General features: G+C 65.5%; 50 protein-coding genes (2 of these 50 running past the window's edge). 22 read left to right on the top strand and 28 right to left on the bottom strand.

The genetic code is table 11. The features are described from left to right. The 3 genes from BMZ97_RS13625 to BMZ97_RS13615 all read right to left on the bottom strand — a co-directional run. Nucleotides 1–1,041, bottom strand: partial view of a quinone-dependent dihydroorotate dehydrogenase gene (locus BMZ97_RS13625; protein ID WP_092170129.1) — the 5' portion only. Its footprint begins 57 nt before the window's first position; the window shows 1,041 of its 1,098 coding nt (coding positions 1–1,041); the start codon lies at nucleotides 1,039–1,041; its stop codon lies beyond the left edge, outside the window. Continuing rightward, nucleotides 1,038–1,382 carry a DUF952 domain-containing protein gene (locus BMZ97_RS13620; RefSeq protein WP_092170126.1) on the bottom strand — a complete coding sequence of 115 codons (345 nt, stop codon included), beginning with the start codon at nucleotides 1,380–1,382 and terminating at the stop codon, nucleotides 1,038–1,040. The genes BMZ97_RS13625 and BMZ97_RS13620 overlap by 4 nt, the downstream gene beginning before the upstream one ends. 85 nt (nucleotides 1,383–1,467) lie before the next feature. Continuing rightward, entirely contained in the window at nucleotides 1,468–1,914 is a 447-nt protein-coding gene (locus BMZ97_RS13615) for an SRPBCC family protein (protein ID WP_092170124.1), read from the bottom strand. 215 nt (nucleotides 1,915–2,129) lie between these two features. Between BMZ97_RS13615 and BMZ97_RS13610 the strand changes: the two genes are divergently transcribed. Further along, nucleotides 2,130–2,759: a S24 family peptidase gene (locus tag BMZ97_RS13610; RefSeq protein WP_092170121.1), complete on the top strand. Its 630-nt coding sequence runs from the start codon at nucleotides 2,130–2,132 to the stop codon at nucleotides 2,757–2,759. A gap of 59 nt (nucleotides 2,760–2,818) precedes the next feature. Here the strand turns inward: BMZ97_RS13610 and BMZ97_RS13605 are convergent, their stop codons facing one another. From BMZ97_RS13605 to BMZ97_RS13590, 4 genes are all read right to left on the bottom strand, one after another. Continuing rightward, nucleotides 2,819–4,276, bottom strand: coding sequence for a sensor histidine kinase (locus BMZ97_RS13605; protein WP_092170118.1), 1,458 nt, complete (start codon nucleotides 4,274–4,276; stop codon nucleotides 2,819–2,821). A gap of 11 nt (nucleotides 4,277–4,287) precedes the next feature. After that, nucleotides 4,288–5,772: a dihydrolipoyl dehydrogenase family protein gene (locus BMZ97_RS13600; protein ID WP_244546400.1), complete on the bottom strand. Its 1,485-nt coding sequence runs from the start codon at nucleotides 5,770–5,772 to the stop codon at nucleotides 4,288–4,290. A gap of 152 nt (nucleotides 5,773–5,924) precedes the next feature. Next, nucleotides 5,925–8,252 carry a putative bifunctional diguanylate cyclase/phosphodiesterase gene (locus tag BMZ97_RS13595; RefSeq protein WP_092170115.1) on the bottom strand — a complete coding sequence of 776 codons (2,328 nt, stop codon included), beginning with the start codon at nucleotides 8,250–8,252 and terminating at the stop codon, nucleotides 5,925–5,927. A gap of 146 nt (nucleotides 8,253–8,398) precedes the next feature. Further along, nucleotides 8,399–9,322 (bottom strand): enoyl-CoA hydratase-related protein, encoded by a 924-nt coding sequence (locus tag BMZ97_RS13590; RefSeq protein WP_175525550.1) that lies wholly within the window; start codon nucleotides 9,320–9,322, stop codon nucleotides 8,399–8,401. Nucleotides 9,323–10,130: 808 nt separating this feature from the next. On the opposite strand from BMZ97_RS13590, the gene murA reads away from it, so the two are divergent. From murA to BMZ97_RS13560, 5 genes are all read left to right on the top strand, one after another. Then, the gene (gene murA, locus BMZ97_RS13580; protein ID WP_092170106.1) at nucleotides 10,131–11,420 is read left to right on the top strand and encodes a UDP-N-acetylglucosamine 1-carboxyvinyltransferase; all 1,290 of its coding nucleotides are present in this window, start codon (nucleotides 10,131–10,133) and stop codon (nucleotides 11,418–11,420) included. Between the two features lie 31 nt (nucleotides 11,421–11,451). Continuing rightward, nucleotides 11,452–11,898 (top strand): DUF2948 family protein, encoded by a 447-nt coding sequence (locus BMZ97_RS13575; protein WP_092170104.1) that lies wholly within the window; start codon nucleotides 11,452–11,454, stop codon nucleotides 11,896–11,898. Nucleotides 11,899–11,931: 33 nt separating this feature from the next. Then, nucleotides 11,932–13,224 carry a histidinol dehydrogenase gene (gene hisD / locus BMZ97_RS13570; protein WP_092170101.1) on the top strand — a complete coding sequence of 431 codons (1,293 nt, stop codon included), beginning with the start codon at nucleotides 11,932–11,934 and terminating at the stop codon, nucleotides 13,222–13,224. A gap of 264 nt (nucleotides 13,225–13,488) precedes the next feature. After that, entirely contained in the window at nucleotides 13,489–13,962 is a 474-nt protein-coding gene (locus tag BMZ97_RS13565; RefSeq protein ID WP_092170098.1) for a UPF0262 family protein, read from the top strand. A gap of 47 nt (nucleotides 13,963–14,009) precedes the next feature. After that, on the top strand, nucleotides 14,010–14,414 hold the full coding sequence (locus BMZ97_RS13560) for an arsenate-mycothiol transferase ArsC (RefSeq protein ID WP_092171395.1): 405 nt from the start codon (nucleotides 14,010–14,012) through the stop codon (nucleotides 14,412–14,414). A 130-nt stretch (nucleotides 14,415–14,544) separates the two neighbouring features. Here BMZ97_RS13560 and BMZ97_RS13555 read toward each other — a convergent pair whose 3' ends face one another. Further along, entirely contained in the window at nucleotides 14,545–16,251 is a 1,707-nt protein-coding gene (locus BMZ97_RS13555) for a pilus assembly protein TadG-related protein (RefSeq protein ID WP_092170096.1), read from the bottom strand. A gap of 38 nt (nucleotides 16,252–16,289) precedes the next feature. Continuing rightward, nucleotides 16,290–16,718 (bottom strand): TadE/TadG family type IV pilus assembly protein, encoded by a 429-nt coding sequence (locus BMZ97_RS13550; RefSeq protein ID WP_092170093.1) that lies wholly within the window; start codon nucleotides 16,716–16,718, stop codon nucleotides 16,290–16,292. Nucleotides 16,719–16,910: 192 nt separating this feature from the next. Here BMZ97_RS13550 and BMZ97_RS31245 point away from each other — a divergent pair, with 192 nt between their 5' ends. Next, the gene (locus BMZ97_RS31245; protein WP_175525548.1) at nucleotides 16,911–17,282 is read left to right on the top strand and encodes a hypothetical protein; all 372 of its coding nucleotides are present in this window, start codon (nucleotides 16,911–16,913) and stop codon (nucleotides 17,280–17,282) included. Beyond that, a complete protein-coding gene (locus BMZ97_RS13545) occupies nucleotides 17,279–18,736 on the top strand; it encodes a methyl-accepting chemotaxis protein (protein WP_175525547.1) in 1,458 nt (485 codons plus the stop codon). Before BMZ97_RS31245 ends, BMZ97_RS13545 begins: the two co-directional genes overlap by 4 nt. A 3-nt stretch (nucleotides 18,737–18,739) precedes the next feature. Here BMZ97_RS13545 and BMZ97_RS13540 read toward each other — a convergent pair whose 3' ends face one another. From BMZ97_RS13540 to BMZ97_RS13510, 7 genes are all read right to left on the bottom strand, one after another. After that, nucleotides 18,740–19,957: a phosphopentomutase gene (locus BMZ97_RS13540; RefSeq protein ID WP_092170088.1), complete on the bottom strand. Its 1,218-nt coding sequence runs from the start codon at nucleotides 19,955–19,957 to the stop codon at nucleotides 18,740–18,742. Nucleotides 19,958–19,959: 2 nt separating this feature from the next. Further along, the gene (locus BMZ97_RS13535; RefSeq protein WP_244546399.1) at nucleotides 19,960–21,591 is read right to left on the bottom strand and encodes an ABC transporter ATP-binding protein; all 1,632 of its coding nucleotides are present in this window, start codon (nucleotides 21,589–21,591) and stop codon (nucleotides 19,960–19,962) included. Beyond that, entirely contained in the window at nucleotides 21,588–22,763 is a 1,176-nt protein-coding gene (locus BMZ97_RS13530; RefSeq protein WP_092170083.1) for an ABC transporter permease, read from the bottom strand. Before BMZ97_RS13530 ends, BMZ97_RS13535 begins: the two co-directional genes overlap by 4 nt. 4 nt (nucleotides 22,764–22,767) lie before the next feature. Then, nucleotides 22,768–23,865 carry a microcin C ABC transporter permease YejB gene (locus BMZ97_RS13525; RefSeq protein ID WP_092170080.1) on the bottom strand — a complete coding sequence of 366 codons (1,098 nt, stop codon included), beginning with the start codon at nucleotides 23,863–23,865 and terminating at the stop codon, nucleotides 22,768–22,770. A 6-nt stretch (nucleotides 23,866–23,871) separates the two neighbouring features. After that, entirely contained in the window at nucleotides 23,872–24,273 is a 402-nt protein-coding gene (locus BMZ97_RS13520) for a DUF4260 domain-containing protein (RefSeq protein WP_244546398.1), read from the bottom strand. A 2-nt stretch (nucleotides 24,274–24,275) separates the two neighbouring features. Beyond that, complete coding sequence (locus BMZ97_RS13515; RefSeq protein ID WP_092171390.1) at nucleotides 24,276–26,138, bottom strand: extracellular solute-binding protein; 1,863 nt, start codon at nucleotides 26,136–26,138, stop codon at nucleotides 24,276–24,278. A gap of 199 nt (nucleotides 26,139–26,337) precedes the next feature. Continuing rightward, nucleotides 26,338–26,877: a c-type cytochrome gene (locus BMZ97_RS13510; protein ID WP_092170077.1), complete on the bottom strand. Its 540-nt coding sequence runs from the start codon at nucleotides 26,875–26,877 to the stop codon at nucleotides 26,338–26,340. 196 nt (nucleotides 26,878–27,073) lie between these two features. Between BMZ97_RS13510 and BMZ97_RS13505 the strand changes: the two genes are divergently transcribed. Then, nucleotides 27,074–27,817, top strand: a complete 744-nt coding sequence (locus tag BMZ97_RS13505; RefSeq protein ID WP_092170075.1) for a 3-deoxy-manno-octulosonate cytidylyltransferase — start codon at nucleotides 27,074–27,076, stop codon at nucleotides 27,815–27,817. Nucleotides 27,818–27,823: 6 nt separating this feature from the next. Next, a complete protein-coding gene (locus tag BMZ97_RS13500) occupies nucleotides 27,824–28,678 on the top strand; it encodes a prephenate dehydratase (protein ID WP_092170072.1) in 855 nt (284 codons plus the stop codon). 44 nt (nucleotides 28,679–28,722) lie between these two features. Here the strand turns inward: BMZ97_RS13500 and nudC are convergent, their stop codons facing one another. The 5 genes from nudC to BMZ97_RS13475 all read right to left on the bottom strand — a co-directional run bounded on the left by nudC (nucleotide 28,723) and on the right by BMZ97_RS13475 (nucleotide 34,015). Beyond that, nucleotides 28,723–29,688 carry an NAD(+) diphosphatase gene (gene nudC / locus BMZ97_RS13495; protein ID WP_092170070.1) on the bottom strand — a complete coding sequence of 322 codons (966 nt, stop codon included), beginning with the start codon at nucleotides 29,686–29,688 and terminating at the stop codon, nucleotides 28,723–28,725. Between the two features lie 64 nt (nucleotides 29,689–29,752). Next, nucleotides 29,753–30,640 carry a 3-hydroxyisobutyrate dehydrogenase gene (mmsB, locus tag BMZ97_RS13490; protein ID WP_092170067.1) on the bottom strand — a complete coding sequence of 296 codons (888 nt, stop codon included), beginning with the start codon at nucleotides 30,638–30,640 and terminating at the stop codon, nucleotides 29,753–29,755. Between the two features lie 137 nt (nucleotides 30,641–30,777). Continuing rightward, nucleotides 30,778–31,932: an isobutyryl-CoA dehydrogenase gene (locus BMZ97_RS13485; RefSeq protein WP_092170065.1), complete on the bottom strand. Its 1,155-nt coding sequence runs from the start codon at nucleotides 31,930–31,932 to the stop codon at nucleotides 30,778–30,780. Beyond that, entirely contained in the window at nucleotides 31,929–32,498 is a 570-nt protein-coding gene (locus BMZ97_RS13480; RefSeq protein WP_092170062.1) for a hypothetical protein, read from the bottom strand. The genes BMZ97_RS13485 and BMZ97_RS13480 overlap by 4 nt, the downstream gene beginning before the upstream one ends. A gap of 20 nt (nucleotides 32,499–32,518) precedes the next feature. Beyond that, nucleotides 32,519–34,015, bottom strand: a complete 1,497-nt coding sequence (locus tag BMZ97_RS13475; protein WP_092170059.1) for a CoA-acylating methylmalonate-semialdehyde dehydrogenase — start codon at nucleotides 34,013–34,015, stop codon at nucleotides 32,519–32,521. A gap of 125 nt (nucleotides 34,016–34,140) precedes the next feature. Between BMZ97_RS13475 and BMZ97_RS13470 the strand changes: the two genes are divergently transcribed. Beyond that, nucleotides 34,141–35,082, top strand: a complete 942-nt coding sequence (locus BMZ97_RS13470; protein ID WP_092170057.1) for a LysR family transcriptional regulator — start codon at nucleotides 34,141–34,143, stop codon at nucleotides 35,080–35,082. Between the two features lie 23 nt (nucleotides 35,083–35,105). Here the strand turns inward: BMZ97_RS13470 and BMZ97_RS13465 are convergent, their stop codons facing one another. The 3 genes from BMZ97_RS13465 to BMZ97_RS13455 form a co-directional block, all read right to left on the bottom strand. Further along, nucleotides 35,106–36,410 (bottom strand): diguanylate cyclase, encoded by a 1,305-nt coding sequence (locus BMZ97_RS13465; protein ID WP_092170054.1) that lies wholly within the window; start codon nucleotides 36,408–36,410, stop codon nucleotides 35,106–35,108. A gap of 225 nt (nucleotides 36,411–36,635) precedes the next feature. After that, a complete protein-coding gene (locus BMZ97_RS13460; RefSeq protein WP_092170051.1) occupies nucleotides 36,636–38,399 on the bottom strand; it encodes an ABC transporter permease in 1,764 nt (587 codons plus the stop codon). A gap of 33 nt (nucleotides 38,400–38,432) precedes the next feature. Then, nucleotides 38,433–39,410: an ABC transporter substrate-binding protein gene (locus BMZ97_RS13455; protein ID WP_092170048.1), complete on the bottom strand. Its 978-nt coding sequence runs from the start codon at nucleotides 39,408–39,410 to the stop codon at nucleotides 38,433–38,435. Between the two features lie 229 nt (nucleotides 39,411–39,639). Between BMZ97_RS13455 and BMZ97_RS13450 the strand changes: the two genes are divergently transcribed. The 7 genes from BMZ97_RS13450 (at nucleotide 39,640) to BMZ97_RS13420 (ending at nucleotide 45,884) form a co-directional block, all read left to right on the top strand. Beyond that, entirely contained in the window at nucleotides 39,640–41,022 is a 1,383-nt protein-coding gene (locus BMZ97_RS13450) for an ABC transporter substrate-binding protein (protein ID WP_092170046.1), read from the top strand. A 109-nt stretch (nucleotides 41,023–41,131) separates the two neighbouring features. Further along, complete coding sequence (locus tag BMZ97_RS13445; RefSeq protein WP_175525582.1) at nucleotides 41,132–42,004, top strand: ABC transporter permease subunit; 873 nt, start codon at nucleotides 41,132–41,134, stop codon at nucleotides 42,002–42,004. Beyond that, nucleotides 42,004–42,840, top strand: a complete 837-nt coding sequence (locus BMZ97_RS13440; RefSeq protein ID WP_092171387.1) for a carbohydrate ABC transporter permease — start codon at nucleotides 42,004–42,006, stop codon at nucleotides 42,838–42,840. Before BMZ97_RS13445 ends, BMZ97_RS13440 begins: the two co-directional genes overlap by 1 nt. 107 nt (nucleotides 42,841–42,947) lie before the next feature. Continuing rightward, complete coding sequence (tal, locus tag BMZ97_RS13435) at nucleotides 42,948–43,916, top strand: transaldolase (RefSeq protein ID WP_092170040.1); 969 nt, start codon at nucleotides 42,948–42,950, stop codon at nucleotides 43,914–43,916. Between the two features lie 161 nt (nucleotides 43,917–44,077). After that, the gene (locus BMZ97_RS13430; protein WP_092170038.1) at nucleotides 44,078–44,698 is read left to right on the top strand and encodes an HdeD family acid-resistance protein; all 621 of its coding nucleotides are present in this window, start codon (nucleotides 44,078–44,080) and stop codon (nucleotides 44,696–44,698) included. 68 nt (nucleotides 44,699–44,766) lie between these two features. Beyond that, on the top strand, nucleotides 44,767–45,330 hold the full coding sequence (locus BMZ97_RS13425; RefSeq protein WP_092170035.1) for a YceI family protein: 564 nt from the start codon (nucleotides 44,767–44,769) through the stop codon (nucleotides 45,328–45,330). Nucleotides 45,331–45,353: 23 nt separating this feature from the next. Further along, nucleotides 45,354–45,884, top strand: a complete 531-nt coding sequence (locus BMZ97_RS13420; RefSeq protein WP_175525546.1) for a cytochrome b — start codon at nucleotides 45,354–45,356, stop codon at nucleotides 45,882–45,884. Nucleotides 45,885–45,898: 14 nt separating this feature from the next. Here the strand turns inward: BMZ97_RS13420 and BMZ97_RS13415 are convergent, their stop codons facing one another. From BMZ97_RS13415 to BMZ97_RS13400, 4 genes are all read right to left on the bottom strand, one after another. Continuing rightward, nucleotides 45,899–47,581: a thiamine pyrophosphate-binding protein gene (locus tag BMZ97_RS13415; RefSeq protein ID WP_092170030.1), complete on the bottom strand. Its 1,683-nt coding sequence runs from the start codon at nucleotides 47,579–47,581 to the stop codon at nucleotides 45,899–45,901. Further along, entirely contained in the window at nucleotides 47,574–48,764 is a 1,191-nt protein-coding gene (locus tag BMZ97_RS13410) for a CaiB/BaiF CoA transferase family protein (protein ID WP_092170027.1), read from the bottom strand. The genes BMZ97_RS13415 and BMZ97_RS13410 overlap by 8 nt, the downstream gene beginning before the upstream one ends. 125 nt (nucleotides 48,765–48,889) lie before the next feature. Further along, on the bottom strand, nucleotides 48,890–50,107 hold the full coding sequence (locus tag BMZ97_RS13405) for an acyl-CoA dehydrogenase (RefSeq protein ID WP_092170025.1): 1,218 nt from the start codon (nucleotides 50,105–50,107) through the stop codon (nucleotides 48,890–48,892). 141 nt (nucleotides 50,108–50,248) lie between these two features. After that, on the bottom strand, nucleotides 50,249–51,769 hold the full coding sequence (locus BMZ97_RS13400; RefSeq protein WP_092170022.1) for an L-piperidine-6-carboxylate dehydrogenase: 1,521 nt from the start codon (nucleotides 51,767–51,769) through the stop codon (nucleotides 50,249–50,251). Between the two features lie 229 nt (nucleotides 51,770–51,998). On the opposite strand from BMZ97_RS13400, the gene gcvA reads away from it, so the two are divergent. The 4 genes from gcvA to BMZ97_RS13380 all read left to right on the top strand — a co-directional run. Beyond that, on the top strand, nucleotides 51,999–52,907 hold the full coding sequence (gcvA, locus tag BMZ97_RS13395; RefSeq protein ID WP_092170020.1) for a LysR family transcriptional regulator: 909 nt from the start codon (nucleotides 51,999–52,001) through the stop codon (nucleotides 52,905–52,907). A gap of 250 nt (nucleotides 52,908–53,157) precedes the next feature. After that, nucleotides 53,158–54,375, top strand: coding sequence for an NAD(P)/FAD-dependent oxidoreductase (locus tag BMZ97_RS13390; protein ID WP_244546397.1), 1,218 nt, complete (start codon nucleotides 53,158–53,160; stop codon nucleotides 54,373–54,375). Between the two features lie 12 nt (nucleotides 54,376–54,387). Then, complete coding sequence (locus tag BMZ97_RS13385) at nucleotides 54,388–54,894, top strand: DinB family protein (protein WP_092170017.1); 507 nt, start codon at nucleotides 54,388–54,390, stop codon at nucleotides 54,892–54,894. A gap of 129 nt (nucleotides 54,895–55,023) precedes the next feature. After that, nucleotides 55,024–56,474: the 5' portion of a thiamine pyrophosphate-binding protein gene (locus BMZ97_RS13380; protein ID WP_092170014.1), read on the top strand. The gene runs 175 nt beyond the window's last position; 1,451 of the gene's 1,626 nt are visible here — the first part of the coding sequence; the start codon lies at nucleotides 55,024–55,026; its stop codon lies beyond the right edge, outside the window.

The following is a 56,474-nucleotide window of genomic DNA, read 5'->3' as shown; positions in this document are numbered from 1 at the left end:
GCTGAGCCTGCCGACGCCCGTCTTGCGGGCCTCGGCCGTAAGACCTGCCTTGATGGTCGCTGCCAGCGCCGGCCCTTGGAAGACCAGGGCCGAGTAGAACTGTACGAGATCGGCGCCGGCCCGGATCTTGGCGAAGGCGGTCGCGGTTGAATCGATGCCGCCGACACCGATCAGCGGGAACTGGCGCTCGACGCGCAGGAAGGTTTCGGCGAGCAGCTTGGTCGAAGGCAGGAAGAGCGGCTTGCCCGAGAGGCCGCCGGTCTCGGCCTTCGCCGCATTGCGCAGGGTTGCCGGGCGCGCCACCGTCGTGTTCGAGACGATCATGCCGTCGATGCCGCGCTTGCGCGCCACTGCGACGATGCCGTCGAGCTCGGGCAGGCTCAGATCCGGCGCGATCTTGAGCAGCATCGGCGTGCGACGGCCGGCGCTGTTTGCCGCCTCGTCCCGCGCGGCCAGCGCCCGCACGATCAGGTCGTCGAGCGCCGATTCGGCCTGCAGATCGCGCAGGCCCGGCGTATTGGGCGAGGAGATGTTGATTGTCAGGAAGTCGGCGGCAGGCGCGAGACGCCGCGCGAGCACGGCATAGTCGGCGGAGCGGTCGGCTGAGTCCTTGTTGGCCCCGAGATTGACGCCGACGATGCCACTGCGGCCACGCCGCGCCTGGAGCCGCGCGGCGACCGCTTCCATGCCTTCGCTGTTGAGGCCGTAGCGGTTGATCACCGCCTCGTCCTCCGTCAATCGGAAGACGCGCGGGCGCGGATTGCCGGGCTGGGGCAGAGGCGTGACGCCGCCGACCTCGACGAAGCCGAAGCCCAGGCCAAGCGCGCCGTCCACCGCTTCGGCATGCTTGTCGAAGCCGGCTGCGAGGCCGACCGGGTTGGGGAAGGAGAGGCCGAAGGCCTGCGTCGCCAAGACCGGGTCGTCGGCGGCAGGCTTCAATGCCGGCGCGACGGCGAGCGCGGCGATCGTCATGCGATGGGCCGTCTCGGCATCGAGCCGGTGGATCAGCGGGCGGGCGAGATTGAACAGGGCGCCGATCACGCGACATCCTCCGGAAAGAGATGGGTGCCGTCGACTGCTAGCGGAAGCGGCGCGATCCAGCGGGCGGATTTGGGGTCGAGTGGGGCGTAGAGATGAGGGAACAGCGCCCCGCCGCGCGAGGGCTCCTGACGCAAGGCTTCGCCGAGGCGTGAGGTGTCGACTGCGATCAGCAGCAGGTTGCGCTGGCCGGCGAAGTGCTTCGCCGCGGTGTCCCGCGCCTGCGCTCCGGTCGAGAAATGGATGTAGCCATCGGCGAGATCGATTGGCGCGCCGTCGAAACGGCCCGACATCTCGGCTTGGCGCCACAGCGCCTCGGGGCAGATTTTGTAGATGAGCGGCATCGATGGTCCCGGTCGTCATGACGTGCAGATGCGATAGCCCTTCGCATGGGTGAAGGGCAATCACGGGGTCATGGCCGGCAGCCTTCTAGACACATTTTCGGGCGTTCATGAAACGGCGGAGCGCCATCAACCATTGAGCGAAGCCCTCTTTCTCGAAATGGCTCGTCCAGCGATCGTGGTCCTGCTCAGCGCAGTCGAAGGTGGCCGACCATTCGACGAAAGCCGCGCCGGTTTCGACGACGGGGGTGACCCGGATCGTCGCTGTGTAATTGCGCACGGGAAAGGGGACGGGGTCGCAAAATCCGTATGTATAGGATCGCTCGAGATCGGAATGGGCGAGCAATACCTGGCGTATGATTGTCTCGCCCATGGTGACGCGGCGAATGGCCGAAACCTGATCGGGAGCCTTGTCCTTTTCGATAAGCGTCTCACTCTCCACGCCGGCCCAGGCATAGTGGTCGAACGGCCGAATGACCGCCCAGACGTCATCGGCGGGGTTGTCGAGCACGATGCTGAAATAGGATTTTGCCATGGCTTGCCTCGTTGTCGGTTTCGTTTCCCTCCAGTGCTGACTTGATAGGCGCGGGACATCCGCGGAGACACCCGATTCCCGCAGCTGAGCCTTTTGCCCGCCCTCGGTCGATTCGCTCAAAAAGTCGCGAAAGTCAGATTGAAGTCTTATAGGATAGGGGATATTTCCTATGTCACCCCTAGCCCAACGGCAACATCAGGAACGAGGTCTCCACGGTGCTGTCCCATGAGCAGATCTGGAGCGCCATCGATGCGCTCGCCCAGCGCTATGGCTTCACGGCTTCGGGGCTGGCCCGCAAGGCCGGGCTCGACGCGACCACCTTCAACCGCTCCAAGCGCCTCGGGCCCGATGGCCGCGAACGCTGGCCCTCGACTGAATCGATCGCCAAGATCCTGGCCGCGACCGGCGCCTCGCTCGATGAATTCATGAGCGTGGTGATGCGGCGGGGGCCGGCGCCCTCACGCACCATTCCCCTGATCGGCTTCGCCCAGGCAGGCTCGGGCGGCGTCTTCGACGATGACGGCTTTCCCGTCGGCGCCGGCTGGGAGGAGGTCGCGTTTCCCGGTGTCGCCGACGAGAAGGCCTATGCGCTGGAGATCGCCGGCGATTCGATGCTGCCGCTCTATCGCGATGGCGACACCATCATCGTCTCGCCGACCGCGGCGGTGCGGCGTGGCGACCGCGTCGTGGTCAAGACACTCGAGGGCGAGATCCTGGCCAAGCAGCTCCGGCGCCAGACCGCCAAAACCGTCGAGCTCGCCTCGCTCAACCCCGAGCATCCCGACCGGGTGCTGGGCCTGAACGAGATCGCCTTCATGGCGCGGGTAATCTGGGCGAGCCAGTAGCCCTCGTCATTGTGCAGCCCTCGTCGTGGCGCTTGCAATGACAGCGACGGCCGCCGAGCTCAATTCCCGTTCTGCTTGCGCGCAGGCAGCGTCACCTTGAACACAGCCCCTGTCTCCGAGGGCTCGAGTTCGATTGTGCCGCCATGCAGCCTGACGAGTTCGGCGGCGATGGCGAGGCCAAGCCCTGTCCCGCCTGGCGTCACCGAGCCGCGAAAGGCCTGGAACAGATTGGCCTTCGCCCGCTGGGGCACGCCTGGCCCGTTATCGGTGACGCGCAGAAGCACTGAGCCGTCGAGCTGCTGCGCCTTGACCGTCAGCATGGGCTGGTCGTCGCTTTCGTCTCCTTCCCGCGTCAGCGCCTGCACCGAGTTTCGCATCAGGTTGAGCAGGACGCGCGCCATCTGGTCGGGGTCGCAGCGCGCGATCAATTCGGCTGGAACCTCGTTGACGAAGCTGAGCTGCTTATTCTCGGGCAGGCCGAGCATCTCCGCCTGCTCGGCGACGAGCTGGCGCAGCGCGATCTCGCGCAGCAGCGGCGTCGCCTCCGCTGCGCGGCCATAGGCCAATGTTGCCTGGCAGAAATCGATCGCCCGGCCAAGCGTCGCGATCAGGCGCGGCGCGAAGCGCCTGATCTTGGCGTCGCGGGTGTCGACCAGCCGGTCGGACATCAGCTGCGCCGAGGCCAGCATGTTGCGCAGGTCGTGATTGACCTTGCTGACGGCCAGCCCGAGCTCGGCGAGATGCTTCTTGGTGCGCAATTCGCCTGCCAGCGTCATCTGCATGCGCGCCAGCGCCCGTTCGGCCTCGCCGATCTCGTCGGCGCGCTGCGAGGGCTGGATGATCCGGTGCGGATTCTCCGGATCGGCCTCGAATTCCATGACGTTGGCGGCGAGCTGGCGGATCGGCCCGACGATCATCCAGTTCAGCGCGAGATAGACCAAACCCGCCGTCAGGATGGAGATCAGCAGCGAGATCAGCAGGATGTTGGCGGAGAAGACCAGCATCGCGCGCCGCAGCGGCGCCTCGTCGATGACGATCTCGACGAAGTCGGCCCCGCCCATGGCCTGGCCGATGACGCGGATCGGCATGTCGTGCGGCGGGGCCACCAGAATCTCGACCGCCTCCTTGAGCGCGGTCATCCAGCTCGCGTCCCGCAGATCGACCTTGCGGGCAACCGTTGGCGGTATCGAATCGAGACTGAGCAGGCGGCGTGCCCCCCCAACCCGGGCGGCGATGGCGCGCGCGCCGACGCCCATCAGCAACCGGGCCTCGCTCTCTTCGGGCAGGCGTTCATTGGGGGCGCCTTCCAGCACCAGCACCGCGACTTGGGCCGCGGCGAGCCGGTCGTTCAGCCAGTTGCGCCGAAAATTCGCGACCGACGGCAAATAGATCAGAATTTCCGCCAGCATCACGAACAGCACGGTCAAAAGCAGCAGCTTGGCCGAGAGGCCGAGCCGCGTCAGGCCGCGCGGCAGGCTGACCGAGAGTTGCGTCGTGTCGAGATCAGGTTGCTGCATTAAATGGGAGCTTAGCCGAAACGGCGCAGAATGCCGATGAGCCACCGGATTCCCGGCTTGGCCGCCAGCGGCGCGTAGAAGGACATCGCGGCCCGCTTCGAGGCCTCCGAGAAGGTCGGATAGGGCAAGGCGAGCGCTGCCATGTCCTGGACCGTCAGGCCCTTCCGAACGGCCATGCACCAGGGCGCGATCAGCTCGCTTGCGCCAGCGCCGACGATGCTGACGCCGAGGACGCGGCCGCGTCGGTCAGCGACGAGCTTCACGAAACCATCGGTCTCGTGCTCGGCCTGGGCGCGGTCGTTCTCGGCATAAGGCCAGCGCAGGATGGTGATCGCAGCGCTGCGCTTGCGCGCCTCCGCCTCGGACAAGCCGACGCTGGCGAGCTCGGGATGGCAATAGGTCACATGCGGGATCGCGGTTGCATGGGTCCTGACGGGGAGGCGGAACAAGGCGCTGCGCAAGACATGCCCAGCCTGGTCATGTGCGGCATGGGTGGAATGCAGCCCTCCGCCTGCCCCGCTGGCGCAGTCGCCGATCGCGAAGACACGGCGGTTGCCGGTGCGCAGCCCCTTGTCGACGATCACACCCCCGGCGTCGCTGGCGATGCCGCCAAGTTCGAGGTCGAGCGCCTCGATATTGGGCGCGCGCCCCGTCGCGACCAGAAGATGCGTCCCGTCGAGCTTATGGTCGGTCCCGCCGTCGGGGCCTGCCAGCACCAGCCTGACGCCGCCCTTGACCGTCTCTGCGCGCAGCACCCTGGCCTGCTCGTGCAGCGTTATGCCGTCGCGCAGCAGCGCGCGGCGCAAGATCAGCGCGGCCTCGGGATCGGCATGGCGCAAAAGGCCGCCGGTCTCGACGATACTGACCGTGCTGCCGAGCCGAGCCATGGCCTGCGCCAGTTCGACACCAGTCGATCCGGCGCCCAGAACCAGCAGGCGCTCGGGCCGGCGCGTCAGTGAAAACACGCTCTCGCTGGTCAGGAACGGGACCGCGTCGAGCCCGGGAAGCGGCGGGGCGGACGGCCGCGAGCCGGTCGCGATAACGAAGCGTCGCGCCTTGATCGCCTGGTTGCCGGCCATGACCGTGCTGCGGCTGATGAAGCGTGCCTCGCTCCTGATCACAGGAACACCGAGCGCACCGAGACGCTCCGCCGAATCATTGGGGGCGATCGCGGCAATGACGCGCTGAACATGGTCGTGGACCTGCAGGTAGTTCACTTGCACGTCGTTCACTTGCGGCCCGCCGGCCGAGATACCGAAGCGCCCGGCCTCCCGGACGGCCAGCGCCCGCGCGCCCGCCGCGCCGAGCGCCCTGGCCGATATGCTGCCGGCATTGAGATGGCTTCCGCCCATCCTGCCGTGCTCGACCAGGACGACAGGCACGCCGAATGCAGCCGCGGCCGTGGCGAGCGACAGCCCGGCCGCGCCTGCTCCGATCACGCAGATATCAGGCGTCAGCGGTGCAGGTCCCGGCGCTGTTGCTGTGGTCGTGCTCACGCCGCTCCTCCCGATCCGCTTCTAAAAGTTGAGAGCATTGCTCCTGCGAGAAACAGGGGCCCACTTTTGGCGCAATGCTCTTGCAACTGCTGATGCGTCGCGAGACCGCCGGAATCAAGGCCGCGCGACCCGGAAGAGCGTCAGAGGGAGATTCAGGCGATCTTGCGGCCCTTGTCGGGGGAGAAGGTCGAGAGCGGCTCGGGTCGGCCGAAGAGATAGCCCTGGGCTCGCTGCGCGCCGAGCAATTGCACAGCGATGCGCTGCTGCTCGGTCTCGATGCCCTCGACCACGACATTCATCGAGAGCCGGCGTGCGAGCTGGCAGACCGCCTCGATGATCGCCTTCGAGGCTTCGTTGGTGTGGACGTTGCGGGTGAAGCTCTGGTCGATCTTCACCTGCGCGAAGGGGTAGGTCGAGAGATAGGCGAGCGAGGAATAGCCGGTGCCGAAATCGTCGAGCGCGAAGCGCACGCCGAGCGCCCTGAGCTCGTCGATGACGGCAAGCGTGCTCTTATTGTCCTCGATCAGCAGCGATTCCGTCACCTCCAGCGTCAGCCGGTGTGAGCCGAGATGGGAGGTGATCAGCGCGTCCTTCACCGTTTCGACGATGCGGCGCGGTTCGCGGAACTGCAGCGGCGAGATGTTGACGGAGACGCCGATCTCGTTGCCCCACTGCGCCGCATCCTTGCAGGCCTGCCGGATCGCCCAGTTCCCCATCGCCGCGATCAGGCCGGATTGCTCGGCGATCGGAATGAACACGCCGGGCGGGATCATGCCGCGCGTCGGGTGGTGCCAGCGCATCAGCGCCTCGCGCGTCACGATCGCATGCGTCTTCAGGTCGATGATCGGCTGGTAATAGAGTTCGAGCGCACCCTCGTCGCAGGCCTTGCGCAGATCGACTTCGATTTCGTGCCGATCAAGCATCTCCTCGGCCATGGCCGGGTTGAAGAAGGTCAGCGTGTTGCGGCCGGCGGCCTTGGCCTTGTAGAGCGCGGTGTCGGCGTGCCGCAGCAGATCCACCGGCGTCGCGCCATCATGGGGCGCCATGGCGATGCCGACGCTGGCCGTGACGTAGACGGTCTTGGTGTCGAGGTGGAAGACCTTGGACATCGCGTCGATCATGCGCTGGGCGATACTGGTGACGACGGCGTGGCTGGCCGAGGGCAGGATCAGCAGGAATTCGTCGCCGCCGAAGCGGGCGAGCAGGTCGCCGCCGCGAATGCTGCTCTTCAGCCGGCTCGCCGTTTCGCTCAGCACGCGATCGCCGATATCGTGGCCGAGATTGTCGTTGACCTGTTTGAAGCCGTCCAGATCGACATAGAGCAGGGCGAAGGCCTCGCCGGTCCGCTCCAGCCGGCCGAAGGCCTCGGTGATGTGGTTGTTGAACTCGAAGCGGTTGGCGAGCCCGGTCAATTCGTCGAAGCGCGCCATCTGCTCGATGCGCGCCTCGGTCGCCTTCCGATCGGTCGCGTCCTCGGTCAGCATCAGCACGCCGCCTTCGGCCGCCGGCGCGATGGTGATGACGAGCACGCGACCGCCCCGGGTCTGGAGCTCGCGGGTCATCGTCTGCTGCATGTCCTGCACCGCCACGAGCGCGCCCCGGACGTCGCGCACCTGCTCGGCGTCGATGATCTGGCGTTCGATCAGGAAACGGGCGATCGCGGTCAATGGCGTGCCCGGCAGCGCCAGCGTTTCGGGAATGCCGTAGAGCGCGCGATAGGGCGCGTTGCTGACCGCGAGCTTCAGATCGCGGTCGAACATCGCAAGCCCGTGGATCATGGTGTTGAGGGCGGCATCTAGGGTCAGGTTCTGCGAATGCAGCGCCGAGGCCAGGGCCTTCGACTGCTTGGTCGCGTCGCTCAGCGCGAGCAGGTTACGATGCAGCGAGTTGGTGATCGCGATATTGGCCGCGACATACAGAAAGGCGAAATAGCCGATATATTGGTAGTAGACATTATGGGCCTGGATGAGGCCAACGGCCATCGGAATGCAGAAGGTCAGGATCTGCACCGCGACGAATTTCGGCCGCCCGGCATTGCGCGAGACATAGCCCGAGGCGAGCGCGATCGTCGAAGCGACCGAGGTGATATGCGCTGCCGCGTCGTCGGTCAGAGCCAGCGCGGCATAGCAGCTATAGCCGAGGACGGCGCTGAAGGCGGTGGCGCCGAAGAAATACTCGCGATCCCAGCGCCGCGTTTCGCGCAGGCCATCCTCGGAATGGTCCTGCCGACGATAGGAGATCACCGTCATCAATCGCAGCGAGACGATCAGCGCGACCAGAACGGTCAGATTCAGGAACAGGTGCTTGTCGCTCGAGAGCCAGCACAGAAAGGGCGTCAGGATGCCGGCGATCCCGCCGGGGACGATCGAGGCCGGCGACGAGAACAGCGAGCTGACGAGCAGGCGGTAGCCGGGCAGGTCGAAGTCCTTGCCCGGATCGCTCAAGCCGCCATCCGCTGATCGCCTGAGGGCTTCCGCCATCGCTCCCGCCCTTTACGGCGACAAGCGGAGATCGCGCATCTCTCGCCACAAGTCGCTCCGTTTAAATGCTTTATGGCGGCAGAAGTAAATGTTTGGTGTGGGTGTTCTCCGAATTCGGAGGGGCCGCATACGGCCTCAATACAGCCTTAGCGGCCGCTCGAAGCGCTTACTGCAACCGCAGGTGGGCGTTGGTAGACGCGAGCGAGCATGCGATCCTGCGTCTGCGCGATGCGTTGCAACTTCGAGATCGCGCTGGGGTTCAGCCGCAGCATGCAGTTGGTCCAGATCTCCCCGAGATGCTCCAGCTCCTCCTTCAGATCGCCGGCGCGGCGGTTGAAGGCCGAGAACAGTGCGGTCTTGGCGGCATGCATGGGCAAGGAATCGGCTGCGTATTTGCGAATCCAGCTCTCGCCCGTTCCCGTTGGGACGACGGCTTCCAGGCCGCCCGCCGCCATGAAATCGCGGGCGCTGAGCTCCTCGCCGGAGAGCAGCATCTGCTCGGCGGCGCGCGGTCCCATGCGGCGCGACAGGATCGCGACCGCCGTGATCGGGAAATGGTTGAACTTGATTTCGGGGTAGACGAACGAGGCCTGCTCCTCGGCGATCATGATGTTGCAGGAGCGCGGCGCGTCGATGCCGCCGCCGATCGCCTTGGCGTGAATGGTCGAGAGCGTGACCACGAGGCCGTTCAGGCCGCTGGCGTTCCAGACCGCGCCCTCGATCGAGAGCCGCGCATATTCGGCCAGCGCCGCGCGATCATTCTTGGCCAGGCAGTCGAGATAGAAGTCGAGATCGCCGCCGAGCGTGAAGAACGGCCCCGTTCCGCGGAAAGCGAGAAAGCGGACCGGAGCGCGATGATATTGGTCCGGCGCACCCCATAGCGCGAAGATCGCGCGCTGAATCTTGCCCAGGCTGTCGAGCAGCTGAAGCGTGAAAACCGGCTTCAGCTCCGGCCGGATCGTCACCCACAAGGTCAGGATGTCGGGTTCGTAGTCGATCTGCACCTCGGGCAGGAAGCCGGCCTGATGCCGGATGGCGTCGATGACGTCGCAACTGTCGAGCGTCGTCACGGAACCAGTCTTCGGAACTGACGAAAGAGACTGGAACATGCCGCTGACCTCCCGGTTGCCGCGCGTCGAGAACGCCCGGTCAAGGTAGTTGAAGTTAAGAAACTGTAAACGGGATCCCATCGAAATGGTTAATTTCGTTAAGCTTTATTCCGTATCGTCAACTCAGACCGGTGTCGTGACCAAGGCCTTGAACGATGTGGAACAGATCCCGATCGTGTCCTTGCCTTGAGCAAATCACGTGCTGTCGGGCGGGCTCACTCCGCGAAGGAAAGATTCGGGCGCCAGTTCCCTCCAGGGCGGAACAATCGTTCTCGCAGCTTGCCGATCGCGGCGGATCGTTTCCTTTTCAGGGGGCGGGGCGTCCCACGCGAAGCCCGTTGCGAAGCTAGAGGGATGCCGGGATGAGCCGCTGTGGCACGGAAGACCTGTCGCGAAACGGGACAGGGCCGGCTGCGGGTTTGCGTCTTGCCGGGCTTACGTCTTGCCGCGCGCTCACCTGCTTGTTCAAAACCACAACCAGGGCTAACGATGCGCCGCGAATTCGCCGCGATCCGAGCGTTGAAACGTTGATGCCGAGTTGATGCCGTGAACCGCCCACCATCCGCAGAAGACGAGAAGAGAGCGCGCCTTGCCGCCGCCCTCCGCGAGAACCTGAAGCGCCGCAAGGCTCAGGCTCGCGCTCGCCGCACGGATGAGGCGAAAGCGCAGGAACCGGTATCGCAAGCCCAGGCCGAAACCTCCCGGTCCTGATTCTCATAATTCATGCGCCGCCCGGCGTTTCGCGGCGGCAGGCCAGCAGGTCATCACGATGGACAAGATCCGCATCACCGGCGGCCAGCGCCTCAATGGCAATATCCAGATCTCGGGGGCGAAAAACGCCGCTCTCCCGCTGATGATCGCAAGCCTGCTGACGGACGAGACGTTGACGCTGGTCAATGTGCCGCGCCTCTCCGACGTCACGGCGCTGTCGCGGATCCTGTCCAACCAGGGGGTCGATCGCACGGTCGCGGGCAAGCGCATCGGCCAGTCGGCCGAAAGCGGCCAGACCATCTCTCTGACGGCGCGCCAGATCACCGATACCTGCGCGCCCTATGAATTGGTCTCGACCATGCGGGCGAGCTTCTGGGTGATTGCGCCGATCCTGGCGCGCATGGGCGAGGCCAAGGTTTCGCTGCCCGGCGGCTGCGCCATCGGCACGCGCCCTGTCGATCTGCTGCTGATGGCGCTGGAGAAACTCGGTGCGCAGATCACCATCGAGAACGGCTACGCCCTGGCGCGGGCGCCCAAGGGCCTGAAGGGTGCCGAGATCAGCTTCCCGAAGGTCACGGTCGGTGGCACCCATACCGCGCTGATGGCTGCCGTGCTGGCCGATGGCACGACGGTCATCGAGAATGCCGCGCGCGAGCCGGAGGTGACGGACCTTGCCGCCTGCCTCGTTAAGATGGGCGCCAAGATCGAGGGGGCCGGCACCTCGCGCATCGTCGTCACCGGTGTCGCCCGCCTTGGCGGTGCCCATCACGCGGTCCTGCCCGACCGTATCGAGACCGGGACCTATGCGATGGCCGTCGCGATGACGGGCGGCGACGTACTGCTCGAAGGCGCGCGTCCCGACCTGCTGCAATCGGCGCTCGACGTTCTGACCAAGGCGGGCGTCGATATCAGCTCGACCAATGAGGGTATCCGCGTCCGCCGCAACGGCCAGGCGCTGAACGCCGTCGATGTCGACACCGACCCCTTCCCTGGCTTCCCGACCGATCTCCAGGCGCAGTTCATGGCGCTGATGACGCGGGCTAAGGGCACCTCGCGCATTCGCGAGACCATCTTCGAGAACCGCTTCATGCATGTGCAGGAGCTGGCGCGGCTGGGCGCGAAGATCAGGCTGGACGGCGATGCCGCCTATGTCGAGGGCGTCGCCAAGCTCACCGGCGCTCCTGTGATGGCGACGGATCTGCGCGCCTCGGTCTCGCTCGTCATCGGCGGTCTCGCCGCCGAAGGCGACACCACGATCAACCGCGTCTACCATCTCGACCGCGGTTTCGAGGCGCTCGAGGCGAAGCTGACGCGCTGCGGCGCCGAGGTCGAACGCATCAGCAGTTGACGTTACCGCGCGGCCTCGCCAGAACATCGCGATGCCGATTGACGCCGCAGACCCGCTGAAGCTGATCGCACTCGACACTGACGATCTGGCGATCCTGTCCGCTCATCTTCAGGATGCTGTCCTGAAGGTGGCGGATATCGCTTATCTTCCAGGCGAAAAGCGTTTCGCGCTCGCGGCGCGCCGGTTCGACTGGGCGGGCGTGCAGGCCGGGCAGCGCCGGCGGCGTCTCGCCGCGCTGCATTTCGAGCGGGTCACCACGGCCCGCAGCACAGGGATCGACACAGCCGCCCCGGGCACGGTCCTGAACCTGCTGGCAATCACCTTCGACGAGCGCGACGGCCCGGCTGGCGACGTCACCTTGCACTTCTCGGACGGTGCCGCGATCCGGCTCGCTGTCGAATGTATCGAAGCTCAGATGAAGGATCTCGGCCCGGTCTGGGAAGCGGTCGCGACGCCCGACCATCCCAACGGCGCCTGACCTGTTCCACGCCATAGCTCTTAAGGTTTTGCGATGCCGATCAGGCTCGATGACAGGGATGCACGCTTCGAGCAGGATTTTCAGCACCTGCTGGGCGCCAAGCGCGAGGTCTCCGAGGAGGTCGATCGCGTCGTCGCCGACATCATCGCCGAGGTCCGCGCTCAGGGCGACGCAGCGCTCATCGCCTATACCAGCCGCTTCGACGGGCTCGACCTGACGCCACCGAGCCTGCGCGTCTCCGAGGCGGAGATCGATGCCGCCGTCAAGGCCTGCCCATCCGAGCAGCTCGCGGCGCTGGAAACCGCGCGCGCACGCATCGAGGCCTATCATCTGCGCCAGAAGCCGCAGGATGCCTGGTTCACGGATGAGGCCGGGGTCGCAAGCGGCTGGCGCTGGAGCGCGATCGAGGCGGTCGGACTCTATGTGCCGGGCGGCACGGCAAGCTACCCGTCCTCGGTGCTGATGAACGCCGTTCCGGCCAAGGTCGCCGGTGTCGACCGGGTGGTGATGGTTGCGCCGACCCCGCGCGGCGAAACCAACCCGCTGGTGCTGGCCGCGGCGCGGCTCGCCGGCGTCGACGAGGTCTATCGCATCGGTGGCGCGCAGGCCGTGGCCGCGCTCGCCTATGGCACGGCGACGATCGCCCCGGTCTCCAAGATCGTCGGCCCAGGCAACGCCTATGTCGCCGCAGCGAAGCGGCGCGTCTTCGGCCAGGTCGGTATCGACATGATCGCCGGTCCCTCCGAGGTCCTGGTCATCGCGGATGGTTCGGCAAATCCAGACTGGATCGCCGCCGACCTGCTGGCCCAGGCCGAGCACGACGTCTCGGCCCAGTCGATCCTGATGACGGACGATGCCGGTTTGGCCGGCGAGGTCGAGAAGGCCGTCATTGCGCAGCTTGCGACGCTGCCGCGCGCCGAGATCGCCGGCAAGAGCTGGGCTGATTACGGCGCGATCCTGCTGGTCGTTGATCTGGAGGCCGCGATCCCGCTGGTCGACCGCCTCGCGCCCGAGCATCTCGAGATCATGACGGCCGAACCCGAGCGCCTCGCAGCCAGGATCCGCAATGCCGGCGCGATCTTCATCGGCGGCCACACGCCCGAGGCCATCGGCGACTATGTCGGCGGGCCCAACCATGTCCTGCCGACGGCGCGCTCGGCCCGCTTCTCCTCCGGGCTTGGCGTCCTCGACTTCATGAAGCGGACCTCGCTGCTGCAATGCGGGCCCGAGGCGCTGCGCGCGCTCGCGCCGGCCGCCGTCCGGCTTGCCGAAGCGGAGGGCTTGCAGGCGCATGGTCGTTCCGTGACGATCAGACTGAATCTGTGAATCAATGTCCCAGAGCGTTTTCGAGCGAAGTGGACACCGGTTCGCGTGAAGAAAACGCGATAAAACAAAGAGCGAGAGCTGCTGAACGATCCAGTTGGATCGTTCAGCAGCTCTTGAGCAGGATGCGAAAAAGTGGGGACCGGTTTTTCGCATTGATCCTGCTCTCACGTTTAGATGAGAGCCGGATGATGTCAGATGGGATTACTTGGTGATCCCATCTGACATCATCCGGCTTTAGGGCCGTCCGGTCCGATCGGAGATTGCATGTCGGAGACGAAATGCCTGATCGGCGTCACGCTCGACGAAGCCTCGCTTGGGCGTGGCTCGCCGGATCAGGAGCACGAGCGCGCGGTTGCGATCTACGATCTGATCGAGCGCAATCACTTCGCGCTTCCCGGCCATGATGGCGGGCCCTATCTGGCGCATCTGGCATTGGTCGAGCGCCGGCTGGTCTTCGACGTCCGTCAGGCCGATGGCGTTCCCGTCGTTGCGCATCATCTCTCGCTGACGCCGCTGCGTCGCATCATCAAGGACTATGCGCTGGTCTGCGAGAGCTATTACGCCGCCATCCGCACCGCCACGCCCTCGCAGATCGAATCGATCGACATGGGCCGGCGCGGCCTTCACGACGAGGCGGCGCATATTCTGGTGGACCGCCTCGCGAGCAAGGTCGAAATCGATTTCGACACGGCACGGCGGCTCTTCACGCTAATCTATGCGTTGCACTGGAAGGGCTGAGCAGGGTGGAGCCCGCCGCCTCGCGCAAGGTTCAGAGCGTGCTGTTCATGTGCGCGCAGAACGCGGTGCGTTCGCCCATGGCCGAGGCGATGGCCAAGCACTTCTTCGGCAAGTCGATCTATGTCCAGTCGGCCGGGGCCAGGCGGGGCGAGGTGGACGGCTTCATGCTCACGGTTCTCGACGAGATCGGCATCGACGCCCACAAGCACAAGCCGAAATCGGTCGAGGAGCTGGAAGAGTGGGAGGGGTTGAATTTCGACCTGATCATTTCGCTCTCGCCGGAAGCTCATCACAAGGCGCTCGATCTGACGCGCACGGTCGCTGCCGATGTCGAATATTGGCCGACGATCGACCCTACCGTCGTGCAGGGCTCGCGCGAGCAGGTGCTGGAGGCCTATCGCGAGGTGCGCGACGGGTTGATGCAACGCATCAAGGACAGGCTGAGGGCGTGAGAGCGCCCTTCGAACCATTTTGGCGTGAACCACACCGTCATTGCGAGGAGCAAAGCGACGAAGCAATCCAGGAGCGACAGAGCTCGGCGCCCCCTGGATTGCTTCGCTGCGCTCGCAATGACGGCTGAACTTAGCGCACCAGCAGGGAGCCACCGCAGCGCACGCCGGTGACCCAGCTATCGGCCTGGCCGAGGCCGATGCCGAGCGTTCCGAGCACACCGGTGAGCAATTGGTCGATCGGGGTCGCCGCGGCTGCGACGACGCCGCCGACGAGGTTGCCGACGCCGCCGAGGTCGAGTCCCAGCGGATCGAGACGGATCTCGAGATCGCCAAAGAGGCGCGACAATAGGCTCGCGATGAAATCCTGCGTCGAGGTCGTGTGTTTGTCGCCGCGCAGGATCTCCGGATAGGTGAAGCTCACCGGGGTCTCAGCCAGATTCGTCATGGTCGCATGTGCCCGCAGCGTCACCTTGAGGAGGCCAAGGTTCAGAACCACGGCGGCGGGCGGGTTCGGGCTCGTGCTGAAGTTGTTGAAGTCCGCCAGCGAGACCTGCCCGATCCAGGCGTCGACCACGGCCGGTGTGACGCCGAGCGTGACACGGGAGGTGGTGACGTCGCCGGCATTGCACTGGACGCTCGTGAGCTTCGCCGTTGCGGCCGCGAGCTCGAGATAGAGCGGCAGGCTTACCAGCGAGCCTTGTACGCCGCCGACGAGGTTGATCGTCAGCAGCAGGCGGGTCTGGGCGGTGTGGACGGTCGCGCCTGCGCGTCCGACGCTGACGAGGCTCGTGCCCACTGGCCGCTCGCCGATGGCGAGCTTGAGCGAGACCGCCGCGAGGCCCGGGATGTTGATGGAAAGCCCCGTGTCGATCTGGCGCGTGCCATTGGAGATCTGGGCGACCGCCGAGACGAAGTCCAGCGCCGTAAGCGAAGCCGTGATCGGCCCCGGCAGCGACAGCGCTGTCTGGCCGGCGGGGCCAAACGAGATGAGCTTGGTCAGGTCGACGCGCTGCGTCGAGTTAGCCGTCGCCGTGGCCAGCTGCGAGAGCGCGTTGTTCGCTGTCACGCTGCTGGTGCTGTTGTCGCGCGCGGCCTGCTGGGCGGCATAAAGCACGTCGCCGAGTTTCACATTGGCCTTCAGCACGTCGTCATAGGTCACGGCCGACAGATTCGCGCGCACCGCCAAGTATTTGGAGAATGTGAACAGGTCGATCCGCGCCTGCGCCAGCCCGTTGTAGTCCATCACGGAAAGGGAGACGCTGCTGCCCAGGAGCGAACCGAGCAGGCTGTTCAGGAGACCGCCGTCCAGTTGCGCCAGCCGTGAACCGACCGCGAAGGCGGCCTGCGCATCCTGCACCGCGATGGCGCTGCTGCCGATCGGCACATCACCACTCGAGTAGCTCGCCAGCGTCGTGCTGGCCTGGGCCGTGCTTGACGGACTGGCCGCGAGAACGCGGCCAAGCAGCATCTGCGTGACGCTGCGCATCTCGACCTTGACGGCGTTGGCTGTCGTTCCCGTGCTGGGCGTGAAGCGGTTGTTGACCGGTATCGTCGCGTCGGCGTTGTAGATGCCGGTCTGTACGGTCAGGACGGTGTTGGCCGGGTAGCCGTTGCTGCCGGCGGTGGCCTGCGCGGCAGCCGTGGCGCGCGGCAGATCCGCAGCGGCTGCAAGCGCCGCGAGATCGTTGGCGGTCTGCTGTCGCCTCTTCTCATAGAAGAAGCTGCCGACATCGACCGCCATCGCGCCAAAGCCGAAAAGGACGAAGATCCCGGCGGCGAAGAGCAGAGCTGCACCACCGCGCTCGTTCTTGGCAAAGGCTTTGAAGCTGCAATTCATCACGGCCTCCTGCGAGGGGCTGAGAGCAAGGATCTGGGTCAGTAGCCGCCGCGCTGGATGACAGCTTGGCGCACAACCGTAGGTGGTGGTAGCGAGACAAGTGAGGCGAGGCTCTGGAAGAGCGTGCCGGACATGTCGTAGGCAACCGCGACCGAGAAGGTCTGCTGCGGCGGGCCGCTCTGGGCCGTCGTCACGCTTACCTTGGTCGGATCGAGGAATGCGTAGGAGGATGCGTTCGCTGTGACGAAGGCGCGCGCGATCTGGTCGCGTTCAGCGTCGGTTACGCCGGAAACGGAGGCGCGGGCGGCTTCGGAGGCGACTTGCTGGATGCCGTGATAAATGCCCAGAACGTAGCCGTAACCGATGATGCCGAATATCATCAGAAGGAGGACTGGCGCGACCATCGCGAATTCGACGGCGCTGGTGGCGGCTTCGTTCCGACGGAGCCGGTTTGCTGAGGTCCACATGGGATGCACCCTCTGGTATTTAAATACTATCTACAGTTGTAATTTTCAACCTCTTAAAAACAGTAAACGGAAGCGCTCAAAATCAACACGGTTAGGCTTTGCCTTCATCTTTAAGCAAAACTTTACGGGAGTGGCCCCAGTTCATCCGGAAACGCGCAGAAACCTTGCCGCCTCTGGAGAGACCCACGTCCCATGACATCGGGAAGCCTGATCGGAGTCTCCGCCAATAGCGGGCGGGTCACGGCCCTACGGGATGGCTGCATCGTGGCGCTGACTCTCATGGCTGTCAGCCTGGCTGCCGTGCTCAGCTTGCCTCAGGCCCCGATCGGTCGAGCCGTGCCGCAGGCTATCATCTTCCCGCCATGGCTGCCGCAGCAGGACGCGATCGCGCGAAGCCTCGCGGCCGGGCATCGCGTCCTGCGCGGGGGCATTTCACCTTTCATCGTGATCGTGGCCGAGGCCGGCGCCGAGGCCGCCAGACCGCGAGGCGCCCTGCTCATGCTGGCGCTCGCTGGACTCGCCGGCTGTCTCGATTCCCGCGTGTCCGTGGAGCCATCCCTATGATCTGGACCTTGACGGGCATTCGCGTCTCCGTCGCGCGCGTGCTGCTAGGGCTCGCCTTCCTGCATGTACCGATCCTGGCACTGAGCATCTGGTTCCTCGGCGGGGACATCCTGCTGCCGGCGTCCTGTGCCCTACTGCTGGCCGTGGGTGCCTTGCTGCTCTATTTGCGCTACGGCGTCGCCATCGTCACGCAGCTCGTCATTGCGCTCGTGCTGATCGGCCAGGTCTCGATGCTGGTCTATAGTTTCGCCGGCCATCCCTGGCAGCCCGACACACATATGTATTATTTCGCGGTCCTGGCCTTGCTCGCCGGTTTCTGCGATTGGCGCCCCATCGTGATGGGCGCCGCCTTGACCGCGCTGCACCACCTCGCCCTGCAATATATCTTGCCGTCGGCTGTGTTCTATCAGGGCGGCAGCCTCCTGCGGGTGCTGTTGCACGCCGTGATCGTCATCATCGAAACCGTGTTCCTGGCGGCTCTTGCCGTGATCCTGGGGCGCATGTTCGCGACCAACGAAAACAGTTTGCAGCGGGCCAACGAGATCGCCGAGCGCGAGCGGATGGCGGGCGAACGCGAAAAGCACCAGGCGGAAGAGCTCGGGCGACGCGCGGAGGCGCTGCGCGAGATCGTCCAGAACTTCCGCTCCCAGATGGAGCGGGCCATGGCGGTGCTCGATCGCTCGGCCGAGACCATGCAGGGCGGGTCGCGCGAACTGACCGGCACGTCGGATCAGGCGCGCCAGCAGATGGCGCTGGTCTCGGAGGCCGCGGACGCGACGACGCGCGGCATCGATCAGCTCGCCAATGCGAGCGGTCAGCTCGCGGAATCGATCGGTGAGATCGGCCGAAACGTCTCGCATTCCGCTGACGGTTCCAAGAACGCGGCCGATCTCGCGCGCCGCGCCAGCGATGAAATCGAGGAGCTTGCCCGCAACAGCGAGAATGTCGGCGCCGTCGTCGAGATCATTCGCGGCATCGCGGCGCAGACCAGCATGCTGGCGCTGAACGCCACGATCGAGGCGGCGCGTGCCGGGGAGATGGGGCGCGGCTTCGCGGTTGTTGCCAGCGAGGTGAAGACATTGTCGGCGCAGACGGCTCGCGCCACCGACGAAGTCTCAGGCCAGATCCATGCGATGCAGATCGCCTCGCAACGCTCGCTCAAGGCCATCCGCGACATCGTTGGCGCAATGGGTGAGGTCGAGAAAGTGGCCGAGGCGATTGCGGTCGCGGTCCATGAGCAGGATCGCGCGACCGCCGAGATCGCGCGCCAGGTCCAGCTGTCCTTCGAGGGCGCCAGGCGCGGCGTCGGCGTCGTCGGCAATTTCGAGCTGATGACGGTGCGCACGCATGATGCGGCGGAGCAATTGCAGGAGGCGGCCGATGCGCTTGCCGCGCAGGCTCACAGCATCCGCCATGAGGTCGCGGCGTTCTGCACTCTGGTTGCGGCGGCCTGAGCACTACCAGGGGCGGCCAGGCCCCACAGCGCCGATGCCGAGCCAGGTTCCGAGTGTCGCCGCGATATCGGAAAAGCTCTCGCGCCGGCCGATCGGGCCCGGCGCCAGCTTGGGCCCAAAAGCAAGAATCGGCGTGTGCTCGCGCGTATGGTCCGTGCCCGGCCAGGTCGGATCATTGCCATGATCGGCGGTGATCATCGCGATATCGCCCGGTCTCAGCCCGGCTTCCAGGCGCGGCAGAGCCGCATCGAAGGCTTCCAGCGCGGCGGCATAGCCCGGTACGTCGCGGCGATGGCCATATTCGCTGTCGAAGTCGACGAGGTTGACGAAGCAGAAGCCGCGATCGGGCAGACGTTCCAGCGCCTCCAGCGCGGCCTCGAACATCGCCGCATTGCCGAAGGGCTTGATCTCTTCGCCGGTCGCGCGATGGGCGAAGATGTCGCCGATCTTGCCGACGGTAATGACCGTGCGCCCTTGCGCCGCCAGCCGGTCTAGCAAGGTCTCGTCAGGTGGTGGGATGGCGAAATCCTTGCGGTTCCCGGTGCGCTTGAAGCCGTCCTCGGCCGTCCCCAGGAAGGGCCTTGCGATCACGCGGCCGATCTTCAGCGGGTCGACGAGAAGGCGCGTCTTGCGGCAGAGCTCGTAAAGCCGCTCCAGCCCGAACAGCTCCTCGTGAGCTGCGATCTGGAGCACGGAGTCGACCGAGGTGTAGCAGATCGGCTTGCCCGACCGGATGTGCTCCTCGCCGAGCTCGTCGATAATCGCGGTGCCCGACGCATGCTTGTTGCCGAGGATGCCGGGCAGGGCGCCTTGCTTGACCATCGCTGCGACCAGATCGGGCGGGAAGGAATTCTCCAGCGCGGTGAAATAGCCCCATTGGAAGGGCACGGGGCAGCCGGCGATCTCCCAATGGCCGGACGGCGTGTCCTTGCCCTGGCTGATCTCGACGCCGTAGCCGTATTGGCCTTTGGGAGCGGCGGGTTTGACGATGCCGGCGAGCGGTTTGCCAGTGGACGCCTCGCAGGCATGGGCAAGGCCGAGGCGTACCAGATTGGGCAATTTGAGCGGCCCCTTGCGCAGGTCCGCGCGATCACCCCTGCCATCGGCGCAGGCTTGTGCGATATGTCCCAGCGTGTCGGCACCCTCGTCGCCGTAGAGATGCGCGTCCCGTGCTCCGCCGCAGCCGACGGAATCGAGCACGATCAGGATGGCGCGAGCCATGCTCAGTCCTTCACGGCGGCGATGCCGACGGGTTCGAGGTTGAGAGCGGCTGCGAGCAGGGCCTGGGTATAGGCCTCGCGCGGTCGGGCGAAGATCTCTTCGGCCGGTCCCTCCTCGACGACCTTGCCGTTCTGCATCACCACCACCCGGTGCGAGAGCGCCCGCACGACCTTGAGATCGTGGCTGATGAAAAGATAGCCGAGTTTGCGCCTGGCCTGGAGATCGCGCAGCAATTCGACGATCTGCGCTTGAACCGACATGTCGAGCGCGGAGGTCGGTTCGTCCAGCACGACGAACTTCGGGTCGAGCGCCATGGCGCGCGCAATCGCGATGCGCTGGCGCTGGCCGCCGGAGAATTCATGCGGGTAGCGGTCCATCGCGCTTGGATCGAGCCCGACATCATCGAGGGCCTGGGCGACGATCTCGCGCCGCTGGGCATAACTCAGCTCGCTTTGTTGCACGGTCAGGCCCTCGGCCACGATCTCGGCCACCGACATGCGCGGTGAGAGCGAGCCGTAAGGATCCTGGAAGACGACCTGGAGATCCCGACGTTTGGGCCGGACGGCGGCGCTGGTGAGCCCGTCGATGCGGTCGCCGAGGAAGATGATCGGCCCCTCCGAGGAGATTAAGCGCAGGATGGCGAGGCCGAGCGTCGTCTTGCCGGAGCCGGATTCGCCGACGACGCCGAGCGTCTCGCCCTCGCGCACCTTGATTGCGATGCCGTCGACCGCCTTCACATGGCTGGTGGTGCGGCGCAGGAAACCGGATTTGATCGGGAACCAGATCTTCATCGGTCCAGCTTCGAGCAGCGTGGCGGCGCCCTCTGCGATGGGGGCCGGGCGGCCCTTCGGCTCGGCTGCGAGCAACCGTTTGGTGTAGTCGTGCCGGGGATTGCCGAAGATCTCGCTGACTGGTCCCTGCTCGACGATCTGACCCTTGAGCATGACGCAGACCCTGTCGGCGATGCGCCGGACGATGCCGAGATCATGGGTGATGAACAGCATCGCCATGCCGAGCCGGCCCTGAAGCTCCTTCAACAGCTTGAGGATCTGGGCCTGCACCGTGACGTCGAGCGCTGTCGTGGGCTCGTCGGCGATCAGCAGTTCGGGTTCGTTGGCGAGCGCCATCGCGATCATCACGCGCTGGCGCTGTCCGCCCGAAAGCTGGTGCGGATAGGCTTCCAATCGACTTTCCGCATCGCGGATGCCGACCAGCGCCAGGAGTTCGAGCGTGCGGGCACGCGCCTTGTCGCCGCGCAGGCCTTTGTGCAGCTCGAGGATCTCGCCAATCTGCCGCTGGATCGTGTGCAGCGGGTTGAGCGAGGTCATCGGCTCCTGGAACACCATGGTGATGTCGTTGCCGCGCACCTTGCGCATCGCATCCTCATCGGCCGCGATCAGATCCTGGCCGTTGAACATGACCTTGCCGGAGGGGTGATGCGCGGAGGGGTAGTTCAACAGCTTCAGGATCGAGAGCGCCGAGACCGATTTGCCCGAGCCCGACTCGCCGACGATGGCGAGCGTCTCGCCCTTGGCGATCTGGAAGGAGATGTGGTCGACGGCCAGCGTCTCGCGCCCGCCTTGGCGGAAGGCGACGGAGAGGTCCAGGACGGAGAGGAGGGGGGCGGCGGTCACGCGAAGGTTTTCCTCGGATCGAACGCATCGCGTACTGCCTCGCCGATGAAGATCAGCAGCGACAACATCAGCGCGATCACAACGAAGCCGGAGAGGCCGAGCCATGGCGCCTGCAGGTTCGATTTCCCCTGCGCCAGCAATTCGCCGAGCGATGGTGAGCCGGGCGGTAGACCGAAACCGAGGAAGTCGAGCGAGGTCAAGGTGGTGATCGAGCCGTTCAGGATGAAGGGCAGGAAGGTCAGCGTTGCGACCATCGCATTGGGCAAGAGATGCTTGACCATGATGGCGCGGTTGGAGAGGCCGAGCGCACGCGCGGCGCGGACATATTCGAAATTGCGCGCCCGCAGGAACTCGGCCCGCACCACGCCGACAAGCGCGACCCATGAGAACAGCAGCAGGATGCCGAGCAAGACGAAGAAACTCGGCGTGATGATCGCCGCCACGATGATCAGCAGGTAGAGCGCCGGGATCGAGGTCCAGATCTCGATGACGCGCTGGAAGATCAGGTCGGTCCAGCCGCCGAAATAACCCTGGATGGCGCCGGCCGCGATGCCGATCACGGAGGAAATCGAGGACAGGATCAACCCGAACAGGATCGAGATGCGGAAGCCGTAGATCAATCGCGCGATGACGTCGCGGCCCTGGTCGTCGGTGCCGAGCCAGTTCCATTCGAGATCGCGACAGCCCGTGCCGCCGCTGCGCTCGGCGATAACGCGGCATTGCTCATTCTTGAGCAGCCAGGTCGGCGGCGCGGGCGCGGGCACCGGCAGATCGAGATTGTGCGTCTGGTAGCTGTAGCGGATCAGGGGCCAGATCGCGTAACCATTGGCTGCGATCTCCTTGGCGATCACCGGGTCGCGATAGTCCGTCGTGGCGAGAAAGCCGCCGAACTTCTCCTCAGGGTAGTTCACCGCGACCGGGAACAGCCATTCGCCCTTGTAGCGCACGATCAAGGGCCGATCGTTGGCGATGAACTCGGCGAAGAGCGAGAGCGTAAACAGTGCAAGGAAGATCCAGAGCGACCACCAGCCGCGCCTGTTGGCCTTGAAGTTGTTCAGCCGGCGCCGGTTGATCGGCGAGAGCTTGAGCCAGCCCTGGCTTGCCTCCAGCGGGGCCAACGGCGCATGGCTGCGCAAGGCTGGCGGCGGCGCATCGATCAGCGTGTCGCTCATCGCCTCAGGCCTCCCGCGTCTCGAAATCGATGCGGGGGTCGACCCAGGTGTAGGTCAGGTCGGTGATGAGGTGCACGACAAGGCCGATCAGCGAGAAGATGTAGAGATTGGCGAAGACGACCGGGTAGTCGCGGTTGACGATCGCCTCGAAGGACAAGAGCCCCAAGCCGTCGAGCGAGAAGATCGTCTCGATCAGCAATGAGCCGGCGAAGAGCGCGTGCACGAAGGCGCCGGGAAAGCCGGCGATCACGATCAGCATGGCGTTGCGGAAGACATGGCCATAGAGCACGCCGCGCTCGGAGAGCCCCTTCATCCGCGCGGTGAGCACATATTGCTTCCTGATCTCGTCGAGGAAGGAGTTCTTGGTCAGCAGGGTCGAGGTGGCGAAGGCGCCCAACGCCATCGCGGTGACGGGCAGGGCGATGTGCCAGAGATAATCGATGGTCTTGCCGAGCAGGCTGAGCTGCGCCCAGTTTTCGGAATGGAGCCCGCGCAGCGGAAAGATCTGCCAGAACGAGCCGCCGGCGAAGAGCACGATCAGCAGGATCGCAAAGAGGAAACCCGGGATGGCATAACCCACGATGACGATCGCGCTGGTCCAGGTGTCGAAGCGCGAACCGTCCTTCACCGCCTTGCGGATGCCGAGCGGGATCGAGATCGCATAGGACAGAAGCGTCATCCACAGGCCGAGCGAGATCGAGACCGGCAGCTTCTCCTTGATCAATTGCAGCACCGGCGCATCGCGGAAATAGCTGCGCCCGAAATCGAAGCGGATGTAGTCGCCGAGCATCTTGAGGAAGCGCTCATGCGCCGGCTTGTCGAAGCCGAACTGCTTTTCGAGCTCCTTGATGAAGGCGGGGTCGAGCCCCTGCGCGCCGCGATAGGCCGAATTCGAATCACCGCCCAATTGCGCGCCGGCATCGCCGCCCTGGCCGCCGCCGACGCGATCCGACGCGCTTCCGGCCGCCGGATTCTGCAATTGCGCGATCACGCGCTCGACTGGCCCGCCGGGCGCGAATTGCACGATGATGAAGGAGATCAGCAGGATGCCGAACAGCGTCGGCACCATCAGGGCGATACGTCTCGCGATATAGCTCAGCATGCCGGTTCACTCGGTCCTTCTGGCTGGGCCAATAACGCCGAGATGAGTGTCAGCGAAGCGCGTAGCATATTTCAGTCCATAACCGAGCGCTCGGTCGAACGCGACATGCGCGGCCCAGATCAAGGCTATGGCCAGCATCAGGGTGGATTCCGAAGCCGTGGCGGCAACGCCCAGCAGGACCGGGCCGATCAGAGAATGGGCGGCGTTGTAGATTGCGCAACCCAGCCGGGGGCCGGAGAGATAGCCGAGCATAGCGAGATCAGGCGCCAGGATGAGCCCTGCGAAGATCCACCATGAAACGCCGGTGCGGGCAAAAAGCCAGACGCTGAGCCCGCCGAGCAAGACACCTTCGAGGCGCAGGAGCAGGTTTGGCCCCCCCGTGACGTGGCCCTGCATGAGCGCCGCCATGCTCAGGCTTTCCCGATGCGCTTGGCTTTTTCGGCGTCGTACCACCAGATCCCCGGTGCGCCGGAGGAATATTTCGGCTTGGTCTGGGGCCTGTCGAACATGTCCCAATAGGCGAGCCACTCATGGGCGTTCCACCACATCGGAATCCAGTAGCGCCCGGCCCGCAGCAGCCGGTCCAGGCATTTCGCGGCAATGACGACCTCGGCATAGCTGTGGGCCTGCCCGATTGTCTCGATCATCGCATCGATGGCGGGGTGGGCGATGCCGCCGAGATTACGCGAGCCAGGCGTCTTCGCGGCAGACGACCCGTAGACGATGCGTAGCGTATCGCTAGGAATCGAACTGCCCGAAAGGGCCATGCTGATGATGTCGAAATCGAATTCCTGTGTACGCCGCTGGTATTGCGCCGCATCGACGATGCGCGAGGTCGCGTTGATGCCGAGACGCTTGAGATTGGCCTGGAAGGGCTGGGTGTGGGGCTGCAGCGCCCCTTGCGAATCGAGGAATTCGATCTCGAAGGGCTGGCCATTGGGCAGCTTCAGGACATTGCCTTCGCGCTTGCAGCCGGCGGCGCGCAGCATCTCGTCAGCCCGGTGCAGCAGGTTGCGGTCGCTGCCCGAGCCGTCCGAAACCGGCGGCAGGAAGGGCTCGTCGAAGACCTCGTCGGGCACCTGGCCACGGAACGGCTCAAGCAGCTTGAGCTCCTCGGCCGAGGGTTTGCCGACGGCTTTGCAGTCGGAGTTCTCGAAATAGGAAGTCATCCGGCTGAAGGACGAGAACATGATGTTCTTGTTGGTCCAGTCGAAATCGAAGGATAGCCCCAGCGCCTCGCGAATGCGTGGATCGGAAAACTTGTCGCGGCGCAGATTGAAGATCCAGCCCTGCGAGCCGATCGGCTCGGTCTTGGGCAGAGATTCCTTCTTGACCTTGCCTTCCTTGATCGAGGGGAAATCGTAGCCCGTCGCCCAGATCCGCGAGGTGAACTCCTCTTGGAAGGTGATGACGCCGCTCTTGAAGGCTTCGAAGGCGACCTGCCTGTCGCGGAAATATTCCCAGCGCACCCGGTCGAAATTATTGGTGCCGATATTCACGGGCAGATCCTTGCCCCAGTAATCCGGCACGCGCTCGAACTCGATGAAGCGCCCCTGCTCGAAGCGGCCGATCTTGTAGGCGCCCGAGCCGAGCGGCGGCTCCAGCGTCGATGCCTCGAAATTGCGCGTCGACCAGTATTTTTCGGAGAACACCGGCAGGCCGGCGACGATGAGATGCAGGTCGCGGCTGCGCTTGGGCGAGAGCTGCACGACGACGATGTCGTCGCCCTCGGCTTGCGACAAGACCAGTTCGTTCAGTGTCAGGCGGAAGGAGGGGTGTCCCTTGCTCTTGAGCAGATTCATGCTGAAGGCGACGTCGGCGGCCGTCACCCGCGTGCCGTCATGGAACCTTGCCTCGGGCCGGAGCCGGAACCGGTAGGTCAGCTTGTCCTGCGAGATCGCCACGCTTTTAGCCAGCAGGCCGTAGAGCGAACCTGGTTCATCGCCAGAGCCCGTCATCAGGCTGTCGAAGCAGGCATCCATGCCCGCCGCGCCGTCGCCTTGGAGCACGAAGGTGTTGAGCGTGTTGAAGGTATCGAAGCTCTGATTGCCGCCGGCGCGCTTGATCTGCATCGTCAGCGTGCCGCCCTTGGGCGCCTTGGGGTTCACATAGGCGAAATAGGGAAAATCGGCGGGCAGCGCCAATTCGCCGAAGGTCGAGAGGCCATGGATTTCATCAGCTTGCGCCAGTGCCGAGCCGCTGAACGACGGCAGGCTCGCGCTCGCCAGAGCAGCACTGCCCGCTTCCAGCAATCTGCGGCGTGTGATGCGCATCGCCATGCTCTTCTGCCTCCAAATTGGTTCGCCGGCCGATTCGCGTTCCGATTATGTCGAACGCGGCCGGCTACGCCAGTCATTCAGGGATTTGCCGCCATCCTGACGGCGACAGCATGGCGCGGATATGCAAAAGCCGGGCTGACGGGCCCGGCTTGGCACAATCGAAATGAGCGCCGGATCGAAGCCGGCTGAAACCTCAGGGCTTCGGCAGCGGCTTCGGTGCGTCGGAGAGCGTGTTCAGATAGGCGATGACGTCGGCGCGGGTATCGGGCTTGCTGATGCCGGCGAAGGCCATCGCGGTGCCGGGAACATAAGCCTTCGGCCCCTTCAGGAAGTGGTCGAGCCCATCGGCCTCCCAAACCTTGTCGTTGCGGCCCTTCATCGCGGCCGAGTAGCCGAAGCCTTCGACTGAGCCTTCACTACGACCGTAGACGTCGTAGAGATGCGGGCCAACCTTGTTGGGGCCGCCCTTCTCGAAGCTGTGGCAGGCCTTGCAGGCGCCGACTGCCTTTTCGCCCTTGGCCGGGTCGGCCTTGGCGAGGCGTACCGCGATCGGCTCGTCGGCTGCGGGCGCTGCCGCGCCGGCCGCCGCGGCGGGTTCCTCGCTCGGCAGGTCGAAACCGGGCACCGCCGGCTTGTGAGGCGTAAAGACGATCCCGGAGATCATGCTGAGCCCCATCACCACGAGCAGAGTGGAGAGAACCGCTCCGGCGATCTTGTTGGTTTCGATATCCATCGTATCCGAACCCTCGGCCCACCGACGCGATAGCGCGGGAGGCAAGACAGCGCTTTGGCCGGGGCCTGAAAGCGCCGACACCCGACCGTTGCTTAACCGCTTTGCGCGCTGCAATGCAACTCGTATAAGCACCCTCCGCTTTGAGACCTTTTGACGCTTCCCGCCGTGCCCCTACGGCCCAGCCGAGCCTGCCGCGATGTCCGACCCTCTGATTCTGATTCCCGCCCGCATGACCGCGACGCGTCTGCCCGGCAAGCCGCTCGCCGATATCCATGGCGAGGCGATGATCGTGCATGTCTGGCGCCGCGCCATGGAGGCCGGTATCGGCCCGGTCGCCGTCGCAACCGACGAGGCCCGCATCGTCGACGTGATCGAGAAGGCCGGTGGCCGCGCCGTGCTGACCCGCGACGATCATCCCTCGGGCTCGGACCGGATCAAGGAGGCGGCCGACATCCTCGATCCCCAGGGGCGGCACGATGTCATCGTGAATGTTCAGGGCGACCTGCCCACCATCGATCCGCGCGTGATCGCAGCCTCGGTCGGGCCGCTCTCGGATTCGGCTGTGGATATCGTGACGCTCGCCGCAATCATCACGCGCGAGGACGAGAAGACCGAGCCCAGCGTCGTCAAGGCGATCGGCAGCGAGATCGCGCCCGGGCGCATGCGCGCGCTCTACTTTACTCGCGTCACCGCGCCGGGTGGGGAGGGGCCGCTCTATCATCACATCGGCCTCTACACCTATCGCCGCAAAGCGCTCGACCGCTTCGTCTCGCTGCCGCCTTCTCCCCTGGAGAGGCGCGAGCGGCTGGAGCAATTGCGCGCCATCGAGGACGGCATGCGCATCGACATCATCGTCGTTGACGACGTGCCGCTCGGCGTCGATACCCCCCATGATCTGGACCGCGCCCGCGCGATCCTGTCAGCCCGCGCCGGAGCCTAGAGTTTTATGTCTGTCATCGTGTCCTATCAGGGTGAACCCGGCGCCTTCTCGTCGCAGGCGGCCCTGCAGGCCTTCCCCGATTGCGAATTGCTGCCTTGCGCGACCTTCGAGGACGCGCTGGCGGCAGTCAGCGACGGCACGGCGCGCTACGGCATGATCCCGATCGATAATTCGATCGCCGGCCGCGTCGCCGACATCCACCATCTGCTGCCGCGTTCGGGGCTGCACATCATCGGCGAGCACTTCCTGCCGATCCGCTTCCATCTGATGGCGCTGAAAGGCGCGACGCTGGCCACGCTGAAGACGGTGCAGAGCCACATTCACGCGCTCGGCCAGTGCCGCAAGATGATCCGCAAGCTCGGCCTCAAGGCTGAGGTCGCGGCCGATACGGCGGGGTCCGCCCGGCAGGTCGCCGAGGCCGGAGACCTGACCCGTGCCGCGATCTCGCCGCGCATCGCCGCCGAGGTCTATGGGCTCGAGATCCTGATGGAGGATATCGAGGACGAGAAGCACAACACCACGCGCTTCGTGATCCTGTCGAAATATCCGGAATTCGCCCGCCAGGGTCCGGGCAAGACCGTGACGACCCTGGTCTTCCGCGTCCGCAACATTCCGGCTGCGCTCTACAAGGCGCTTGGCGGCTTCGCGACGAACGGCATCAACATGACCAAGCTCGAGAGCTACATGGTCGATGGGCATTTCTCCGCGACGATGTTCTATCTCGATGTCGAGGGCCATCCGGACGACCCGCATCTGAAGCGGGCGCTGCAGGAGCTGGAATATTTCTCGAAGGAGATGAAGATCCTCGGCGTCTACCCGGCGCACGCCTTCCGCGAGAGTTTCGCGGAGGCGGGCGAGTAAGAAAGCGAGTGGCGAATGGCGAATAGCGAGTAGGGCGTCATTCGCTACTCGCCATTCACCTCTTCCCCCTCCACGGCCCAGGCCCGGAGGATCGTATTGGCGATCGCCAGATGCTGGGGGCTGGTGAAGCCTTCGGGATGATTGCCTTCCAGCATCTGCAGGGCCTCGGCCCGCGAGAACCAGCGCCCGGCCTCCAGCTCCATGCCGTCGAGCACGATATCGTCGTTGAGCGCTTCGACCAGGCAGCCGATCATCAGCGAACCGGGAAATGGCCAGGGCTGCGAGGCGATGTAGCGCACCGTGCCGGTGCGCAGGCCCGCCTCCTCCCAGGTCTCGCGGCGCACCGCATCCTCGAAGGTCTCGCCCGGCTCGATGAAACCGGCGATGCAGGAATACATGCCCGGCGCGAAGCGGGCCTGCCGCGCCAGCAGGCATTTGTCGCCGCGCGTGGCGAGCATGATCACGACCGGGTCGGTGCGCGGGAAATGCTGCGCGCCGCAGGCCGTGCATTGCCGCTTCCAACCAGCCGAGGCGAGTTCGCTTGGGCCGCCGCATTGCGCGCAGAAGCGGTGGCGCGCATGCCAGTCGAGCAGCGCCTTGCCTTCGCCGAGCGGGCCGAGTTCATGGGCGGGCACGAGCCGCTTCAGCGCGACCGAACGCAGGTCGGTGAGCAGCACTTCAGGCCGTTCGCGCAAGGGCTCGGCCAGCGCCTTGTCGATCAGCCGCGCGAAGCGCGGCGCGCCGTCAGGGTCGAGCCCGAGAAAGGCCTCTTCCAGCCCGGCGCCGAGCCATTCGGTCTCGCCATGGCTGAACCAGACCGACAGCGCCTCGCCTTCGAGCCGCTTCAGCACGGGTGTCTCGCCCGCGAGCACGGTCAGCCGTGTATCGGAGCGATGGCGCAGGGCCGCGATCGCATCCGGCTTGTCGCGCAGATCGGCCCGGCGATCGAGATGGCTGGTGGCGAAGCCGGTCTGGGCCGAGCGTTCGCGGCGGTTGGAAGCATCGTTCATGGCTTCCGTCCTAGCTGCTCGTCACGGGGCCACGCAAGCACGCTTCACGAAAAGCAAGCGCGCTTCACGAAAGGTTGCGCCCCCGCAGCAGATGGATGATGGCCGAGAAATCAGCGCCGCCTTCTCCCCAGGCATTGTGGATGCCGTAGAGCTGTGCGGCCGCCGCCCCGAGCGGCGTCGAGGCGCCGGCTGCTTGTGCGGCTTCCTGGGAGAGTTTCAGGTCCTTGAGCATCAGAGCCGAGGCGAAGCCGGGCTTGTATTCGTTGTTGGCAGGCGAAGTCGGCACTGGGCCAGGCACAGGACAATAGGTCGTCAACGACCAGCATTGGCCCGAGGAGGTCGAGGCGACGTCGAACAGGGCCTGATGCGAGAGCCCGAGCTTCTCGGCGAGCACGAAGGCCTCCGAGACGCCGATCATCGAGATGCCCAGGATCATGTTGTTGCAGATCTTGGCGGCCTGTCCGTTGCCGGCGTCGCCGCAATGCACGATGCGCCGGCCCATTGCCTTGAGGATGGGTTCCCCCAGCGCGAAGGCCTTCTCCGCGCCGCCGACCATGAAGGTCAGCGTCGCGCCCTTGGCTCCGCCGACGCCGCCGGAGACCGGCGCGTCGAGCGAGAGGCAGCCGTGCTCGGCCGCCAGCGCATGCGCCTTGCGGGCACTCTCGACATCGATGGTCGAGGAATCGATCAGCAGTGCGCCCGGCTTCACCGAGGGCAGGATGTCGGCCCAGACGGAGAGCACATGCTTGCCGGCCGGCAGCATGGTGACGACGATGTCAGCCTCTGCGACCGCCTCCTTGGCCGAACCGGCGATCCCGACGCCGAGCTCGGCAGCGGCATCCTTGGAGCTCTGTGCCAGATCGAAGGCGCTGACCATATGCCCCGCCTTGACGAGATTGCCGGCCATGGGGCCGCCCATATTGCCGAGGCCGATGAAGGCGATGCTGGTCATGTGCGTGTCCTCTCGTCGTTCTTGGTGTCATCCCGGGCTGCGCGAAGAGCAGATTCGGGATCGTCATCAGAAAAAAGCGCCTTCTCGTCTTAACGATCCCGGATCGCCGGTCGGCGTCCGGGATGACGCCTTCGGCGTCAATTCCCCTTCGCCCGTCCAACCAGCCCGCGCGCGACGATCATCCGCATCACCTCATTGGTGCCTTCGAGAATCTGGTGGACCCTGAGGTCGCGCACGATCTTCTCGATGCCGTAATCGGCGAGATAGCCATAGCCGCCATGGATCTGCAGCGCCTGGTTGGCGACCTCGAAGCCGGTGTCGGTGGCGACCCGCTTGGCCATGGCGCAGAGTTTCGTCGCGTCCGGCGTCTTGGCGTCGAGCGAGGCGGCCGCTCGCCAGAGGAAGGTTCGTGCCGCTTCCAGCTCGGTCGCCATGTCGGCAAGCTTGAACTGCAGCGCCTGGAAATCGGCGATGCGCGATCCGAAGGCCTTGCGCTCCTGTGCATAGGCCAGAGCTTTGTCGAGCGCTCCCTGCGCCCCGCCGATCGAGCAGGCGCCGATATTGAGCCGGCCGCCATCGAGCCCGGCCATGGCGATCTTGAAGCCGATGCCTTCCGGCCCGATCCGGTTGGCGACGGGAATGCGGCAATTCTCGAAGATCACGGCCCGCGTCGGCTGCGCGTTCCAGCCCATCTTCTTTTCATTGGCCCCGAAGGAGAGGCCGGGCGTGCCCTTCTCGACGATGACGGTCGAAATGCCCGAGGGGCCGGCCTCGCCGGTGCGCACCATCACGACATAGATGTCGGAGACGCCGGCGCCCGAGATGAACTGCTTCTGCCCGTCGAGGATGTAGGTGTCGCCATCGCGAACCGCCTTGGTCTTCAGGGCGGCTGCGTCCGAACCGGCGCCGGGCTCGGTCAGGCAGTAGCTCGCCAGATGCTCCATCGTGCACAGTTTCGGCAGGAAGCTCTTGCGCTGCTCGTCGGAGCCGTAGCGGTCGATCATCCAGGCGCACATGTTGTGGATCGAGATGAAGGCCGCAACCGTCGGGCAGCCCGTCGAGAGCGCCTCGAAGATCAGCGCGGCATCCAGCCGCGATAGGCCGGAGCCGCCGACATCCTCGTTGATGTAGATGCCGCCCATGCCGAGCGCGGCGGCGGCGCGCATTTCCGCGACCGGGAAATGCTTCTCCTCGTCCCAGCGCATGGCATTGGGGGCCAGCGTGTCGGCGGCGAAGCTAAGCGCCATCTCCTGGATGGCGATCTGGTCTTCGGTGAGCGAGAACGGCGTCAAGGCTGGCGCTCCTGGCGGCTGGGCGGTTTCCGTGGCGCTTCGCCGAGCTGCAGGCTCCTGCCTTCGGGAAGCGCGCCTTCATATTGCGCTGCGCGCCTCCTATGCGGGGAGCGCGGCGAGGCCAGGGAGACGAAATCCCTGATATCGGGGCTGTCGCCGGGGCGGCCGACGAAGACCCGCGGGCCGCCTTCGATGACGACGACATCGCCATAGGCGAGCTGGCCGTCACCGAGGAAGGTTTCGATCGTGGCCGGCGGCCGCTTCGCCACGGCGCTGCGCATTGCCAGCAGGCGAGCGGTCTCGAGCATCTCCGCCCGTTCGCGCTGCGCCCGCATCTGCGCGAGCAGCGCGCGCTGGCGCGACATCGCGACGGCGTCCTGCCAGAGCCTGCGGCAGGCAACGGTCTCGGGCTCGCCCAGCGGCGCCTGGGCGGTCCTGTCCGGGGTGCAGCGGCTCGCATCGGAGGCGACGACAGCCGGACCGTCGAAGTCCGGCTGTGCCATGGCGTCAGGCGCGCAGCACAGGAAGACGAGCATCATCGTCTGAACCTGTGGCAATCGCGTCATCGCCGCCTCCGCGCGCCCGCTCAGCTCATCGTCGGAATGACGAAGCTTGCCCCGTCCTTGATACCGCTGGGCCAGCGCGCCGTCACGGTCTTGGTCTTGGTGTAAAAGCGGATCGAGTCCGGGCCGTGCTGGTTGAGATCGCCGAAGGAGGAGCGCTTCCAGCCACCGAAGGTGTAATAGGCCAGCGGCACCGGGATCGGCACGTTGATGCCGACCATGCCGACCTGGACCTTGGAGGCGAAGTCGCGCGCCGCATCGCCGTCGCGGGTGAAGATCGCGGTGCCGTTGCCGTATTCGTGGTCGTTGGTCAGCTTCAGCGCTTCGTCATAGGTCTCGGCGCGCAGCACGGAGAGGACCGGCCCGAAGATCTCCTCCTTGTAGATGCGCATATCCTTGGTGACGTTGTCGAACAGGCAGCCGCCGACATAGAAGCCGTTCTCATAGCCCTGCATCTTGAAGGCGCGGCCGTCGACGACGAGGCTGGCGCCCTCTTCGATGCCGACATCGACATAAGCCTTGATCTTCTCCATCGCCGCCTTGGTGACGACCGGGCCGTAATCGGCGGCGGTGTCGGTCGAGGGGCCGATCTTGAGGCTCTCGACGCGGGGAATGAGGCGCTTCACCAGTTCGTCGGCGGTGGCCTTGCCGACGGGAACCGCGACCGAGATCGCCATGCAGCGCTCGCCGGCCGAGCCGTAGCCGGCGCCGATCAGCGCATCGACAGCCTGGTCCATGTCGGCGTCGGGCATGATGACCATGTGGTTCTTGGCGCCGCCGAAGCACTGCACCCGCTTACCGGCCGCGCAGCCGCGGGCATAGATGTATTCCGCGATCGGAGTCGAACCGACGAAGCCAACCGCCTTGATGTCGGGGTCGTCGAGGATCGCGTCGACCGCGACCTTGTCGCCATTGACGACGTTGAGGATGCCGGGAGGTCCGCCCGCTTCGATGAAGAGTTCGGCGAGCCGCATCGGCACGCCGGGGTCGCGCTCGGAGGGCTTCAGGATGAAGGCGTTGCCGCAGGCGATCGCGGGGCCAAGCTTCCAGAGCGGGATCATCGCCGGGAAGTTGAACGGAGTGATGCCGGCGCAGACACCCAGCGCCTGGCGCAGCGAATAGATGTCGATGCCGGGGCCGGCGCCGTCGGTGAACTCGCCCTTCATCAGGTTGGGCACGCCGAGCGAGAATTCCACCACCTCGACGCCGCGCTGGATGTCGCCCTTGGCGTCGGGAATGGTTTTGCCGTGCTCGCGGGCGAGGATCTCGGCGAGCTCGTCATTGTTCTGCGCGATCAGGTCGAGGAACTTCATCAGCACGCGGGCGCGGCGCTGCGGGTTGACCGCGGCCCATTTCGGCTGGGCGGCGGCGGCGTTCTCGACGGCTGCGCGCAGCTCGGCGGCCGAGGCGAGCGCGACCTGGCCGATGACGCTTCCGTCCATGGGCTGATAGATGTCGGCAGTGCGGCCCGAAGTGCCCGCGACATGCTTGCCGCCGATGAAATGCCCAACCTGACGCATCGCGCCCTCCCTACGAATGGTGATGTCCTGAGACCGGTGTCACCCCTACCATTCTCGTTTGCGCACGGCTATAGCGACGATGGATAGGATGTCGTGCGGAAAAGCGAATATCGGGGAGAGCGCCTTTGGAGCGGTTCGACTGGGATGATCTGCGCTTCTTCCTGGCGGTCGCGCGCTCGGGCCGTTTGACGGCGGCGGCGCGCCGGCTCGGGGCCGACCACGCCACGGTCTCGCGCCGCATCACCTCGCTGGAGGAAGCGCTCAAGGCCAAGCTCTTCGAGCGCCGGCCGCAGGGCTACACGCTCACCGCCCATGGCGAGCGGCTCCTGGCCAAGGCCGAGAGCATGGAGACCGAGGCGCTGGCGATCCAGAGCGATATCGGCGGCGCCGACATGGCGCTTGCCGGCACGGTCCGGATCGGCGCTCCCGACGGCTTCGGCACCACCTTCCTGGCGCCGCGCCTGGCCAAGCTGGCGAGCGCCTATCCCGGCCTCGAGATCCAGCTCATTGCCATGCCGCGCCTGCTTTCGCTGTCGAAACGGGAAGCCGATGTCGCGATCACGCTCGCCCCGCCCAAGGAGGGCAAGGTCGTGGCGCGCAAGCTCTCCGACTACCGGCTCGGGCTCTATGCCGCGCGGGAGTATCTCGACGCGATGCCGAAGGTCGAGAAACCGGAAGATCTCTTCGATCACCGCATCGTCGGCTATATCGACGACCTGATCTTCACGCCCGAGCTCGATTATCTCGACGAGGTCGCCAAGGGCCTGCGCGCCCAGGTCCAGAGTTCGAGCGTGCTGGCTCAGATGAACGCGGTCGTCGCCGGAGCCGGCATCGGGGTGATCCACCATTTCATGGCCGAAGGCGAGCCGCGCCTCGTGCCTGTCCTGCCCGAGACTGTCTCGATCACGCGATCCTTCTGGCTCCTGGTCCATGCCGATCTGAAAGATGTCGCCCGCGTCCGCGCCATCGTCGATTTCGTCGTGCGCGAGGCGAAGGCGTCGCGGGCGCTGTTGATGGGCGAACAGCCTGCCGCGGCGGTATCGCGGCCCGCCTTGGTCGAGGGATAGAGCGTTTTCGCTGGGCCGGAGCGTCAGGTCGCGGCAAGGCAGACCCGGTTCCGGCCTTGCTGCTTTGCCGCGTAGAGCGCCTGGTCCGCGCTGCGCAGGCAATGATCGAAACGATCCGCCGGATCGGCCTCGGCAACGCCGATCGAGGCTGTGACGGAGATCGTCTCGGCCCCGATCTGCAAGGTTGCATGCGAGATATCCAGCCGGAGGTGATCGCTGAAGCGCATCGCGGCGGCCGGGGCCATTCCGGGAAACAGGATGACGAACTCCTCGCCGCCGAGACGGGCAAGCAGGTTGCCGGTGCCTTCGACCGCATCCTTGAGGCAACGGGCGACCAATTCGAGCACCCGGTCGCCGATGTCATGGCCGTGCGTATCGTTGAGCTGCTTGAAGTGGTCGATATCGAGAACCGCGACCGTGCTTGAAGGGCGCGCCTGCACGGTCTTGATGAGCTTGGGGCCATTCTCGAAGAAATGCCGGCGGTTGAAGAGCCCGGTGAGATAGTCGCGGGACGCCAATTCCTGGAGCTGTTTCAGTTGCAGGAGCGTGTCCGCATTGTTTGCGATCCGGCATTGCAGCTCTTCAGGCATGAACGGCCGCGAAATGAAGTCGTTGGCCCCGGCTTTCAGGAAACCGGCGGAAACGGCGATGTCGGTCGTGGAGGATACCCCGATCACGCGCAGCTTGTCCGGTCCGACCATGCGGCGGATTTTGCGCGTCAGCTCGTATCCGTTGATATCGGGCATATTATAGTCGGAAACGACGATCTGGATGTCGGGATTGGCCTCGAGCAGCGACAATGCCTCCGCGCCGGACCCGGCCTCGATGACCGAGTATTGCTGCACCGCCAGCATCCTGGCGAGGTGCTTGCGCGCGGTCGTCACGTCGTCGACGACGAGGATGCGCATCTCGCGGTTGGACAAGGCGCGCTTGACCGCGGTGACCAGCGTGTCCAGCGCGAACTCGTTGTTCTTCAGGACATAGTCGATGACGTCGCGCTCCATGATCCGGCTGCGCGTCTGCAGGTCGAAGCTCCCCGTGAAGACGATGGTCGGGATGCCGCGTTGCACCGTGAAGTCGATCGCTTCGCCGTCGGGCGCATCCGGCAGGTTCAGATCGACCACCGCGATGCCGTAGGCCTCAGGCTCTTCGGTGACGACCTCGTGCAGCTCGTTCAGCGATGCGCATGTCACGACGGATAGCCCCGTCTCCTCGGCGAGGAGCTTGCGCAGCGCCTTCGAGAAGGTCTTCGAATCCTCGACGATGAGAAGCTTGCGCATATCGGCGACCGGCTCGGATTTGCGACGAACAGCGGCGCGGTAATTCATCGGCGCAGAATCCTTACGACGCGTCCTGGCAATTCGTCATGGTTCGAGGCGGCATACCAGCTCGGTTGTCCAGGGAGCAGGGCGTTTTCCAGCTCCGGTCGAAACTGGCCATCCAGGGTAAATGTCGGATTAACCTGTGGTTGCCGGCCGCACTTGTCTCATCCGCTGGAACGTCTGGACAGGACAAGGCCGGCTCGGACCCTGTCGAGCTGTCGGGGGGCTCCGTCAGATCCGCCAGGGCAGCACGTTCCGCGGCAGGCGTTTGCCGCACAGATCAAGTCCCAGCATCACCGCGAAAATGATCAGGGAGGCGCTGATCGCGACCGCCGCCGCCTCGCCGGCGAGCCCTGCCTCCTTCAGGCTGAACAGCACGACGCCGAGGGTCTCGGTGCCCGAGGACCAGAGCAGCGCCGAGACGGTCAACTCGTTGAAGGCGACGAGAAAGACCATCAGGCCCGAGACGGTTGCCGCCGGAGCCAGGATCGGCGCCACGATGAAGCGCAGCATCTGCCAGAGGCTCGCGCCGTCGAGCTTCGCTGCCTCCTCGTGATGCGCCTCGATCTGCGCCATCGCCGCGACGGGCGCCTTCAGCGCCAGCGGGAGGAAGCGGGCCAGATAGGCGAAGAGGATGATGAAAGGCGTGGCGTAGAGGCTCACCCCAAGAAGCGGCAAGGGCTTCAGGAAGAGCAGGATGCTGGCGATGGCGAGCACGACGCCGGGCAGAGCATAGGGCAGTTCGATGACGAGCTCGACGACACGCCTGAACCTGCCCATGCGCCGCTCCAACGCATAGGCGAAACCGATCGAGGTCAGAGCGAGCAGCAGGGCGGCTGAGCCGGCGAACAGAAAGGAGTTGCGGAAGGCCCGCATTGTCACATCCTGGCGCAGCAGCACCTCGGTGAATTTATCCAGCGTCAGGCTCTGCCAGGACAGGGCGACGCCGAGCGCCGGCGTCAGCGCCTCGCAAAGCAGCGCCAGAAAAGGCAGGCCGAGCTTCAGCGCCAGCAACGTCCAGAGTACGCCGGCAACCAGCGGCCGCGCGCGCCCGAGCGTCCAGAACGGCTGCAGCGGCCGCTCGATCTCGACCTTGCCGCCGGCGCGCCGTGTCGCCAGCACGCTCGCCAGGATGCCGCAACCGGCGACCAGGGCCACCAGCAGGGAGAGCGCGGCGGCGTCTGACAGTCCGGCCGGCCCGAAGCTCGCCAGCCGCCGATAGATCAGCGTCGGCAGCGTCAGGTAGTTCACCGGCAATCCCAGCAGCGCCGGAATGCCGAAATTGCCGATGCCGGCGACAAAAGCGATCAGCGCGGCGGCGATGATCTGCGGCCGCAGCACCGGCAGCAGGATGCGCGCGACGATCGTCGCCGGTCCCGCGCCCTCCATCTGCGCCGCCTCGACCAGGGAATGCGGCACGCTGCGCAGGCCGGTCCAGAGCGTGATCGCGACCAGCGGCGCATGATGCAGCGCCATGACAAGGATGATGCCGCCGCGCCCGAGCAACGGGTTTGGCGTGCCTGGGGCAGGAGACAGGCCAAGCGCCTCCAGGATCGGCGAGTGCGGCGCGAACAGGCTCAGGAATGCAAGAGCTGCGACCTGTGGCGCGATCATCATCGAGAACACGAAGAAGAAGGCGAGGGGGCGCTTATAGCGCAGGTCGGTGACACCGAGTGCAAGCGCCACAGTGCCGCCGATCAGCAAGGCTGCGAGCGCGGAGAAGCCCGCCGTCTCCAGTGTATGGAGCGTCGCATTGACCGCCGCGCGGCTGCCGATCTGTTCCAGCGCGGCGTCGGGAGCAAACTGCCAGCCCGGCGCAAGGGCCGCGATGGCGAGCCGCAGGAAGGGCAGGGCGCCGAGCAGCAGGGCGGTAAGCGTGACAGCAACTGGCAGTCCAAGCCCCTCCGGCTGGCGCAGACGCAAAAGCCGACCCAGAGCTGGCCAGGTCGGGCGCGCGGCGTCGCGCTGCCAGCCGGGGCGGGCGATGAGCGTCATTGCAAGGGCGGCGGGGTGCGCGTCACGCTGGGCTCACTCGAAGATCGCGCTGAAGCGCTTGCGCGCCGCGGCCTCGCCGGCAAGCGCCTGGGCGGCGTCGAACGGCATCAATTTGATCGCGTCCCGCGTCGGATAGCCAGCCGGTAGCGCGACATCGGGGTGGGCCGCGACATAGCCCTGGCGCAGCGCCAGCGCCTGGCCTTCCCGGGAGATCAGGAAATCGACGAAGGCCTTCGCGGCTTCCGGGTTCTTCGTCGATTTCAGGATCGCGACCGGCTCGCCGACGGCGGAGACGCCTTCGCTGGGAAAGACGAACTCGACCGGCGCGCCCTTGGCCTTCTCACGGATAGGCATGAAGTCGACGATCATGCCGTAGAGCTTCTCACCGGTGGCGACCTGGCGCAGGATGTCGCCATTGCCGCCGGCCGCGAGCGCGCCATTGTCCCTCAGCTGCTCGTAATAGCGCCAGCCGCCCGGCAGGTTGCCGGCCAGCGTCATGGTGTGGATCAGGGCGGCGCCCGAATTCAACGGGCTCGGCATGGCGAGCAGGTTCTTGGCCTCGGGCTTCGCCAGATCAGCCCAGCTCGTCGGCTTCAGCGCAGCCTTGTTGTTGTAGACGATGCCGGTGGTGATCAGCTTGGTCGAGAACCACATCTTCTGCGGGTCGTGGATGCCGGCTGGATAGGCGGAGACATCGGCTGCGTCATAGGCGAGGAGCCGGCCCTCCTGCTTCAGGCCTTCCATCGTCACCGAATCGGCGATCAGCAGGAGGTCCGCCTGCGGGCTGCCGGCTTCGATCTCGGCGCGCAGCTTCGCCATCACGCGCGGCGTGCCGTCGCGCACGAAGCTCACTTCGACTTTAGGATAGAGCGTCTTGAAGGCATCGATCGTCTGCTGCGCGTCGGTGTTGGGCTGGCTGGTGTAGAGGACGAGCTTGCCCTCCGCGGCCGGCGCCGTCGTGGCGGCGAGCGCGCTCGCAGCTGCCAATACGATCAAGATCTTGGCGCGCATCGCCGCCTCCCATGGGCCTCGACCCGGCCGGGTCCGTCAGGGCCGTTAGGCCCCCTATATGACATATCCATGAAAGCGCCAGCGATCCGCCGCCGCGCCGTGCCGGTAACCTGGACTGCCCGAATTTCCCGCATTGCACCGGCTTGTTTGTCCGAGCGCTTTTCAGCTAGTGTCCTCGACAAGACGTCCTAAATCGTCGGCATTAAACGTTTTAAATGGGAGGTTATCGATGAAATCGGTTCGTTGTCTCGTCACTGGGGCGGCCTTCGCGGCGATTGCCGCGGGTTGGTCCGGCGCGGCGCTCGCGCAAGAGACCGTCACGGTCTGGTTCACCAAGGGCTTCTACAAGGGCGAGGATGACGCGCTGCTGGCCGTCGTCGACAAGTTCCAGAAGGCGACCGGCGTCAAGGTCGATCTCTCCCTCTACGCGACCGAGGATTGCGTGACCAAATCGGTCGGCGCCATCGAGGCCGGCACGCCGCCCGATGTCGGCTTCTGCACGACCTATGATTTCCGCACCACCGGCAAATGGGCCTTCGAAGGCAAGCTCGAGGACGTCACCGACGTCATCGAGCCGATGAAAGCCGAGTTCCAGCCGCAGGCGCTGGCGACGACCTTCCTGATGAACAACAAAACCGGCAAGAAGTCCTATTACGCCTTCCCCGTCGAACAGCAGATGATGCACATCACCTACTGGAAGGACATGCTGGAGGAAGCCGGCTTCAAGGAAAGCGATATCCCCAAGGGCTGGAACGGCTATTGGGACTTCTGGTGCGACAAGGTCCAGGGCTCGCTGCGAGCCAAGGGCAAGCGCATCTACGGCATCGGCCATCCCATGGGCATCGCGGCGTCCGACACCTTCTACAGCTTCCTGACCTTCGCCAACGCCTATGGCGCGCAGGTGGTCGACGAGAACGGCAAGATCGTGCTCGACCAGCCCAAGAACAGGGCGGCGATGATCGAAGCGGTGAAGTCCTATGCCAACATCTTCCAGCGCGGCTGCTCGCCGCCATCCTCGGTCAACTGGCTGGATCCCGACAACAACGTCGCCTTCCACAACCGCACGACCGTGCTGACGCATAACGCGACGATCTCGATCGCCGCCAAGCATCTCGACGACATGAACAATCCTGCGCTCACCGCCGAGCAGCGCGCCCAGGCCAAGAAGAATTACGAGGACAACATCCGCACTGCCGAATTCCCGCTCAAGCCCGATGGCGGCGTCATGCCGAACCTGGCTGCGGTGAAGACGGCCGTGATCTTCGCCGACGCCAAGAACAAGAAGCGCGCCAAGGAATTCATGGCGTTCCTGCTCAAGGACGAAAACCTGCGTCCCTTCGTCGAAGGCTCGGTCGGTCGCTGGTTCCCGACGACGATCGCGGGCGCCAAGAGCCCGTTCTGGACTGACGGCAAGGATCCGCATCGCGCGATCGTCCATAAACAGTACAGCGATGGCACCGTGCCGTTCCAGTTCGTCTACAACTACAACTTCACGACCGTGAACGCCGAGAACGTCTGGGCCAAGGCGGTGAATCGCGTGGTTCAGGACAAGATCGCGCCTGACGTCGCAGTGGACGAGATGATCGCCCGCATCAAGCAGATCGCCGGCTGACGCCGCCGATCCTAACGAACAGGCGCCCTGCGGCCGCAAGAGCCGCGGGGCGCCGACCCGTCCCAGTATGACGGCGAGACCGAGGGAGTAGGTTATGACAGCGACCACGATGGCCGCACCGGTCGCGGCACCCAGCGATGCGGTTTCGGGCCATACCCGCGACCGCGCGCTCTGGGGCGCGATCATGCTGGCGCCCTATGTCCTCGTCTTCGCCGTGATGGTGGTCTACCCCGTCGCTTACGGCCTCTGGCTCGGCCTCAACTGGAATTCCTACCGCGCGCTCTTCGCCGACCCGATCTTCATTCGCACGGTGGTCAACACCATCGTCTTCCTGTTCATCGCGGTGAACCTGAAATTCCTGATCGCGCTCTGGCTCTCTGGTTTCTTCGTGGCGCAGCGCGCCTGGGTTCGCATCGTCCTGGTGATCTTCATCCTGCCTTGGGCCGTGCCGTCAATTCCGACCATTCTCTCGTTCCGGGTCATGCTCAACCCCGAGAACGGCATGATCAACCAGCAGCTTTTCCACCTGTTCGGCATCGTCGAAGGGCCGGGCTGGCTGACGGATCCGACGCTGGCCTTCGCCAGCTCGATCATGGTCCATATCTGGAAGTCGCTGCCGTTCTGGACGTTGATCCTGATCACCGGGCGCTTCGCCATCGCGCAGGATCTCTACGAGGCCGCCAGCGTCGACGGTGCAAACAAATGGCAGCAGTTCAAATTCATCACCTGGCCCTCGCTGGCGACGCTCTACGTCACCTCGACCATGCTTTCGATGATCTGGACGCTGGGCGACTTCAACAGCGTCTACCTGCTCACCGGTGGCGGTCCCGGCGATTTGAACCATGTGCTCTCGACGCTCGGCATCCGCTACATGCGCAACAACAATCTCGATCTCGGCATCGCTTCGATCATCGTCGCCATGCCGCTGATCCTGCCGATGGTCTATTTCATGGTGAAGCGTCTTTCGAAGGGAGCCGAATGATGAAAAAGGCTCTCGACGAGGGAAAGCTGATCCTGATCGCCATTCCCGTCCTGATCTGGACGCTGCTGCCGATCTACCACCTGTTCGTGCTCTCGATCTCCAGCCAGGAGGCGATGCTGGCGGGCACATTGTGGCCGGCCAAGCCGACGCTGCAGAATTTCCAGATCGTCTTCCAGCAGCAGCACTACTACCTGACGAATTTCTGGCGGCAGATGTTCAACAGCTTCTTCATCGCGATCACGACCGGGCTGCTTACGCTGTTCATCGCCACTTTCGCCGCCTTCGCGATCTCCCGCCTCAAGGTCAAGGGCGGGCGCACGATCATGAACCTCGCTTTGGCAACCTACCTGATCCCGGCCGCCTTTCTCGCCATCCCGATGTACAAGGCGATGGGCTCCTACGGCCTGCTGAACACGCAAGCCGCCTTGATCCTGGCCATGGTCGCACTGGCCTCGCCCTATGCGATCTGGGTGCTGAAGCAGGCCTCCGACAAGCTTCCCAAGGAGCTCGACGAGGCCGCGATCATGGACGGCGCGACCTCGCTGCAGCTCTTCCGGTTGGTCTACCTGCCGCTGATGAAGCCCTCGATGGTGGTCATCGGCATCTATGCGCTGCTGCTCGCCTGGAACGAGTATCTCTACGCCTTCCTGCTGCTCTCCAATGAGAAGGCGGTTCCGCTTGCCGTGGGGCTGGGGCTGTTCCTCTCGGCCGACGACGCGCCCTGGAACCTGCTGATGGCGGCGGGCCTGCTCTATGCGATCCCTCCGGCGGTGATCTATTACGGCTTCCGCAAGAACATGGTCGGCGGATTGACCGCGGGCGCCGTCAAGAGCTGAGCCTTCGCCACCCGCGCAGGCCGGCCCTGTCGCCGGCTTGCTTGACCGCGCGGGAACAGCGCCGCAGGTTCGGGTGTTCTTTCGATACGGACCATAGCAGGACCATCATGACCGCTTCCAAGCTCGACCAGCTCCGCGAGATGACGACCGTCGTCGCCGACACCGGCGATATCGAGGCAGTCCGCCGGCTGAAGCCGGTCGATTGCACCACCAACCCGACGTTGATCCTGAAGGCGGTGGAGACCCCGGCCTATGCCCATCTCGTCGACGAGGCGATCAGCTGGGGCAAGAAGGCTGGCGGTGGCGAGAAGGCCGTGCATGCGGTCTGCGATCGGCTCGCCGTCACCTTCGGGGCGGAATTGACCAAGATCGTGCCCGGCCGGGTCTCGACCGAGGTCGATGCCGATCTCTCCTTCGACACGCAGGCGACGATCGACAAGGCGCGCGCCATCATCGCCGCCTATCAGGAGCGCGACATCGAGCGCGACCGCATCCTGATCAAGATCGCCTCGACCTGGGAAGGCATCCAGGCCGCCAAGGTGCTGCAGGCCGAGGGCATCGACTGCAATCTGACGCTGCTCTTCGCCCTGCCTCAGGCGGTCGCCTGCGCGGACGCCAAGGCCTTCCTGATCTCGCCTTTCGTCGGCCGCATCCTCGACTGGCACGTCAAGGCGGGCGGCGGTCCCTACACCGCCGAGACCGATCCCGGCGTCGTCTCGGTCAAGGGCATCTACGCTTACTACAAGGCGTTCGGGATCAAGACGGTGGTGATGGGTGCCTCCTTCCGCAACACCGGGGAGATCGAGGCGCTGGCCGGCTGCGACCGGCTGACGATCGGGCCCGGCCTGCTCGACGAACTGGCCGCGGCGACCGGCGATCTGCCGCGCAAGCTGTCCCCGGCCTCCTCGCCGCAAGTGGCTTCTCCCGGCGGAAGCAGAATCGTCCTCGACGAGAAGGCCTTCCGCTTCGCCATGAACGAGGACGCCATGGGCACGGAGAAGCTGGCTGAGGGCATTCGCGGCTTCGTCAAGGATTTGCGCGGGCTCAGGAAGCTCGTGGCGGCAAGGCTCGGTTGAGAGTCCGTTTGGAAACCTCCTGAGCCCTCATCCTTCGAGACGCCGCTGCGCGGCGCCTCAGGATGAGGGCTGGAGTTTCCAAATAGCCTCTAAAGCCGCGATATTGACGTCGCCGGCCCGGGGTGAGAGCTTGCAGCTCAGCTCCCACCGGAGATGAAGCCATGTCGCAAGCCCCGACTCCCGCGCATCATCCGTCTTCGCTCGGCACGCATCTGGTGCCGTTGCGCCGCAACTGGGGCTGGTTGCTGGCGGCCGGCATCGCCCTGGTGATCCTCGGCATACTCGGCCTGGGCGCCGTCGGCCTGCTCAGCATCGCCAGCACGATCTGGTTCGGCGCCATGATCTTCGCCGGTGGCGTGATCATGCTGATCGACGCCTTCCGGCATGGCGGCTGGAAGAGCCGGCTGATGCATATCCTGATCGGCCTGCTCTATCTCGCCGTCGGTGTCATGGTCTTCATCAATCCGGTCGTGGCGACGGTGTCGCTGACCCTGTTCGCCGGCGCTGCGCTCGTCGTGGCGGGGCTTTTGCGCATCGTCGTTGCGTTCCAGACGCGGCCGATGCCAGCCTGGATCTGGGTGCTGGTCTCAGGGCTGTTGTCGCTCGCGCTGGGCACCCTGATCCTGATGCAATGGCCGGCATCGAGCCTCTGGGTGCTCGGCACCTTCCTTGCCGTGGAGCTGATCTTCCAGGGCTGGGCCTGCATCGCTCTGGCCCGGGCAATCCGCTCGACCTTCGATGGCGTCATCGCCAAGCGGGCCGCGCCCGCGGCGGAGGCGTAACATCACCTTTACGTGTGCGGTGGTTCGTCACCATGGCGCGGCCATCATGGGCGCGATAGATCGCGGTCATGCTGTACCGCTTATCCCTTGCGATCTTCGCCTTGTTCCTCGCCGGCCCCGCCTCGGCGCAGGCGACATGGCGCTTCGACCGCGCTTCGACCGAGATCAGCTTCGTCGCACGCCGCTTCGGCGCAGTCGTCGCCACAGGCCGTTTCGAGCGCTATGACGGCACGTTGGCGCTGGATTTCGACCAGCCCGAGAAGAGCCGGATCAGGGTCGCGATCGAAACCGGTTCGATCAAGGCGGGCTCGGCGCTGATGGACGGCTTCATCACCGGCGAGAGCATGCTGGATGCCGGCCATAGCCCGACGGCGAGCTTCAATTCCGTCAGCGTGACCCGAACCGGCGAACGCAGCCTGCAGATCAATGGCCAGCTCACCATCCGCTCCGTCACCCATCCTATCGTGGTCAATGCCGTGGTGGATGGCGATCTCGACAAGGCGCGGCGTGGCGAAAAGCTGCCTTTCCACGCCAGCGGTTCGTTCATGCGTCCTGCTTTCGGCATCGGCCGGGACGTCAATGTCGTCGACGATCTGGTCGAGATCGCGATCAAGGGACAGCTGTCGCGATGACGGCTGCCGAGGCGCGCCATCCAATGCGATGGCACCCCGCGATCGTCGCCCTGCATTGGCTGACCTTGCTGCTGATCGCGCTCCAGTTCCTGCTCGCCAGGCTGATGGGCGATGAGACGCGCGATCTCGTCGGCCGCTTCGAGCTCTATCAATTGCACAAATCCATCGGCCTGACGGTTGCGGTTTTCGTACTGCTGCGGCTTGGCTTGCGTCTCGCCTTGCCGGCTCCGCCGCCGACGCGTCCCGAACCATGGCAGCGCCTTGCCGCCGGCGCGGTTCAGGGCGGGCTTTATCTTTGCCTGGCTGCCTTGCCGCTGACCGGAATGCTGATGGTGTCAGCTGCGCCGATCCAGATCCCGACTTTGTATTTCGGCTGGTTCGCGGTGCCTCATCTCATCGGTCCCGACAAGGCGACCTATGAGATGATGCTATCCCTGCATGAGCGGGTCTTCGACCTGCTCATCGTGCTCGGGCTGATCCATCTCGGCGCGGTCCTGTTCCACCGCATGGTCTGGGGCGATGGCCTGCTGCGCCGGATGTGGTTCAGGGGCTAGCAGGCCGCTAAGGCTCAAGCGCCTTTCTGCGCCTGCTCGGCAAAGGCCTCGGCCCGGATCGTCGAGAGCGACTTCGCCGGCGTGATCGCCTCCGGATCGAGCAGGCAATGGATGATCGCCGGCTTGCCGCTCGCGACCGCCCGCTCGAAGGCAGGGCCGAATTCGGCCGTGGTCTCGACACGCTCGCCATGGCCCCCAAAAGCTTTGGCATAGGCCGCAAAATCCGGGTTCTTCAATTCCGTCGCCGAGACGCGGCCGGGATATTCGCGTTCCTGATGCATGCGGATGGTGCCGTACATGCCGTTGTCGATCACCACGACGACGACAGGCAGATCGTACTGAACCGCCGTCGCAAAATCCTGCCCGTTCATCAGGAAGCAGCCATCGCCGGCAAAGGCGACCACCGTCCTTTCAGGAAACAGCCGCTTGGCGCCGATCGCGGCGGGCACGCCATAGCCCATCGAGCCGCAGGTCGGCGCGAGCTGCGTCGCGAATTTGGTGAAGCGATGGAAGCGGTGCACCCAGGTGGCGTAGTTGCCGGCGCCGTTGCACAGGATCGCGTCGTCGGGCAGGTGGCGCCGCAGCCAGGTCACGGCCTCGCCGGGATGGAAGGCGCCCGCTACCGGCGCGGGCTGCTCGGTCCAGCCGAGATAGGCCTCATGGGCTTCCGCGGCAGCGCCGGCCCAGGGAATCTCCTGCGGCGGATGCACCGTCTCCAGCGCGGCGCAGAAGGCGGTCGGCGAGGCGTTGATCGCCAGGGATGGCCGGTAGACGCGGCCCAGTTCCTCGGCATCGGGGTGGACATGCACCAAGGGCCGGCCGGGTTCGGGGATACCGAACAACGTGTAGGACTGGCTCGGCATCTCCGAGAGCCGCCCGCCGACGAGCAGGACGAGATCGCTCTCCTTGATGCGCTTCAAGAGTTTGGGATTGGGGCCGATGCCGAGATCGCCGGCGAAGTTCGGGTGGTCGGCCGGGAACAGCATCTGCCGGCGGAAGGAGACCGCGACCGGCAGGTCGAAACGCTCGGCGAAGCGGGTGAAGCGTTCGATCGCCTGCGGGCTCCAGCGTGAGCCGCCGAGGATCGCAACCGGCGACTTCGCCGCCCAGAGCCGCTTCTGCAGATCGATGGTCTGGAGCAGGGACGGGTGCGTCTCGGTGACCTGATAGGGCTGTGCATCGGCCACGTCGGCAAGGTCGGTCAGCACGTCCTCTGGCAGCGCGATCACCACCGGGCCGGGTCGGCCGGCGGTCGCGACATGGAAGGCGCGGCTGATGATCTCGGGGATGCGCGCGGCATCGTCGATCTCGGTCGCCCATTTCGTCATGGTGCCGAAGACGGCGCGGTAGTCGAGCTCCTGGAAGGCCTCGCGCTCGCGCATGCCACGCTCGATCTGGCCGACGAAGAGGATCAGCGGCGTCGAATCCTGGTCGGCGATATGGATGCCGGGCGAGGCGTTGGTGGCGCCTGGGCCGCGCGTCACGAAGCAGATGCCGGGCTTGCCCGTCAGCTTGCCGGCGGCCTCGGCCATCATGCAGGCGCCGCCTTCGGCCCGGCAGACGGTGACCTTCAGGCTCGCATCATGCAGCGCATCGAGCACGGCAAGGTAGCTCTCGCCGGGTACGCAGAAGGCGTCGGTCGCGCCGTGGATCAGCAATTGGTCGACGAGGATCTGCCCGCCTGTGCGATTAGCCATGGTGCGGCCCTCCCCAGGCCGGGTCGTTCAGGATGTCGTCGTGATGTTCGCCGAGCCGTGGGCTCGGCCGTCCCGCCACTTGCCTGACGCCGTCGATCACGATCGGCGAGGCGACGGTCGGGATCGTCCCACCCTTGGCGGCGGCGCTGGGCAAATCGACCTTGACGCCGCGCGCCATGATCTGCGGGTCGGCAAAGACCTCGTCGACGGAATTGATCGGCCCCGCCGGCACGCCGACCGCCTCGAGCGCCGCCAGCAGGTCGGCCTTGCCGTAGCGCTGGGTCAGGGCGTGGAGTGCAATCGTCAGCGGCGCGCGATTGGCGACGCGGGATTTGTTGTCGGCATAGTCGGGGTGGTTGGCGAGCTCGGCGCCGCCCAGCACGTCGCAGAGCTTGCGCCATTGCCCGTCATTGCCGGTGGCGATGATGATGTGGCCATCGGCGACGGGAAAGACGTCATAGGGCACGATATTGGGGTGCGCGTTGCCGAGCCGCGGCGGCGGATTGCCCGAGACGAGATAGTTCATCGCCTGGTTGCCGAGCACGGCGACCTGGGCATCGAGCAGCGCCATGTCGAGCGTCGCGCCCTCGCCGGTCGCGTCGCGCCGGCGCAGCGCCGAGAGGATGCCGACCGAGGCGTAAAGCCCAGTATAGATGTCGGCGACGGCATAGCCTGCCTTCATCGGCGCGCCCGCCGGTTCGCCGGTCACCGACATCGGCCCGCCCATGCCTTGCACCAGGAAGTCGTAGCCGGCGCGCGGCGCGTAGGGGCCAGTCTGACCGAAGCCGGTGACCGAGCAATAGATCAGGCGCGGGAAGGCTGCGCGCATCGCGGCGGCATCGAGCCCGTATTTCTCCAGGCCGCCGACCTTGAAGTTCTCGACCACGACATCGGCATGGGCGGCGAGGCGATACACCAGCGCCTGGCCTTCCGAGGTCCGGAAATCGGCCGTGATCGAGCGCTTGCCGCGATTGGCCGAGTGGAAATAGGCGGCCGAGAGATGCTCGTCGCCGACGCCCTCGACGAAGGGCGGGCCCCATTTGCGGGTGTCGTCGCCCTCGGGCGCCTCGACCTTGACGACATCGGCGCCGAGATCGGCCAGAAGCTGGCCGATCCAGGGACCGGCAAGGATGCGCGCGAGTTCGAGGACGCGCAGGCCGGCAAGGGGAGGGGCTGGGGACATCGACAACAACCTGAACGCCATCATTCCGGGCGACCGCAGGGAGAACCGGAATCCATCGAAGGGCGCTGTGCTCTATGATGGATTCCGGCTCTCCGCTTCGCTGCGGCCGGAATGACGGCTGAGGATCAGAAAAACGCCTGCAAGCCGGTGATCGCCCGGCCGAGGATCAGCGCATGCACATCATGCGTGCCCTCATAGGTGTTCACCGTCTCGAGATTGGCTGCGTGGCGCATCACCTGGTACTCGATCGAGATGCCGTTGCCGCCATGCATGTCACGGGCCTGGCGGGCGATGTCGAGTGCCTTGCCGCAATTGTTGCGCTTCACCAGCGAGATCATCTCCGGGGCCATCTTGCCCTCGTCGAGCAGGCGCCCGACGCGCAGCGAGCCCTGCAGGCCGAGCGAAATCTCGGTCAGCATGTCGGCGAGCTTCTTCTGGTAGAGCTGCGTCTGGGCCAGCGGCTTGTTGAACTGCTTGCGGTCGAGCCCGTATTGGCGGGCGCGGTGGAAGCAATCCTCGGCGGCGCCCATCACGCCCCAGGAGATGCCGTAGCGGGCGCGATTCAGGCAGCCGAACGGACCCTTGAGGCCGGAGACGTTGGGCAGCAGGTTCTCTTCGGGAACGATGACGCCGTCCATGACGACCTCGCCGGTGATCGAGGCGCGAAGTGAGAGCTTGCCGCCGATTTTGGGGGCAGACAGGCCCTTCATGCCCTTTTCCAGGATGAAGCCGCGGATCTGGTTGTCATGCGCCGCCGATTTCGCCCAGACGACGAAGACATCGGCGATCGGCGAATTCGAGATCCACATCTTCGAGCCGGTCAGCTTGTAGCCGTCAGCGACCTTCTCGGCGCGGGTCTTCATCCCGGCGGGGTCGGAACCGGCATCGGGCTCGGTCAGGCCGAAGCAGCCGACCCATTCGCCCGAGCCGAGCTTGGGCAGGTACTTCTTGCGCTGGTTCTCGTCGCCATAGGCATAGATCGGGTACATCACCAGCGAGGACTGTACCGACATCATCGAGCGGTAGCCGGAATCGACGCGCTCGACCTCGCGGGCGACGAGCCCGTAGGAGACGTAGTTCGCGCCGGCGCAGCCATATTCCTCGGGCACCGTCACGCCGAGCAGGCCGAGTTCGCCCATCTCGTTGAAGATGGCGCGGTCGGTGGTCTCGTTGAGATAGGCTTCCGAGACGCGCGGCTGCAGCTTCTCCTGCGCGAAATCGCGGGCGGTGTCGCGGATCAGGCGCTCATCTTCGCTTAATTGCTCATCGAGCAGGAAGGCGTCGTCCCAGGTGAACTCGGCCAGCTTGTGGCTGGTGGAGTGGCTGCGAGCGGCTTCGGCCATGGTGTGTCTCCCTCTTGTTCGCTGCTCACCGTCATTGCGAGGAGCGAAGCGACGAAGCAATCCAGGGGACGTAGAGCGTTGCCGCTCCTGGATTGCTTCGCTTACACTCGCAATGACGGCGTGTTTCCTCAGCTCAAATCGTCAAGCATCCACATCGAAGCTGACGCCCTGCGCCAGCGGCAATGTCGTGCCGTAATTGAGCGTATTCGTCGCGCGGCGCATATAGGCCTTCCACGCATCGGAACCGGCCTCGCGGCCACCGCCCGTTTCCTTCTCGCCGCCGAAGGCTCCGCCGATCTCGGCGCCGGACGGGCCGATATTGACGTTGGCGATGCCGCAGTCGGAGCCCTCGGCCGAGACGAAAATCTCGGCTTCGCGCATGTCGAGCGTGAAGATCGAGGAGGACAGGCCGGCGCCGACCGCGTTCTGCAGCGCGATCGCCTGGTCGAGCGTCTTGTACTTCATCACATAGAGGATCGGCGCGAAGGTCTCGCGCTCGACCGGGCCGGTCTGCGAGGGCATCTCGACCAGGGCAGGGCGGACATAGAAGCCGCCCGCGCCGACCGTGACCTGCTCGCCGCCATGGACCTTGCCGCCGGCGGCCTTGGCCTCGGAGAGAGCGGTCTGCATGCCCTTGAAGGCGGCCTCGTCGACCAACGGTCCGACGAGCACGCCGGCCTCGCGCGGATCGCCGATCTTGACGCTGCCATAGACCTTGATCAGCTTGGGAACGAGCGCGTCATAGACGCTCTCATGCACGATCAGGCGGCGCAGCGTGGTGCAGCGCTGGCCGGCCGTGCCCATCGCCGCGAAGGCGATGCCGCGCAGCGCGATGTCGAGATCGGCTGAGGGCGCGACGATCGCGGCATTGTTGCCGCCGAGTTCGAGGATGGCGCGGGCAAAGCGTGCGGCGAGCTTCTGGCCCACCTCCTTGCCCATCCGGGTCGAACCCGTGGCCGAGACCACCGGCACGCGATGGTCGCTGACCAGGAGGTCGCCGATCTCGCGACCGCCGATCAGGATCTCGGAGAGGCCGACCGGGGCCTCGGGGCCGAAGCGCTTCATCGTCTTCTCGACGATCGCCTGCACAGCGATGCCGGTCAGCGGGGTCTTCTCCGAGGGCTTCCAGACGACGCTGTCGCCACAGACGAAGGCGAGTGCGGCATTCCACGACCAGACCGCGACCGGGAAGTTGAAAGCCGAGATCACGCCGCAGACGCCGATCGGGTGCCAGGTTTCCATCATGCGGTGGTTCGGGCGCTCGGTCGCGATGGTCAGGCCATAGAGCTGGCGCGAGAGGCCGACGGCGAAATCACAGATGTCGATCATCTCCTGGACCTCGCCGAGGCCCTCGGAGACGACCTTGCCGGCTTCAAGCGTCACCAGCAGGCCGAGATCGGTTTTCGAGGCGCGCAGTTCCTCGCCGAGCAGGCGCACGAACTCGCCGCGGCGCGGCGCCGGCACCTTGCGCCAGGCGAGATAGGCGCTCTGGGCCCGACCGATTGCGGCCTCGGCCTCGGCGGGGCTCGTCTCGCGGAGCGTGGCGACGGCCTCGCCCGTGACCGGCGAATGGGCGGGGAGGCCTGCCTTGGCGAAGGCGGCGTCGGTTACGCCGAGGCGCTTGAGCAGCGCCAGCGCGTCTTGCGGCAAAGATGAAGCCATCTGTGAATTCCAAACCCGTCGCTAGAGCCGGACATCTGAATCCGGCTCTCATCTAAAAGTCAGAGCAGGATCAATGCGAAAAACCGGTTCCCACTTTTCCGCATCCTGCCCTAGCGAAACACGCCAAGCGGCGCGGGACTTCGAGCCGCCGCGCCGGAAGCGCGAAGAATGCCCTCTTCCACCCCGCATGAGCAATCGATATGTTCTCACGACTTGATGAGAGTTTATCATGAACTTTGACATCGTCCCGGGCCGGCTTTCGGTGCCTTCGCTCTCGGCGCTCGCTGCCTTCGAGGCGGCGGCGCGGCATGGCAGCTTCACGCGCGCTGCCGAGGAACTGAACCTGACGCAAGGCGCTGTCAGCCGGCAGGTCGCGCATCTTGAAAAGGTTCTCGGCGTCGGCCTGTTCCAGCGCGTCAGGCAGCGTGTCAGCTTGACGCCGGCGGGCAGCGCCTATGCGGCCGAGATCAGGGACGGTCTGTCGCGGCTGGCCGCGGCCACCGTCTCGGCCATGGCCTTTCGCGGCGCGGCCGGCGTGCTGCATCTGGCGATCCTGCCGACATTCGGCACGCGCTGGCTGATCCCGCGCCTGTCGCGCTTCATCGAGGCGCATCCCGGCATCACGATCAACTTCACCACCAAGCTGGTGCCCTTCGACTTCGCTCGCGAGCAGGTCGATGCCGCCATCCATTTCGGTGATCCCGTCTGGGCCGGCGCCAGGCTGCACCGCTTGATGGGCGAGGAGATCATCCCCGTCGCCGCACCGTCCCTGGTGGCGCGGCTTGGCCTGGCGGAGCCGGCGGACATGCTGCGCGCGCCCTTGCTGCAGCAATCGACGCGGCCGCGCGCCTGGGCCAACTGGCTGGAGCAGCAGGGCCTGCCGCCCGAACGCGCCTTGATGGGGCCGCGCTTCGAGCAATTCGCCATGGTCTCGCAGGCCGCGGTCGCCGGATTGGGGCTCGCCATCGTGCCGCGCTTCCTCGTCGAGGAGGAGTTGCGCCTGGGCGCGCTCGTCATCCCCGTCGATCGGCCGGTGACCGGCTCCGAGGGCTATTATCTGGTCTATCCCGAGGCCAAGGCCGGGCTGCCGGCAGTGGTCGCCTTCCGCGACTGGCTGCTCGGCGAATGCGGCGCGTGAGCCAGAGCAGGATGCGAAAAAGTGGGCACCGGTTTTTCGCATTGATCCTGCTCTCGCTTTTAGTTGAGAGCCGGCTGCCGGCGCGTCTGCGCTCGAAAGGCCGCCAAGGTTTCGCTCGATGGCGCTGAGACTGCTTCGCGAGGCCCGCGACGACAGCTCTCGACAAGGCGTCATTGTCGCGTCATTCATGCGCTGAATTCACCAACCTCGGTCGCGGCGTATCGCGGCCATGCTCCGCGGGACCGCCATGTTGTCTTCGTCCGAAAGCGCCGATGTCGTGATTTGCGGCGGCGCCGCCATCGGCTCCTCCGTCGCCTATCACCTCGCCGCCGATCCCGGCTTCAAGGGTAAGGTCGTGGTGATCGAGAAGGACCCGACCTATCGTCTGGCCGCCTCGGCGCTCTCTGCCGCCTCGATCCGCCAGCAATATTCCAGCGCGGTCAACATCCGCATCTCGCTCTTCGGCATCGATTTCCTGCGCAATCTCGGCACTCATCTCGCGGTCGATGGCGAGACGCCCGTCATCGATCTGCATGAGGGCGGCTATCTCTATCTCGGCAGCGACGAGGGCGCCCCGATCCTCGCCGCGAACCAGAAGCTCCAGGCCGCCGAGGGCGCAGATATCGCGCTTTATGCCGCAGAGATGCTGCGTAGCAAATTTAGCTGGCTTAATACATCGAACCTGATCTGCGGCACCTATGGCGTCAGCGGTGAGGGTTGGTTCGACGGCTGGGCGCTGCTGCAGGCCTTCCGTAGGAAGGCGCGCTCGCTCGGCGTCGAATACCGCCAGGGCGAGGTCACCGGCTATAGCGTCGAAGGCGGTCGCATCACCGGCGTCGAACTCACTGACGGCAGCCGCATCGCCTGCGGCGCGGTGGTGAACGCCTCGGGCACTCATGGCGCGCGGCTCGCCGCCACCGCCGGCGTCGCGATCCCGGTCAAGTCGATGAAGCGCTATGTCTTCTCCTTCACCTGCAAGGGCGAGGTCGACAACTGCCCGCTGCTGATCGACACCACCGGCGTCTGGTGCCGGCCCGAGGGCAAGCGCAGCAGCGAAGGCCAGCTCTTCATCGGCAGTTCCTCGCCGACGAGCGAGGCCGACCAGGAATGGATCGAGAGCGATCCGGGCGTTGAGGATGTCGACTGGTCCTTCTTCGAGGAGACGGTCTGGCCGGCGCTGGCGCATCGCATCCCGGCCTTCGAGCAGATCAGGCCCGGCCGCGCCTGGGCCGGCCCCTATGACATGAACGGGCTCGATCACAACGCGATCATCGGCCCGGCTGCCGGCGTTCCCAATCTCTATCTCGCCAACGGCTTCTCCGGCCATGGCCTGCAGCAGTCGCCAGCGGTCGGGCGCGGCCTTGCCGAGCATATCCTGCATGGCGGCTATCGCACGCTCGACCTTGCTGATCTCGGCCATGAGCGCATCGTTGCCGGCAAGCCTCTCAAGGAGGCCAACATCATTTGAGGAGGTGGCCGCATGGTCGATCCTGCCTTCGTCCAGGCCATGGCGCGCTACAACGCCTGGCAGAACCGGAGCCTGATCGCGGCGGCCGACACGCTCGACGATGAAGGGCGCCGGCGCGACCGGGGCGCCTTCTTCAAGTCGATCCAGGGCACGTTCAATCACATTCTCTGGGCCGATGAGGTCTGGCTGCATCGCCTGACCGGCTCGCCGAAGCCGTCCGTGAGCGGCCGCGATTCGGCGATCTATGTCGAGGACTGGGCCGAGTTCCGCTTCAGGCGCCGCGAGCGCGATTTCGCGATCGAGGCCTGGGCGGCGAATGTCGAAGCGAACTGGCTGCGCGGCACCCTGATCTGGTATTCGGGTGTGGCCGGCCGCGAGATGGGCAAGCCCCGCGGGCTCGTGGTGGCGCATCTCTTCAACCATCAGGCGCATCATCGCGGCCAGATTCACGCGATGCTGACCGCGGCCGGAGCCAAGCCGGACGATACCGACTTCTTTCTTGTCGACGAGTTGCGCTGAATGCGGCTCGCAATCGGTCACACAGATTTGCGGTCACACAGATTTGATGTGCGATTGATGGCGTAGAATCCGATTCGGAAAACTCTTTGCGCGGGCGCCCTCGCTTGCGCTGCAGACGGATGGTCACGCATGCCCAGCTCAGAGACGATCACCACCGGCGCGGACCTGATCGCGCGAGGCCTTGCGCGGGCTGGCATTCGCCACGCCTTCGGCATTCCCGGCGGCGAGGTCCTGGCGCTGGTCGAGGCCTTCAGCGCAGCCGGCATCGAGCCGGTTCTGGTCAAGCATGAGAACGCGGCCGGCTTCATGGCCGAGGGCGTCTGGCATGCGACGGGAGCGCCCGGCCTGTTCTACGCCACGCTCGGTCCCGGCGTGGCCAATGCGGCCAATGTCGTCGCCAATGCAATGCAGGACCGCGTGCCCTTGATCTTCGTCACCGGCTGCGTCGATGCGGCCGAGGCCGAGAGCTACACGCATCAGGTCTTCGACCATCAGGCGCTGCTGCGCCCGATCGTCAAGGCGAGCTTCCGCGCCACAGCCGAGACCGCCGCCCTCGTCGTCGAGAAAGCCCTCGCCATCGCGCTGTCGGGCCGGCCCGGCCCGGTCCATATCGATGTGCCGATCGGCGTGGCGGAAGGCCCCGCCAAGGCGTCCGCGCGTCCGCCGGCTCCGCTGCCCCTGCCGGTGCGGCCGGCCGAGGGGCCGGGCCTGGAGGCGGCTCGCGGGGCTCTGGCGAATGCCGAGCGCCCGCTGATCATCGCCGGTCTCGATGTCGTCAACCAGGGCGCTGCCGATGTGGTCGCCGATTTCGCACGCGACCGCGATATTCCCGTCATCACCACCTACAAGGCCAAGGGCGTGCTGCCCGAGAGCGATCCGCTCTCGCTTGGCGGAGCGGGGCTCTCGCCCAAGGCGGACAAGCTGCTGCTGCCGCTGGTCAAGGCCGCGGATATGATCGTGCTCGCCGGCTATGATCCAATCGAGATGCGCCTCAACTGGCGCGATCCCTTCTCTCCCGGAACCCAGATCATCGACATCGTCGCCGAGGCGATGCCCCATGGCGTGCATCGCAGCGACCATCTCATCGTCGGCGACATTGCGGCCAGCCTTTCGGGCTTAAGCGTCGCGCCGGCCAAGAGCCATGTCTGGCCCGGCGGCGAGCCCACAGTGGCACGGGAGGCGCTGCGCGACAGCTTCGCCTCCTCGGCTGCCTGGGGGCCCGATGTCGTCTTCGAGACGGTGCGCGCCGCGACGCCGGCAGACACCGTCATCACCATCGATTCCGGTGCCCATCGCATCCTGCTCTCGCAGATCTGGCAGACGGACATCCCGCACGCGATCCTGCAATCGACCGGGCTTTGCACGATGGGCTGCGCCGTGCCGCTGGCGCTTGGCTACAAGCTCGCCAGGCCCGCGACGCCGGTCGTCGCCTTTGTCGGCGATGCCGGGCTGGAGATGGGCCTGGGCGAGCTCGCGACCGCGCGCGAACTCGGCTTGCCCATCGTCATCGTCGTCCTGGTCGATGAGAGCCTCGCCTTGATCGAGATGAAGCAACGCTCCAGTCAACGCCCCAATGCGGC

Origin of the sequence: Allobosea sp. OK403, assembly GCF_900113835.1 — a bacterium.
GTDB lineage: Bacteria > Pseudomonadota > Alphaproteobacteria > Rhizobiales > Beijerinckiaceae > Allobosea.
The sequence above is the reverse complement of the archived record's forward strand: the minus strand, read 5'-3'. Positions and strand labels throughout refer to the sequence as shown.

What these genes read in the sequence shown, in the direction of transcription:
- BMZ97_RS13595 (WP_092170115.1), bottom strand. Translation starts at nt 8,252, where the DNA reads ATGGCGGAAGCCCTCAGGCGATCAGCGGATGGCGGCTTGAGCGATCCG.
- mmsB (WP_092170067.1), bottom strand. Translation starts at nt 30,640, where the DNA reads ATGACCAGCATCGCCTTCATCGGCCTCGGCAATATGGGCGGCCCCATG.
- BMZ97_RS13615 (WP_092170124.1), bottom strand. Translation starts at nt 1,914, where the DNA reads ATGGCAAAATCCTATTTCAGCATCGTGCTCGACAACCCCGCCGATGAC.
- BMZ97_RS13540 (WP_092170088.1), bottom strand. Translation starts at nt 19,957, where the DNA reads ATGGCTCGCGCCATCCTGATCGTGCTCGATTCCGTCGGCTGCGGCGGA.
- BMZ97_RS13555 (WP_092170096.1), bottom strand. Translation starts at nt 16,251, where the DNA reads ATGAATTGCAGCTTCAAAGCCTTTGCCAAGAACGAGCGCGGTGGTGCA.
- BMZ97_RS13560 (WP_092171395.1), top strand. Translation starts at nt 14,010, where the DNA reads ATGTGCGCGCAGAACGCGGTGCGTTCGCCCATGGCCGAGGCGATGGCC.
- BMZ97_RS13425 (WP_092170035.1), top strand. Translation starts at nt 44,767, where the DNA reads ATGCTGTACCGCTTATCCCTTGCGATCTTCGCCTTGTTCCTCGCCGGC.
- BMZ97_RS13405 (WP_092170025.1), bottom strand. Translation starts at nt 50,107, where the DNA reads ATGGCCGAAGCCGCTCGCAGCCACTCCACCAGCCACAAGCTGGCCGAG.
- BMZ97_RS13525 (WP_092170080.1), bottom strand. Translation starts at nt 23,865, where the DNA reads ATGCTGAGCTATATCGCGAGACGTATCGCCCTGATGGTGCCGACGCTG.
- murA (WP_092170106.1), top strand. Translation starts at nt 10,131, where the DNA reads ATGGACAAGATCCGCATCACCGGCGGCCAGCGCCTCAATGGCAATATC.
- BMZ97_RS13415 (WP_092170030.1), bottom strand. Translation starts at nt 47,581, where the DNA reads ATGGCTAATCGCACAGGCGGGCAGATCCTCGTCGACCAATTGCTGATC.
- hisD (WP_092170101.1), top strand. Translation starts at nt 11,932, where the DNA reads ATGCCGATCAGGCTCGATGACAGGGATGCACGCTTCGAGCAGGATTTT.
- BMZ97_RS13450 (WP_092170046.1), top strand. Translation starts at nt 39,640, where the DNA reads ATGAAATCGGTTCGTTGTCTCGTCACTGGGGCGGCCTTCGCGGCGATT.
- BMZ97_RS13550 (WP_092170093.1), bottom strand. Translation starts at nt 16,718, where the DNA reads ATGTGGACCTCAGCAAACCGGCTCCGTCGGAACGAAGCCGCCACCAGC.
- BMZ97_RS13500 (WP_092170072.1), top strand. Translation starts at nt 27,824, where the DNA reads ATGTCTGTCATCGTGTCCTATCAGGGTGAACCCGGCGCCTTCTCGTCG.
- BMZ97_RS13400 (WP_092170022.1), bottom strand. Translation starts at nt 51,769, where the DNA reads ATGGCTTCATCTTTGCCGCAAGACGCGCTGGCGCTGCTCAAGCGCCTC.
- nudC (WP_092170070.1), bottom strand. Translation starts at nt 29,688, where the DNA reads ATGAACGATGCTTCCAACCGCCGCGAACGCTCGGCCCAGACCGGCTTC.
- BMZ97_RS13505 (WP_092170075.1), top strand. Translation starts at nt 27,074, where the DNA reads ATGTCCGACCCTCTGATTCTGATTCCCGCCCGCATGACCGCGACGCGT.
- BMZ97_RS13605 (WP_092170118.1), bottom strand. Translation starts at nt 4,276, where the DNA reads ATGCAGCAACCTGATCTCGACACGACGCAACTCTCGGTCAGCCTGCCG.
- BMZ97_RS13445 (WP_175525582.1), top strand. Translation starts at nt 41,132, where the DNA reads ATGGCCGCACCGGTCGCGGCACCCAGCGATGCGGTTTCGGGCCATACC.
- BMZ97_RS13515 (WP_092171390.1), bottom strand. Translation starts at nt 26,138, where the DNA reads ATGCGCATCACACGCCGCAGATTGCTGGAAGCGGGCAGTGCTGCTCTG.
- BMZ97_RS13575 (WP_092170104.1), top strand. Translation starts at nt 11,452, where the DNA reads ATGCCGATTGACGCCGCAGACCCGCTGAAGCTGATCGCACTCGACACT.
- BMZ97_RS13475 (WP_092170059.1), bottom strand. Translation starts at nt 34,015, where the DNA reads ATGCGTCAGGTTGGGCATTTCATCGGCGGCAAGCATGTCGCGGGCACT.
- BMZ97_RS13420 (WP_175525546.1), top strand. Translation starts at nt 45,354, where the DNA reads ATGCGATGGCACCCCGCGATCGTCGCCCTGCATTGGCTGACCTTGCTG.
- BMZ97_RS13460 (WP_092170051.1), bottom strand. Translation starts at nt 38,399, where the DNA reads ATGACGCTCATCGCCCGCCCCGGCTGGCAGCGCGACGCCGCGCGCCCG.
- tal (WP_092170040.1), top strand. Translation starts at nt 42,948, where the DNA reads ATGACCGCTTCCAAGCTCGACCAGCTCCGCGAGATGACGACCGTCGTC.
- BMZ97_RS13465 (WP_092170054.1), bottom strand. Translation starts at nt 36,410, where the DNA reads ATGAATTACCGCGCCGCTGTTCGTCGCAAATCCGAGCCGGTCGCCGAT.
- BMZ97_RS13545 (WP_175525547.1), top strand. Translation starts at nt 17,279, where the DNA reads ATGATCTGGACCTTGACGGGCATTCGCGTCTCCGTCGCGCGCGTGCTG.
- BMZ97_RS13410 (WP_092170027.1), bottom strand. Translation starts at nt 48,764, where the DNA reads ATGTCCCCAGCCCCTCCCCTTGCCGGCCTGCGCGTCCTCGAACTCGCG.
- BMZ97_RS13520 (WP_244546398.1), bottom strand. Translation starts at nt 24,273, where the DNA reads ATGGCGGCGCTCATGCAGGGCCACGTCACGGGGGGGCCAAACCTGCTC.
- BMZ97_RS31245 (WP_175525548.1), top strand. Translation starts at nt 16,911, where the DNA reads ATGACATCGGGAAGCCTGATCGGAGTCTCCGCCAATAGCGGGCGGGTC.
- gcvA (WP_092170020.1), top strand. Translation starts at nt 51,999, where the DNA reads ATGAACTTTGACATCGTCCCGGGCCGGCTTTCGGTGCCTTCGCTCTCG.
- BMZ97_RS13620 (WP_092170126.1), bottom strand. Translation starts at nt 1,382, where the DNA reads ATGCCGCTCATCTACAAAATCTGCCCCGAGGCGCTGTGGCGCCAAGCC.
- BMZ97_RS13430 (WP_092170038.1), top strand. Translation starts at nt 44,078, where the DNA reads ATGTCGCAAGCCCCGACTCCCGCGCATCATCCGTCTTCGCTCGGCACG.
- BMZ97_RS13480 (WP_092170062.1), bottom strand. Translation starts at nt 32,498, where the DNA reads ATGACGCGATTGCCACAGGTTCAGACGATGATGCTCGTCTTCCTGTGC.
- BMZ97_RS13440 (WP_092171387.1), top strand. Translation starts at nt 42,004, where the DNA reads ATGAAAAAGGCTCTCGACGAGGGAAAGCTGATCCTGATCGCCATTCCC.
- BMZ97_RS13510 (WP_092170077.1), bottom strand. Translation starts at nt 26,877, where the DNA reads ATGGATATCGAAACCAACAAGATCGCCGGAGCGGTTCTCTCCACTCTG.
- BMZ97_RS13530 (WP_092170083.1), bottom strand. Translation starts at nt 22,763, where the DNA reads ATGAGCGACACGCTGATCGATGCGCCGCCGCCAGCCTTGCGCAGCCAT.
- BMZ97_RS13455 (WP_092170048.1), bottom strand. Translation starts at nt 39,410, where the DNA reads ATGCGCGCCAAGATCTTGATCGTATTGGCAGCTGCGAGCGCGCTCGCC.
- BMZ97_RS13385 (WP_092170017.1), top strand. Translation starts at nt 54,388, where the DNA reads ATGGTCGATCCTGCCTTCGTCCAGGCCATGGCGCGCTACAACGCCTGG.
- BMZ97_RS13565 (WP_092170098.1), top strand. Translation starts at nt 13,489, where the DNA reads ATGTCGGAGACGAAATGCCTGATCGGCGTCACGCTCGACGAAGCCTCG.